The following is a 52,670-nucleotide window of genomic DNA, read 5'->3' as shown; positions in this document are numbered from 1 at the left end:
TATCAGCTTTACTTAACTAATGCTAAGAAACTAGCGAAGGAAACAATCGAGAAGAGTTTCGTATCAGCGGATGAAGCAACTCGCGCAAAGTTTAGCCGTGATTTTTCGGAATTGAGGTTTAAAATGGTGCTGAAAGACGAGAAATCAGGATTCAACGATTTACAGTCTTTCTTGCTAAAGACGCCTGATTCGGCATACGCGAGTCTAGTTTTAGAGAATTTCTATGAGTTAGCCGGTCACTTCCAAACCGGTGAATATAAAATTGGGCTTTCAAAGGCTTTCGATAAACTAAAAGCCGACCATACCCCAGTTGATGTTGCGGAAGCTTACGACGTAATCGAAGAAGTCGATCACACAATTGATAACAAACTATTCTTGCTGATGATACCTGGCGATGATCCTTCGGTGAATGTTGATTACTCGATAATCTCCGAACTATTTACGCCAGAAGTAGTCCGCCATTATCAAAATCCTGAAATTTATTTCGAGAAGAATGACGAACCAATGCCGGTGTTCGTTGATCCTGAGGAAGTCGTTGAAAAGCAAAAAAGCAAAGTCGATCAGGCTTACGACAGTCTCGCGACTATTATGGAACAGAAAGTTAAAGACGGAGAATTAAAATTAGGAGGTAATAAATAATGGCTAAAATTGAAAGAAAAGTAGTTACAGGTGTAGGTAATCAAACGGTAGACTCGACGGGATGGGGATATGCTCGGCTCGAAAGTGACGGCAGCCCGATTACAATTTCGCTTCAAGGAACTGGTGGATATTCGAAAGACTTCGGTAATGGCGATCGGATTCTTATTCCGTCAAGTATTACTGCGTTAAAGGTAACCGCCTTTACCGGTAAAGCGTGGAAGCTGCATATGCAAAAAACGATTCCAGCGGTGAATCAATCCGAAATAAAATTCTCCATTACTGAGACGGGCAAGCTTATTGTCGAAGGTGACGACGATATTGTCTTCCGTGGTCAGGACGTCGATCCTGCAACCGTAAGTATTGCCGGAATTAATGACGATATTGAAAACCTAAGCAAACTGTATATGACAGCACTAGTGACCGGGACGATAACTGATGCAGCAAAGTATTGTAAGCTTAAAACCGCAGTTTTAGCAAGATACGCCAACTAAGGCGTTTTTATTTTGCGCTCGATATCATTCGGGCGTCTCCTTAAAAACGGACCCGTATCAGATAAAAATTCGAGTGGCAGTCGGTTACCGGAAAATTTAAAGGAGGAGTTTTATATGGATACAATTGAACGATTAGTCGAGGAATTAGGCAGAACAAGAAATGGCAATATTCTCACAGAGTTAAACCATATGGGAGTTAGTATCATCTTTCTTTCTGAAGGGATTCGGTGGAAGTATAGAAAATAAAGGGGATGGACAAAATCCTTCCCCTTAAAAATACTTAATAAGTATCTTTTCCTCTAAACCCTCCATCATCGGAGCGAACTCTCATGTTTTCCTTATTGCAACCAGTCATTTTATTACACTTAGGGCATTGTGCTTTATTACCGATTAGCATTGAAGTATCAAAGGAATTCATATCTCCGAAGAAAATTGGAGAAGGAAACCAAGAATTACAACTAGGGTTAGAACATTTAATTTCAATACTTTTAGTTGCCATGTTGTCACCACCTTTGCTTGAAAATGGGAATAAATTCCTAAAATATATTCGCCATTAAATGGTTAAATTCCTGCTAAAAAATGAATCAATTAGTAAATAATTCCTAAATATCAATATGTACCCCTTAGGAAAGTCCTAACGGCCTGTCCTTTTTATTATTGATAATCGAAAGGGTGAACGTAATACCGCCCAATAATTATTACTCACTCTTTCCAATAGTCTCCTAATCTTCCGTCCTATTAATCGTGGTAAAATTAATATGAGGTGGTTTAATTGTTCGTAAAACCTATGCTTCTTCATAAATCAGACCAGCCGTTTAACGACACCGAGTACATTACGGAACTAAAACTCGATGGCATCCGTTTAATATATTCCGTTGATTCAGTGGGCAAAGTCCGCTTATTTTCACGCCACAATAATGAAATCACATCAAAATTCCCCGAACTTCATAATTTAAACATTCCTCCAGGCACCTTACTAGATGGCGAATTAATAGTCAGCGATAAGGAAGGTAAGCCTGATTTCGAAGCGATGATGAGCCGGTTCATGAGTTCGAAGGATAAATCGCAGGTCAGCTTCGTTGCCTTTGACGTGATCCAACACGAAGGAGAGCGCGTCACAAAACTTCCGTTACTTGAGCGTAAGGAAATACTTGCGGAGCTTATTCCGAATGATTCCGCGCTGATTGCCAAATCGCAATTTATCGAAGGTCACGGTGAGGCTTATTTTGAAGCCATTAAGGCGCAAGGACTCGAAGGTATTGTTTTGAAACGAAAAGATTCGCGTTACGAAGTCGGCAAGAGATCGCACTCATGGTTGAAGGTCATTAATTACCAGTACTCCAATGTGAACGTCGTGGGCTACCGCAAGCAACCGAAGGATTTCGGCTGGTTACTTGCAGATGATGACGGGAAGTACATGGGCGTGATGGAACTCGGAGTGCCTGCGCGTGAAAAGGCGAAAGTGTACCAAACTACAATCATAAAGGAAACCGATGATTTTGCGAATATAGCTCCGATTGGTGTACGAGTGAAATACCGTAATTTAACTAAAGCGGGCTTATTGCGCTTGCCAAGCTTCTTAGAGTGGGTTTAATTACCCGCTCTTTTTTGCTGCTCTGTTAAACAATAAAAATTGATAACTTTTCCAATAGTAAAAGGATCTTTTGGTGGACTTCTTATTAAACTAAAGCACCCATTAGTTGAAGAAGTACCTTCTTTTCTATTGCATCATTTAATCGAAATGCGTCATACCAAAAGTATTAAATACTTGGTGTTACATAAACTAAATAAATCTTTTATAAACGTTACCTTTTGATTATGTTTCGTAGGAGAGTTTATCGTGAATGAAAAAATAAGATTCGCGTTAAAAATACATAAAGAACATCATCAACACGTAATAAAGAGTATAAATCATTGGTATGAAAATGAGTTATTTACTTGGAACTGGTGGGTGCTGTTCGCTTTTTTAACTATTCCTTGGATAATTTGGGCAAAGGTTGTTGACCGTAATAAACTTTTAGAAACCATTTTAGTTGGTACTCTCGCCATAATATCCACTGCTTATTTAGACGCTATTGGTTTAGATGTGAAGTTTTGGATTTACCCTACCCAGTTTCTTCCTATAACCCCTAGAGCAATCCCATTTGATATGTGTATGGTACCTGTTGCTTATATGCTGATGTATCAATTTTTTAGAAGGTGGAAATCTTATATTTTTGGTTTATTAATTATGGCGTTACTATTTGCTTTTATTGGAGAGCCTGTAAGTAAGGCTATGAAATTGGTCTATTATATAAGATGGAAATATTATTACTCCTTTTTTTACTACATAATACTTGGTATAACCATTAAATTGATTGTTAATAAATGCAAGAATCTATACATAAGAGAATAATTACTACTTTTTTATTAACAATACTCCTTACTAGGAACTTGATGGTGCAAAAGTGTATTGTAAACAAATCAATAACAAGTTGTATTGGCTAATTATTATGGAAATAGCGGAAAGTAGCCAATTTAAACATCAAGTCTAGATCGGGCTAATAATTTAGCCCTTTTTATGTCGTTTTTTATAGTCAATTACGACACAAAGGAGTCATTTTTATCTTCAACTAAACTGCCCAGTTAGTGGAACACTGAAAAAAAGACTCTACTTCTTAATGAAGTAAAGCACCCGTTAGTTGAACACGTACATTCTCTTTTACTAATCTGACGCTTTTTTCTATTCAAGCAAAGTAAATTTCAAATTTATGAGCACATTAAGTAAGTCGAGTAGACAAAAATATTCGCATACTCCTTCAATGAAAAGAGGATTTAAAAAATGACAGTTGGAAAAGATGTTCAAACCGCTTTAGCAAATTTAAAAAGTGCACAAGCATGCTTTGAAACTTTTGCTTTAGCAACCGACAACCAGAATGCAAAGCAGCTTTATCAACAAGCCGCGCAACAAACAAAATCCGTGCTTGACAGTCTTCAACCTCGTCTTCAAGAAATTCAAGGGGAAGAACCTCAGTACAATCAGCAATAAAGTGTAAGAGTCTTTATCAAATATGATAAATTATCCCAGATACATTTTCTGGCGGTCAGAATATGATGTTATATAAAAAATTCTTGTCCATTTTCCTAAACCATCCTTTCTAGGATGGTTTTGTTTTTTAGAACACCATTTATTCTGTTTCATAAGTTTTTAGCTAAAATACAACAAAAAAAATCAATTTTATTTTGCACAATATGGGTCAATTGCGACATAAATGTGAGATGGATTTTCACCTTTCTTGTTCCACTAACCTGCTTCGTTAGTTGCATAAGGAAAAAGCAATACCCTTGTTGAAGTATCGCACCCTTTAGTTGAATAATCTCTTTTTATTTTCATAAAAGTATTGAAATCCATATAAGAAAAAAGCTTTGTAAAAGAAGTATAGGAAGAATTGAAATGCATTAAGTCGAACTAATTTAAATAATTTTATCTTTGCAAATAAACTTTTAGCTAGAAATGTAAAAATTAATTGGAAAAGAGCATTTAGCAAGATAAACTTTTTGAAATTTCCGTATGTCCATTTTAATGTCCATAAAGCCACCGCCAACATTGGACCTATTAAAAAAGGAAATTCATTATGAAAAAAGGAATGTGGTTTATTATAAAAAGACCACCATCTACGTTTCTTTCCAATCGGAACATCAATACAATTTATTAAAAACACAAAGATAAAGGCTGGAAAAAATCTCTTTATACTTCGTCTTTCCAAAAAAGAAACTGTAATCCATGAGAGTAATACCATTGCAATATTAAATAACCACTTATTTTTCATTGACATATTAATACCCCATTATCTAAAAGGAATCATTTAACTTATTATATCTCCTTCGTTATTTAACTATCCTGCCTCGTTAGTTCAACAAGTAAAGTCATTAGCCTATAAATCATTTGTGATAGGTTGATAGCCTGTCACTTCATGTTTGCAGTGTGACAATCGTAAAAGAGCAAAACCAATTAACCCAATGACACAAGGTGACGCGGATTGATTTCAACTTATGATGGAGATTTTTTACTTAACAATGAATCTTTTGTAGGACTAGACGTATAGATTTTAAAAGGAGGCGGTACATATGTTAGCGAAGGTGAATGAGTTAAATAAGAACGTCGTTATATTATTATCGGTGCTGATTATCGCTATTACTTCGGTAGTAATTACGTTAATCGCAACGGCCGAGCCAGGCGGAGACGCAGACCCATTGACTGATCTCAGTGATTTCCAAACGTCTTTCACAAAGGAATATGGCGTAAAGCCATCCGTCCAACTCATAGTTCAACCGGACACTACGGAGGCACAGGCGGAAATCCTTACGAAAAAAATTTCGAACAGCCTCGAGTTAGGCAACGTTAAAGAGGACGACACGCTTTCCGGCTGGTTCAACGCGAAAAACGATGACGAAGGTATCTCGCTTACCGTAATCTCTAAATACGATAAAAAATAGCCTTGATCTCAGGTGCATCAACTTTAGATTTGCGAAATTAGCCCTTTCGATTTGTCCTGATGCCTAGACTCTCCTTGACATCATTCGACGAGATTCGATATAATAGGTTCGTTCCCGAAGCGCGGTCGTGTGCTACGGGCGAGCTATCGAAGATGTAGACGCCGTTTTTGCGGACTTTTAACGTATATACATATCGGCACGACTCAAAATCGTGTTCCTTCTGGAGTGTCGGTTCGACCCCGACCACCGGTATCAAATTGTTTTAAAAAAATTGCTCATAATTTAATGAGCAATTTTTTTTTTTGACTAAAGTTTATGCAACTCAATTCTAAAAGAGTGTTGATTCTTAAATTCGCCCATAAATAACCGAGATTCGCTCATTGAAGGGGAAAGTGATGAAAGCAAGCATAAAAAATTAATCGTTCCCTAAAAAAAAATGCACTTAACGGTAACCAATAAGCACAAGTAAGCAGATGGTGTCCATTCTAAGAGAGTAACCGATCTATATCTTTTTGAATATACTACTAAACATTATATTTTGTTTCTAATCTGACCAATAGAAGTATATTCGACAAAATTTGCATTTTACCCTTGACTATAGTAAAAATAGTGTGTATCATAATAAAGGTCAGTTGATGATAAGAATTATTCATCAGTTGATAAAAAATGCGGGTGTAGTTTACTGGTAAAACCTCAGCCTTCCAAGCTGATGTAGTGGGTTCGATTCCCATCACCCGCTCCATACATATTAACTAACGCAGTATATCGTTACATAAGAGAACGATACATTGCGTTTTTTTCTATTTAATCAACCCAAGAAGGGGGGGCTCGCTCTATGGACTTTAAAACACTAAAAGAAGAAGTAATTGCTTATAGTAAAGAAATCGGAATCGATAAAATTGGTTTCACGACAGCTGACACGTTCACTGAATTAAAAAGCCGGCTTATAAGGCAGCAGGAACTTAGCTATCAATCAGGATTTGAAGAGCCAGATATTGAGAAACGAGTCACCCCTTCTTTATTACTAGAGGAACCTCGTTCGATCATTTCCATTGCAGTTGCATACCCTTCCAAAATGAAGAACCGTGTCGAAAGCAAACAGGGTAAAAGAAGAGGCATTTTCAGCAGGGCCTCATGGGGACTTGACTATCACCATGTGCTTAATGATAGGCTAAAAAAACTAGAGGAATTTCTCGCCACCAAGATGCCGGGAGCAAGGTTGAAATCGATGGTTGACACTGGTGAACTCTCAGATCGTGCGGTAGCGGAACGTGCTGGAATCGGTTGGAGTGGAAAAAACTGCTCGATCATTACACCGGAGTTTGGTTCATATGTGTATTTGGGTGAAATGATCACAAGTATTCCTTTTGAACCAGATACACCAATGGAAGATCAATGCGGGTCATGTACAAAATGTTTGGATGCATGTCCAACAGGGGCACTGGTTCAAGGGGGACAAATTAATGCACAGCGCTGTATATCTTTTTTAACCCAAACCAAAACATTTATTCCAGACGAGTTTAGAGATAAGATTGGGAACCGGATCTATGGTTGTGATTCTTGCCAGACCGCATGTCCAGTTAACAAGGGGAAAAACTTTCATTTTCATGATGAACTTGAAGCGCAATCTGAAGTTGCTAAGCCCTTGTTAAAGCCAATCTTAAAATTAAGCAATCGGGAATTTAAAACTAAATTCGGTTATGTATCTGGTGCGTGGAGAGGGAAAAAGCCAATACAACGGAATGCGATTATTGCGCTTGCCCATTTTAAGGATGAAACTGCCATTCCAGATTTAGTCGATGTTCTAGAAAATGAAGCAAGTCCCGTTTCAAGAGGAACAGCAGCCTGGGCCCTTGGGAAAATTGGCGGTGAAACGGCTTTTGCGGCTTTAAAAAAAGCCCAAGAGCATGAAATAGATCTGGAAGTCCAAAATGAAATAGAAAAAGGCTTACGTTTTTATAGATAATAAGTGCGCGAACTCACGTGGTTCGCTTATTTTTTTGATTGAAACCCTGTCTTCTCTCATATGTATGAAAGAAAGGGGTGGAGAATATGCTTCAGTTAATACAAGCGTTATTTGAAAAAAGAGTAAGTCAATTTGTTTCCGATAATAGAACTCATAAAGTATTTTTTCCAAAGGCTGATAAAAAGCAAAGTGCTTTATCAAACAGGTCAGCAGAAATTGTAAAAGTTAAAGCCTCAGGCAGGATACTAGAAACGAATAAAGAGGAAGAATTTCAAACGGTAAAATACCAGGCCCATTATCAATACTTAATTAAACAAAAGGCATTGCTATATATGGAAGAAGAGGTTGAAGAAAGATTAGCAAAGTTTTATAAAGGGGCTTTAGTGATGGATGAGGAAATTAACCCCTATGAACCTCAAGATATGTATCAGCTGCCAACCGACCTTGTTTTAGAGGACAAGGACGAACGATCGAGCTATCAGTACAATCGCTTAAAGGCTGTGCAATATGCGGAACGGTGGTGGAATAGCTATAATCCTGCTTATAAAAAATTTGAAAATGATTGCACCAATTTTATCTCTCAATGCCTTCATAGTGGCGGGGCACCTATGAGAGGTTATCCCAATAAGGGAGCAGGCTGGTGGCTCCAAAATCATAATTGGAGCTATAGCTGGGCAGTGGCAAATTCACTAAAGAGCTACTTGGCTAATTCAAAAAGTGGTTTGCGGGCAAGGCAAGTGAGCAGCCCTGATCAATTGTTATTGGGAGATGTTATTTGCTACGATTTTGAAGGGGATGGAAGATTTAATCATAATACAATTGTGACTGGTAAGGACGCATACGGGATGCCGTTAGTTAATGCCCATACGTATAATAGTAGAATGAGGTATTGGGCATATGAGGATTCATCTGCCTATACCCCTAAAATTAAATATAAGTTTTTTTCGATAATCGACTAAAGAGGTTTAATTATTGAAAGGATATATCATAATGGTATAATGGCATGTAGAGTTTTTACCCGAGGTGAGTTCCATGTCAATTAATGTAGTCTTATATCAACCGCAGATCCCTTCCAATACAGGAAATATAGCAAGAACCTGTGCAGGAACAGATACAAATTTACATTTAATCCGTCCATTAGGTTTTTCCACAGATGACAAAATGCTAAAAAGAGCGGGCCTGGATTATTGGCAATACGTTAACATTTTCTATTATGATTCTCTAGATGAATTTTATGAAAAGAATGCAGGCAGTGAATTTTTTTACATTACCAAATTTGGTCAAAAGCCTTTTAGCAGTTTTGATTATAGTAATTCAAGTAAGGATTATTATTTTATCTTTGGGCGAGAAACGACCGGTCTGCCGAAAGAGGTCATTGAAGCAAATAAGGAAGTTAGCTTACGGATTCCTATGAACGATAATATTCGTTCGCTGAATCTGTCCAATACAGCGGCTATTCTTATCTATGAAGCGCTGCGACAGCAAGACTATGCTCATTTAAAATAATCAAGGGGGTCCTAGCGGGCCTCCTTTTGATTAATGAAAGGAAGTTTGTCATGAATGAAGTTATCGAAACTATATTAAATCACCGCTCTCTTCGTCATTTTGAGGACAAGCCGCTAACAGACGAACAAATCAAAACAATCATTACATGTGCTCAATCTGCAGCTACCTCAAGTTTTATTCAGGCCTATTCTATTATTGGAGTTAAGGACAAAGAGAAGAAGAAAAAATTAGCCGAAATTGCAGGGAATCAGGAATATGTTGAAAAAAACGGTCACTTTTTTGTTTTTTGTGCAGATCTATACCGCCATACTATTGTTGGAGAACAGGAACACATAAATGTTGCTACTTCGATTGAAAGCACGGAAAAGTTCATGGTAGCCCTTATTGATGCATCTTTAGCAGCACAAAATGCAGCGATAGCAGCAGAATCATTGGGTTTAGGAATATGTTACATAGGTGGAATTCGAAATAATCTCGAGGAAGTAAAAAAGATTTTGAAAACACCGGAGCGGGTAATTCCATTGTTTGGACTAGCTGTCGGTTTTCCAAGCAAACTAACTGAGAAAAAACCGAGGCTGCCGTTTGAGCATGTTTATCATGAAGATGAATATGAACAGGATATGGGGGTCTACGTTAGTCAGCTTCAAAAATATGATACCTTGATTTCAAGCTACTATGCTGAGCGGACAAGCGGGAAAAGAAACGACCGCTGGACGGAACAAATGGCTATTATGCTTGATAGAAAGAGTAGAATGTATATGAAGGAATTTATTAAAAAAAATAAACTTGATCTTCATTAAAAAAGCTGCCAATTGGCAGCTTTTATTTTGTAGAACCTGGTTTGTCATTATAACCTGATGTGAAGATTGCTGCTAAAAACGTGACCATGACTAAACAAACGATGAACGTATTCATATTTATGTAATCCTCCTTCGTCATACATTTTTCAATTTTATCACACATATAGTCTTATTATAGCCTATCTTAAAAAAATGAAAAGAAGAAGATTCTTTTATTGAAACAAAAAAGATAGACGCTAACTCGCAATGGGTACGCATGTTCAAAAGCATATGAGCATAAAGTATATTAATCGTCTCTGATTAACCTACGGGGGAGGGCCTTATGGATATTCTAAAAAAAATCGAGATGTATCGCGAAGAAGAAGAAAAGCTACGTTGGGAAGGGTCATTCGCAGATTATTTACAATTGTTGAAAGAGAAGCCATGGGTTGCACAGTCGGCACATTCACGAGTTTATAATATGCTTAAGGATGCAGGAATTACTGAAGAAAAAGGGACGAAAAAGTACGAATTCTTTAGTAATCAATTATTTGGTTTAGAGGAATCGCTGGAGCGTCTTGTTGAAGAGTACTTCCATCCGGCTGCAAAAAGACTGGATGTAAGGAAACGTATTTTATTATTAATGGGTCCTGTAAGCGGCGGGAAATCGACTCTTGTTACCATGTTAAAAAGGGGGCTCGAAGCTTACTCACTCACTGATCGAGGCTCTGTATTTGCCATTAAAGGATGCCCGATGCATGAGGATCCACTCCATTTAATCCCACATCATTTGCGGAAGGATTTCTATGATGAGTATGGAATCCGGATCGAAGGTAATCTTTCACCACTGAATATGATGCGTTTAGAACAGGAGTATGGTGGACGAATTGAAGATGTACTCGTTGAAAGAATCTTCTTTTCCGAAGATAAACGAACTGGAATTGGTACATTCAGCCCATCCGATCCAAAATCACAGGATATTGCCGATTTAACAGGAAGTATTGATTTTTCAACGATTGCAGAATTTGGTTCCGAATCAGATCCACGTGCCTATCGTTTTGATGGTGAACTTAATAAAGCTAACCGAGGAATGATGGAGTTCCAGGAGATGTTAAAGTGTGATGAGAAATTCTTGTGGCACTTGTTGTCTCTTACCCAAGAAGGGAATTTTAAAGCAGGACGCTTTGCCCTAATTAGTGCTGATGAGCTGATCGTGGCGCACACGAACGAAACGGAGTACCGATCCTTTATCTCCAATAAGAAGAATGAAGCACTCCATTCACGGATTATTGTCATGCCAATACCGTATAACTTAAAGGTGTCACAAGAAGAAAGAATTTATGAAAAAATGATCAATGAAAGTGATGTTTCAGATGTTCACATCGCCCCGCATACGTTAAAGGTAGCTGCGATGTTTACGATCCTTACACGTTTAAAGGAACCGAAGAAAGGCGATATTGATTTACTTAAGAAAATGCGCCTTTATGATGGGGAAAGTGTGGAAGGCTTTAATACAGCGGATGTGGATGAACTTAAGAAGGAATATCCAGACGAGGGTATGAGTGGTATTGATCCTCGCTATGTAATTAATCGAATATCATCAACAATTATTCGAAAAGAAATTCCATCGATTAATGCACTGGATGTATTAAGATCATTAAAAGATGGGCTCGATCAACACCCTTCCATCACTGCTGAGTTACGAGAACGTTATATGAATTATATCTCCTTAGCTCGGAAAGAGTATGATAATATTGCCAAGAAGGAAGTCCAAAAAGCATTTGTGTATTCGTACGAAGAATCGGCGAAAACGTTAATGGACAATTATCTTGATAATGTTGAGGCCTATTGCAATAAATCGAAACTCCGTGATCCACTCACTGGAGAGGAAATCAATCCAGATGAGAAGTTGATGCGTTCCATTGAAGAACAAATTGGTATCTCTGAAAATGCGAAAAAGGCCTTCAGAGAGGAAGTCCTCATTCGAATTTCGGCCTTTGCGAGAAAAGGGAAACGATTTGACTATAATTCTCATGATCGTCTTCGTGAAGCCATTCAAAAGAAATTGTTTGCTGATTTAAAGGATGTAGTGAAAATTACTACCTCTTCAAAAACCCCGGATGAACAGCAGCTAAAGAAGATCAATAATGTAGTGGCAAGACTAGTGGATGAACACGGCTATAATACAACGTCAGCTAATGAATTACTTCGTTATGTAGGAAGTCTATTAAATAGATAGGTTGGGTTTAAAATAGCAGGGACTGGCAGAAGGAAATCTGTCAGTCTATTTTTTTCCTTATTCAAGTTCGCAAAAGACTTGTTGGTCCCATTTTGCTACTTTGTCCAATTTCTTAGGCGAATGCATAATTGTCAAAATAATTTGTAAATTATTCTTTACTTCTGCATAGGATAGAGTAATCCATATTTATCTTAATATTTTTTCACTCGCGTTATAATATGTATTTGATGAAAATTTGTGCATTTTGGAAACTATTAAATTAATAAGGAGGGGTTTACATTGTCAACTAACAACCATCAATTTATCATTTCAAGAGAAGATTGGTCCCTCCACCGAAAAGGCCACGATGACCAGCAGCGGCATCAGGAAAAAGTCCAGGAGGCAATTCGCAACAATCTTCCAGACTTAATTACAGAAGAAAGCATAATTATGTCTAATGGTCGAGATGTCGTAAAAATTCCAATTCGTTCATTGGACGAATATAAAATCCGTTATAATTATGACAAAAACAAACACGTGGGCCAGGGTGATGGTGACAGTCAAGTAGGTGATGTAGTAGCACGTGATGGCTCCAGCGGGCAAAAGGGACCTGGGAAAGGCCAAGGAGCTGGAGACCAAGCAGGAGAAGATTATTTTGAAGCGGAAGTATCATTAATGGAGTTGGAGGAAGCATTATTTAAACAATTAGAGCTTCCAAATTTAAAAAGAAAAGAAGAACAAGAACATCTCGTTGAAAACATTGAATTCAATGATATTCGGAAAACAGGTTTGATGGGGAATATTGATAAGAAACGGACGATGATGTCAGCTTTTAAAAGGAATGCGATGAGTGGGAAGCCAGCGTTCCATCCTATTTACAAGGATGATTTAAAATTTAAGACTTGGAATGAAGTAATCAAACCAGATTCGAAAGCAGTTGTTATTGCTATGATGGATACGAGTGGCTCAATGGGGATCTGGGAAAAGTATATGGCGCGCAGCTTTTTCTTCTGGATGACTCGCTTTTTAAGAACTAAATATGAAACAGTTGAAATTGAATTTATTGCCCACCATACTGAAGCTAAAGTAGTTTCAGAGGAAGACTTCTTTTCCAAGGGTGAAAGTGGTGGAACCATTTGTTCATCCGCATACCGGAAAGCACTCGAAATCATTGATGCCAAATATAATCCACGAAAGTTCAACATCTATCCATTCCACTTTTCAGACGGTGATAATCTCACATCGGATAATGCGCGTTGTGTGAAGCTTGTAGAGGAATTAATGAAGGTGTCCAATATGTTCGGTTATGGAGAGGTAAATCAATATAACCGTCATTCCACTCTAATGTCCGCCTATAAAAACATTAAAGAAGATCAATTTCGCTACTATATTCTAAAACAAAAAGCAGATGTCTTTCATGCGATGAAAAGCTTTTTCCAACAAGAAGAGTCAAAATTATTTGCTTAACAAAAACGACTGGTGTCAGGCACCAGTCGTTTTTCAATTTATTATTTGTATCTCCCTTTTGTCCATTCCGCTGAGGCTTATATGAAAATAAGTGTACAAACTATAGCATACATACTCACCAAGTTCTTTGGCTTAGCAGCCAAGCCAATTGCCAGTTTTTTGAGGACCGAGCGATAGGGGAAAGCAGGGAAGGTTAATGAATGGTTTTTTCTTGTATAATGAATCTGCAAGAAAACAGGAGATTTGATTTGCGAAGTGTTCAGAGAGTATTCTTTGAGTTGTATCTGAAAGGTGAGTGTATATGCTAAAAGAAGTTTGTGTAGAGAATTTTACATTGGTTCCAATGGCTATTGAAAAGGGGGGACACCGGATTGAGCTTTGTGACAACCTATCTGTCGGAGGCACTACTGTTAGTCACGGGGTAGCTGCAAAAACCATTTCATATTGTCACTCCAAAAATACGAAGGTAATGACCATGGTTAGACCCAGAGGCGGTAATTTTATTTTTACTAAAGAAGAAATAGAGATTATGCAAACTGATATTGCTCATTTCAAACAGTTAGGGACAGATGGAGTGGTGATTGGATGCTTAAATGATTCTGATTGGATTGATGAGGATGCCATGCTTAAACTGCTAGAATCTGCAAAAGGGCTGGATGTAACCTTTCACATGGCATTTGATCAGATAAAAAATGACTATCAGTTTGAAGCTATTGATTGGCTTGTGAAACATCGAGTGAATCGAATTTTAACACACGGAGGACCAAGTTCTAAATCAATCGAAGACAACCTTAGCCGTTTGAAGGAATTAGTGGATTTTGCGGCTGACCAAATTATTATTCTTCCCGGCGGGGGAATTACTGACAAAAACCTAAATCATATCGCAAGCATGTTAAATATTAGTGAAGTTCACGGGACAAAAATTGTGGGTGAGCTTTGTTAAATTGCTGGGCCAAAAACACAAGTTCATTAGGGGTTGAAGATCGCTGAATTGATATTTAATCAATAAAATAAAAAATCGACAGGTGCCTGGCACCTGCCGATTTTTATTGTTATTCAATTGTTAGGATTCCTTCTTGACCTTGGGCTGAGTGTCCTTGTTTCTTTACATTTAATTTTGTTAAGTTTGTAAAGATAACTGGTGTAATAGCTGATGGTACTGATTTCTTAATGAATTCTAGATCAAAGTTCAAGATTTCTTGACCTTTAGTTATCTGCTGTCCTTCTTTTACAAGAACATTGAAGCCTTCACCTTTTAAATTGACGGTATCCAAGCCAATATGAATAAGGATTTCATAGCCTTGCTTTGATTTAATTCCGATTGCATGCTTAGTAGGGAAAACATTCATGATTTCGCCATCCACTGGTGAAACGACCGTACCTTTAGTTGGTATAATTCCAAAACCTTCTCCCATCATTTTTTGTGAGAAAACTTGGTCTGGCACTTCAGTAATCGGGATAATTTCCCCTTCGATTGGCATAACAAAATCTTTTTCAGAAAGTGGTGAGAGTACATTTGTTTCTATCGGAGCCGCTGCCACTTTTTGTGCTAAATCCGAATTAATTCCAGTCTTATCACTTCTCTTCGTCCCATTACGAAGTTTTATAATTTCGTCTGCTACAAATTGTACATTGGTTCCGACAATCACTTGAATGCTTTGTTTCCCAACGATATTGATACCAGGTACACCAGTCGCTTTAATTTTTTGTTGGTCGACTGCATTCATGTCTTTAACTTCCATTCTTAAGCGCGTTACACAATTGTCTACAGAGGTAACATTTGCGTTTCCGCCTAGCCCTTCATATATCTGTGCGGCCATTGCGGCAAATTTGCTTTCACCTGCTGCAACGACAACTTCAGAAGACTCATCATCATCTTCTTCACGTCCAGGAGTCATTAAGTTGAATTTTGTAATGATGAATCTGAATAAGAAATAATAGATTACAGCAAACACTAGGCCTTGAACTATTAACATGTAAGGCTGGTTTGCCATCGGCAATCTTGAACTTAAAACAAAGTCTACTAAACCGGCACTAAAACCAAATCCTGCTGTCCAATGGAATGCAGCTGCGATCGCTAATGAAATACCTGTTAAAACCGCATGCACCAAATAAAGCATTGGTGCTACAAACATAAATGCAAATTCCAATGGTTCTGTTACACCAGTAAAGAATGCAGCGAAACCGGCTGCCAGCATTAAGGATGCTACTTGCTTTTTCTTTTTTGTTTTAGCTGTATGATACATTGCCAGCCCTGCAGCTGGTAAACCAAACATCATGATAGGGAAGAAGCCAGCTTGATACATTCCTGTGACTCCCTTTACACCCTTTCCAGACCAGAAATTTCCAATATCATCGATTCCTGCAACATTAAACCAGAACACAGCGTTTAAAGCATGATGTAGACCTGTTGGAATTAGAAGTCGATTGAAGAAACCGAATAGCCCAGCGCCAATGGCACCTAATCCACTTATCCCTTTACCAAAAGAAACCAATCCTGTAAAAATAGGCGGCCAAATAAAGAATAATACTGCAGAAACGACTAACATCGAAACCGCTGTCATAATTGGAACGAGTCGTTTCCCACTAAAAAATGCTAACGCATCCGGAAGTTTCACATGACTAAATCGATTGTACATCATTGACGCGACTATCCCCGAAATAATACCAACGAAGGCATTTCCGATTTTTCCAAACGCAGGATCTACTTCTTCTGGTTTAATTCCTTGCAGCAATGCCACTGATCCTGTTGAAAGCAAGGTTGTTACAACCAGGTAAGCTACTAGACCACTTAACGCAGATGAACCATCTTTTTCTTTCGCCATCCCTAGTGCTACTCCAACAGCAAATAAGAAAGGGATATTATCAATAATGGATGAACCAGCTTTAATTAGGAAAGCAGCAAGTGGACTATCCGCCCCCCAACCTGTAGGGTCGATCCAATAACCAATACCCATCAAAATGGCTGCAGCCGGTAAAACAGCTACAGGTAACATCAATGAACGACCAATTCTTTGTAAATATTTCTTCATCTTATTACCCCCTATAAAGTTTAAAAAAATTAACTATAAATGAATTATTTCCTCAAAACAATTGATGCTGGGTGTAAGCGCTTTTTCATTTTTAACTATAGCACTAAATATTTATAGATGTCTATACCAATTTTATCATTTTAATAACAATTCGATCCTTCAGATGCATGTGAATACTAACGTACCATAGGATTAAAGAGAATATGGTATTTTATTCAAACTTTTTAAATGAATAAATTGGTATAGACAACTATATAATGGTGATGCTAAGATTGAGATATAACCTGAAAGGAAGTATCATAGATGATACCAAACGATAGTCATATTTTACTTAAGGGTGTACGGGTTTATTCAGAAGAACAAATAATTGAAGATGGATATATAAAAATAAAAAATCAAAAAATCATTGAGATAGGTTCATTAAACGAGCTAACTAATAAAGACAGCTTTCATGTGATTGAAATTCCTGCTCATTTTAATGCAGTTCCAGGTTTTGTCGATGTTCATATCCACGGTGTGGCTGGTGCCGACACAATGGATGCCACCAAGGAAGCACTAGACACAATGGTAGCAGCATTGCCTAAAGAAGGAACTACTAGCTTTTTAGCCACTACGATGACCCAAGAAGGAAAACAAATTGAAAATGCCTTAATAAATGCCGGGAAGTACATCAAAGAACAGCAAGCTCAAGGAAAATCTGAAATTCTTGGCATTCATCTCGAAGGCCCGTTTGTGAATGCTAAAATGGCAGGGGCGCAGCCGATTCAACATATAATTGATCCTGATCTTTCTTTATTTAAAGAATGGCAAAAGCTGTCCAATGAAACAATTAAGCTTGTCACTCTGGCTCCTGAAAGACCGAGTGGATTAGAAATGATACGTTATTTTAAGGAAAATGGAATTGTTGCATCCATCGGCCATACTGATGCAACATATGAACAAGTGGGGGAAGCCATTGAGGCAGGTGCAAACCACGTTACCCATCTTTTTAATCAAATGAGGGGGCTTCATCACCGTGAACCCGGTGTAGTTGGGGCCGCATTTTTACGCAAAGAATTAAAAGCTGAAATTATCGTAGATGGGGTGCATGTTCGTCCAGAAATGGTAAATCTTGCATTCAAACAAAAGCTAAGTGATGGATTAATTTTAATAACCGACTCGATGCGGGCAAAATGTTTGAAAAATGGTATGTATGAACTTGGTGGCCAAGATGTAATCGTTAAAAATGGAAAAGCAGTCCTTGATGACGGAACTCTTGCTGGAAGTATTTTGGAAATGGGACATGCACTAAAAAATATCATTTCTTACACGGGCTGTTCGCTTGATGAAGCCATTGAGATGGCTTCAGTAAACCCAGCAAAGCAGTTGAATATTTATGATCGCAAAGGCAGTATTGCAGTTGGAAAAGATGCTGACATTGTCATTTTAGATGACAAAATGGAAGTTTATATGACACTATGTCGAGGAGCACTGGCTTTTAAAAGGGAGGAAATTCAAAATGAGGATTATTGAAGTAGAAGATTATCAGCAAATGAGTAATAGAGCAGCTGAATTTATTATAAAAAAGGTAGTTCAGAATCCAGGTATTAAACTTGGATTAGCAACAGGCGGGACCCCGATTGGGACATACAAAAGCCTAATCGAGGATCACCAAAAAAACGGGACATCTTATCAGAAGGTAACCACTTTTAATTTGGATGAGTACATTGGGTTATCTGGAGATCAGGAGAATAGCTACCGCTATTTTATGGATAACCAACTTTTTAATTATATTGATATTAATAAAGTTAAAACAAATATTCCAAGCGGCATTGTTGCTGATTATCAAGTAGAATGTAATCGTTATGAAGATTTAATTACTGAGCATGGTGGCATTGATTTGCAAATTCTCGGTATTGGCAGTAATGGGCATATTGGATTCAATGAACCAGGAACTTCCTTTGATTCTAAAACGCATATTGTAGAGTTAGCAGCATCGACCATTCAAGCAAATGCCAGATTTTTTAACAGGATTGAAGAGGTTCCTACTAAAGCTATAACGATGGGAATATCCACCATTATGAAAAGCAAAGAAATTCTTCTTTTGGTTTCAGGTGAAAAGAAAAGAGAAGCACTATTTAGACTTTTGAATGGTGAGATCAATGAAAGTTTTCCTGCATCAGTGTTGAAAAATCATCCTTGTGTTACAATTATCGCAGATAAGGTGGCAATAGCAGATTTACAGGTTCAATGCTAAATGAGTATCGATATTCTCTTTCAACATTAAACCTTTGTGCCTATTTTAAGGAAAGGATGAAGTTGGAGGAAAATGATTAATAAGAATTCTCCCATTCCGATTTATTATCAAATTGAAGAATATATCAAGGAGTTAATTGAAAACGGTGAGTTGCTTCCTGGTGATTCTCTTCCACCAGAAAGAGAATATGCAGAAAAATATCAAATAAGCCGTATGACAGTTAGACAGGCCTTTACACAGTTAGTAAATGAGGGATATTTGTATCGCTTGCAAGGAAAGGGAACTTTCGTTGCCGAAAGAAAAATCGAACAGCCTCTACAAGGATTAACAAGTTTCACTGAAGATATGAAAGCAAGGGGATTGGAACCAGGGAGCCAATTAATTCACTTTGAAATTATTCCCGCGACAAGACAAATAGCAGGTCAATTAATGATTTCTGAACATGGACCTGTATACGAGATCAAGCGGATTCGCATTGCTGATAGTGTTCCAATGGCCTTAGAAATTAATTATATATCAGCAAATCTCATTAAAGGACTAACAGAACAAATTGTGAATAAATCCTTATACGAATTCATTGAAGAAGAGTTAGACTTAAGAATCGATCGTGCTGCTCAGATCATTGAATCTTCAGTTGCTAATCAAAGTGAAGCCAACTATTTAAAAATCAACAAAGGTGCACCAGTTATGCTCATCCAAAGAAATACGTTTCTAAAAGACAATACTCCTGTTGAATTTGTTAAATCTGTATATCGTGCTGATCGTTATAAATTTATGATTCAGATGAAACGCTGAAAACAAAACAAGGGAGGTTATGTAACATGTTCAATCTTTATTTTCATAAGCTGAAAGAATTATTAAGCTTAGTCGAAAAAGATGAAAATGAAAACCTCAAAAAAGCAGCGGAAAAAGTCGCTCAGTGTATTCAAAACGATGGAATCGTGCATGTTTTTGGCTGTGGACACTCTCATTTACTTGGGGAAGAACTTTTTTACAGAGCAGGCGGATTAGTGCCAATTAACCCAATCCTAATTGAAGATTTAATGCTTCATAAAGGTGCTGTTCGTTCATCCCAACTAGAACAAGAAAATGACTATGCAAAACAATTTATGGCGAAGGTGAAGATTCAACCTCAAGATGTTGTCATTGTTGCATCAACTTCTGGCAGGAACCCCGTGCCCATTGATGTTGCTGAGATTGCTAAAAATAAAGGTGCCTTTGTCATAAGTATCACATCATATGTTTATACGAAAGTAGTGGAGTCAAGACATAAAAGTGGTAAATTTTTGTATCAAACAGCTGACCTTTCCATTGATAATCATATTATGGTTGGGGATACCTTGATGGAGCATGAGTCCCTAGGTGTAAATTTTGGTTCAGGCTCAACGGTAATTGGGACTGCAATTGTTAATGGAATAATGGTTGAAGCAGTCAGCATAATGATAGAAAAGAACTTCGAACCGCCAATCTTTAAAAGTGGTAATGCGGATGGTGCAACAGAACATAATCGAGAACTTATTAACAAATATAAAAACCGTATTCCAATGCTGGAAAATTGAACCTTGTTAGAATAACCAACATTTGTATTCGTTGGTTTTTTTTTATGGAAAAACAGAATGATCTGCGACATTCATTAGTTAAGAACCGTTACGTTTATTTTCCATCAATACTTTCTTTGCAAAACATTAAAACTAAACATGTAACAAGATTTTTCAAGAGGAGGTATTTCGATTGATAAAAAAACCAATGGGATTATTTTTAACAGCGGTCTTAACAATGGGGCTTGCTGCATGTAATAACAATGACAATAAAGACATAAATGACAAGACATCAAATCGTATAGGGATGAACAATACCAGAAACACTACTCCTTATATGGATGTCCGTAATGGCAGAGATGATGGGATTGACCACAATGGTCCATTAACAGAGGATTACACGAACACTAATAACAGTCAATCAGATTTAGATGTAAATCTGTACAATACTAAACGGAAAAATAAAAAATATTATTACAATAATGATGATATGATATCTGCCTATCAAACATCATTAAACAGTAATCAATATCCTCATACAAGAGCGGTATTAGTTAGAGATGCTAAATATCAGTATATTACGATCGACCCTAGAAATTGGGCGCTTCAGCAAATACAACCGTATATCCAGCAACAAAGACCGACTGGACAGGCGCCAGCTCAACAACCAGTACCAAATCAGCCGTCTGTGCCAATTCAACAACCAGCACCAAAACAAACTACACCGGCACCGGCACCGGCACCAGCACCAGCACCAGCACCAAAACAAACTACACCGGCACCAGCACCAAAACAGCCGGCTCAAACTCAAAATGCTCCAACTTCAGGAACTGTTAGTCAATACGTTCAGCAAGTAATTGACCTAACTAATGCACAACGAAGTAAAAATGGACTTCCAGCTTTGAAGGCGGATACGCAACTTAATGGAGTGGCACAGAAAAAATCACTGGATATGCAGCAAAAAAATTATTTTTCACACACTAGCCCTACTTATGGATCTCCGTTTGACATGATGAGAGACTTTGGTGTGACGTATAAGTCTGCAGGTGAAAATATTGCTCAAGGACAACGTACACCACAAGAAGTAGTAACTGCTTGGATGAATAGTGAAGGCCATCGTAAAAACATCCTAAGTTCCAATTTTACTCATATTGGAGTAGGATATGAAGCTACAGGCAAACACTGGACACAAATGTTTATAGGCAAATAAAGGAATGAAGAAAAAATCCGACAGGCTATTTCTCCTGTCGGTTTTTTATTTATATGTGTGAAATGGTTGGAAATTTAAAATGGAAAGTGGTTCCTACTCCGACTTCACTTTCAGCCCAAACCGCTCCTTCCATAGCACGGGCAATGCTATAGACAACCATCATGCCTAAACCTGTTCCATTTTTTCCTTTTGTTGAGTAAAATGGTTCCCCTAATCGCTCAAGGTGTTCTTCTGTCATTCCAATACCAGTATCTTTAACACTTATTGTCACATAGTTTTGACTAAATTCAGTGATAATTGTTAAATATCCGCCATTTGGCATTGCTTCAATCGCATTTTTCATAACATTCACAAAGCATTGACGAAACTTCTGTCCGTCTCCTTTAATAAATCCAATGACGGAAAAATCAGTTAGGATCTCTACTGAATTTTGATTAGCTAAAGGCTGCAGAATATTGATTATTTGACGTAGTTCACTTTTTACATTAAGTTCCTCCAGTTCTTCCAAGGATGGCTTTGCAAAAGTCAGATAATCTTGAATAACACGTTCAGCGGAAATTAATTCTTCTTTCACAATTGATAAGTATTCTTTTCTTTTATGTCTTGAGAGGTAATCATCCTGAAGAAGTTGAACAAAGCCACTGGCAGCTGTTAATGGATTACGGATTTCGTGAGATATAGCTGCTCCCATTTGTTCAACAGCTTTTAATTTTTCAGCTTTAATTAGTTGCTGCTGCATTTCGTTATTCCTTTTAACAAATTCAATTCCATATGAGATGATGCTGATTCCAAGTGGGGGGATAAATAGGAATGCAATCCAAGCATCAAGCCAATACGCATGGGTATTTCCAAAACTCATCCCAATGACTGTTATCACACCGAGGATCACACCGAAACAAACTGAAACCAGAATACGTCGTCCCGGTACTTGTCTTAAAAACCACGGGTATAATCGCCAAAAAATGACTCCGAGAGGTACGTATAGCATAACTGTTTGAAAGAAGCCTAAATCAAAGCCATAGAGGCCTCTTATTACTATAATTGCGACGGTAAGTATAGGCCCGATTCCGAGATAAAGGGCACCTAAAACTAAAGGAATAATCCTTAAATCGTACCTGGCATATGAAACCGGATTGTATGAGAATTGAATACATAACCATAGCATGGCAATAAAAAAGATTATTAGTGAGGATTTGGAAAAGGTGAATTTTTTTGTATAATCGAAAAAAATTAAGCACAAAAACAGTAATATGATAAAAAGTGAGAGGTCTAAAAAAAGATGTTTCGTTATTTCCATTAACTTCACCATCCAAAAAGGGCTGATAGGGAAATTTTACATGTATTTTCCACATTACACAACAAAATTCGCACAATTTTGAAAAAAGAAAGCGGTATTTTAATAATGAAAAAGGAAGGCTTGTTTTTTCACAAACCTCCCATGCTTAATTGAGTAGTAGAAATAGTATTTCTCCCTCTTGTCTTCGATACATACAAAGCTTCATCCGCCATTTGAATTAATTCTTGCGGCATGACAGAACCGGATGGGACAAGGGAGGCAACTCCAATACTTAGTGTAATAATATCAGTAATATCAGAACTTATATGAGGGATTTCTAATAACCGAATGGTGTTTTGTATTTGTTTAGCGATTTCCATTCCTTTCTCTATCCCAATAGAAGGGGAGATAAGGGCAAACTCTTCTCCGCCATAGCGACAAAAAGTATTATCAGAATTAACTGCTACCTGATTGTTAATAGCCTGAGCAATCGATTGTAAACAAAAATCACCGGTTAAATGTCCATAAGTATCATTATATTTTTTAAAGTAATCAATATCGAACATAATTAAAGTGAGGGGTGAAGAGGTGGTAGAAGCATATGACCATTCTTTCATTAAAACTTCATCAAAATATCTTCTATTGTTGATCCCGGTTAGACCATCCATGTAGGAAAGACGATTTAGAAGTTTATTTGCCTCTTGTAACTTTTGTTCTGTAAGTTTTCGGTCAGTAATATTTCTTGATACAATAATGACTTTTTTGCTGCCATCCTCTTCAAAATGAACGCTCTTTAGAGCAGATTCGATCCAAACATAGTCCCCCATTTTAGTACGGTACCGGTAGGTAGAATTAGCAGCACCTTCTTCAAGTGCCTTCTCAAACATTTCTATTGTGTGGTGAATATCATCAGGGTGAATAAACAGATCCATTTTTCTATCTAGAAGTTCGGGATACTCATAATGAATAATTTCTTTCACTGCAGGTGAAATATATTTATATTCTGCATGTTCATTGTGCATGGTTATCATGTCACTTGAGTATTCGGCAATCAGTCGAAACCGCTCTTCTGTTTCTTTTAATTTCAATAAACTATGTTTTAACTGATTTTGTGCTTCATATGAATTTACAACAAAAACAAAGAAATGATAGGCTAAAAAACCACCAATGAAAGAAATGATATAATGCATGGTTAATACATTTTTAAGTGTATCATTATTATCAATTCGAATAATGAAGATGATTGAAACAAAAACCAAACCGATTAAATTCATGAGGAAAGCTTTAAGAGTTCTAGAAGTGTTAATCTTTGAAATACCCCCACATAGTAGTCCTGTGAGAAGTGCTCCGATTGCTCCTAGTACAGCTGATTCATTTATGCCAAACAAAATAATCCTTCCAGCAGCAATTAGGATTGCCGACAATAATGCAGGAATAAATCCACCAAAAGTAGCCGCGATAACAATGGCCAAATGGCGTAAATCTGCAATCGTGCTTGAATTTATTTGAATACTAAACGCCATTAATATATTTCCTAAAACTCCAAAACAAAGACCCCAATAGAGTTTAGTGGATCGGCTAGAGGTAGTGTGTATGGGCATGTCTTTGAATAACACCCCCATAATTGAAAAAGAAGCAATTAATATTGCTGCATTTGAGACAAAATCTTTTAACATAAATACTCTCCTGGTAAAGTGAATGAAGTTTGCAGTGCTATTGTAGAATATTATTGAATGCATTCTTCCAATTATACTATGAATTAGATAATTATGACAAAGGCAGAGAGCTCCCTCCTAAATGTAAAGGGAACCCCAATTGTTTTCCTTAAACGATGTCAGGTTTAGTTGCGAAGTCTTTAGCTGCAAGTCTAGCGTTTTCTTGTCCTTTACTTTACGCAATCTTGAACATTAGGTGACGTTCTTGAACATTAAGTGTCTTATACTATTGCTGGAATAATCGATCCCTTGATCACCTAAAAAAGGGTACTTGAAATTTCAAATTTTTTAAATCAAACGCTTACAAAAATCTATTGACTGAATAAAAAGTCGGTGATAAGATACAACTATACTAATTAATTAGTTCACTAAACTAATTAAAGGGAAATAAATGCAATAATATTTTTTTAGAATTCTTTGAAAAGGGTTTCAAAGAATTGAAGATTCGAAAAGTTTTAAGGAAAGAAATGTTTTGTTTTGGGTTCAAGTACAAATTAAGAGGAAAACGGAGGGGTAAAAAATGAGTCAAACTGCATTAAAATCAGCTGTAGAACAAACATCTGGAAATGGATATAGAAAGTTTGGAATGAGAGATAAGCTAGGTTATATGTTTGGTGATTGGGGAAATGACTTCTTCTTTATTCTAGTAGCCTCATTCTTAATGGTTTACTATACAGATGTTTTTCACATTAGTGCAGCAACCGTGGGTGGATTATTTTTAATCGCTCGTTTATGGGATGCTGTAGCGGATGTTACTTGGGGACGTTTCATTGATACGAGGAAGCCAGGGAAAAATGGTAAATTCAGACCATGGATTTTCAGAATGTCATTTCCGCTTGTTATCTCTGGTGTGTTGATGTTTGTCCATATCCCGGGTATGTCAAATGGTTTTTACCTAGCATGGGCTTTTGTCACATACATTTTGTGGGGAACACTATATAGCACAGTAAATATTCCATACGGATCAATGGCTTCAGTAATTTCAGCTGATCCTGTTGAACGTACTACTTTATCCACATATAGGACTTTGGGTGCAAACTTAGCTGGATTAATCATTAATGTAATTGGACCATTAATTTTGTTTGTAGACAATAAGGCTGATTCAAACCATTTCCTATTTGGAGCACTTATTTTCGGTCTTTTGTCACTCTCTTGCTACATGGCATGCTACAAATTAACGACTGAACGTATTGGTGCCGATGAAACCAATAAGCAAAAAATTAACCTTGGTCAAACCATTAAAGGTCTTGGGAAAAATAAACCATTAATATGGATTCTTATTGCATCACTTACGTTTATGATATGTTTTATGATGATTGGTGCAGTCAACGTGTACTTGTTTAAAGATTATTTTGGTAATGCAAAAGCATTAAGTATGGTTGGACTTTTACAAACCGCTGCAGTATTAATTGCGATGCCAATGGTTAAGCCATTAGTAGCCAAGTTTGGGAAAAAGGAAGTAGCTGCCGCAGGTTTATTACTTTCCACAGTTGTGTATGCGCTTTTATACTTGTTGCCAAACCTTAATTCGACACAATTTATTAGTATTCTAGCTGTCGCTATGTTTGGATATGGCTTCTTCAATCTAGTAGTTTGGGCATTCGTAACAGATGTAATTGATTATCACGAGTACGTAACAGGTTTACGAGAAGATGGAACCGTTTACTCTATCTATTCCTTTGCACGTAAAGTAGGTCAGGCGATTGCGGGGGGTGTTGGTGGTTTTGCGATTGCTTCAGTAGGATATGATGCAACTCGTCCAACACAAACACAAGAGGCATTACAAGGGATTCATACGTTAGGAACTCTAGTACCTGCCATCATCCTTGCTGTAATTTTCTTAATTCTAGTATTCTTATATCCATTAAATAAAAATCGTACACTACAACTAACAAATGATATTGCAGAGAAAAGAAAAGGGCAAAATTAATTAACACGTAAAAAGATATTTAAACGGAAAGAAGGTAGCTAGTTCAACTAGCTATCTTTTTTTATGATAAACGCTTACAAAAAGTGATTGACGAAATATGTCGATGGGTGTATTCTAATTATGCAAATAATTTGTTAGTTTATTAAACTAATTAAATAAAAAGTTTTTATAGCAACAACCATTCAAAACATAATTTCTTTGTAGTTTTGAAAAGGGTTACAGGGTAACAAGCTTATTAACATGAAAGAGTGGGAGACAATGGAGAATAACGGCCAAAAGAAATTAACCTTAAAAGAAAAATTATCCTATGGTTTAGGCGATGTTGGAAACGGTTTTATGTTCGATATGGGACAAATTTATTTACTGAAGTTTTATACTGATATTTTAGGAATTTCAGCATATTGGGGCGGCTTAGTATTTTTAGTTTCGAAAATTTTTGATGCATTTGCGGATTCAGCTGTTGGTGCATTTATTGATAAGCGAAAGGTAGGTAAACGGGGCAAATTCCGTCCATTCATCTTATTTGGATCGATTCCGCTTGCGATTATGACAGTCATTTCATTTATGGCACCTGACTTTTCAGAGACAGGAAAAATTGTATTCGCTTTTATAACCTATATGGCCTTTGGACTGGCTTATTCCATTGTTAATATTCCATACGGTTCACTCGCAGCCTCCATGACTCAAGATTCGGTGGATCGTGCATCTCTTGGATCCTTCCGAGCGATCGGCAGCCAATTTGCCCTACTTATTTCTGGGATGGTTGTCATTCCAATTGTTCTATATTTTCCAAACGAAAAATTAGGATACACTGTGGGAATCGCTTCGATGGCGTTAGTCGGAGTTATCTTCCATTATCTTTGCTACCGTAATACAACTGAAAATGTAATTAGGGCTCCTAAAACAGAAAAAGAAAAGGTTCCAATGTCAAAACTGTTCAAATTATTGCTAAGTAACAGACCGCTAATTGCTCTTTGTTTCGTTTGTTTGTTTATGGTTGCTGCGACTAATCTACGTACAGCAGTTCAGCTTTATTACTTACAGTATAATTTAAATAATACAGGTCTTATGTCATTGCTTTCTTTTACTAGCATTGGAATCGCTGTCATTGGGTCATTTTTTATTCCAGCGCTTGTAAAACGACTAGGAAAAAAGAATACCTTCATCATGGGTCTTTTTATTGGAATCGCCGCGGATGTTGCAAACTTTCTTTTACCAGCAAATGTCCCGACCTTCCTTATATTACTTGCAATTGGAAGTCTAGGTCTTAGCTTTGCATTAGGATTACCGTGGGTAATGGTTGCTGATGCAGTGGACTATCATGAATGGAAAACAGGACAACGGACAGAAGGAATTGTCTACTCAAGTTACAGTTTCTTCCGTAAACTTGCACAGGCACTTGCTGGTTTTATTCCAGGTATTGCTCTTGGGCTAATTGGCTACGTTCCTAATGTAGAGCAGACTGCTGGCACCCTCCTTGGTATAAAAGGGCTAATGTTCCTCGTTCCTGCAGGACTAAACTTGATTGCTGCGATCATCTTAATTTTACTGTATAATTTATCGGAAGAATTATATAAGAATATTGTTGATGAACTTAAAAAGAAGCAAAAGGGTAATGGTACTTTAAAAAGTGCATAATGAACATCAAAAAACCCCTTTTAGCAACGGCTAGAAGGGGTTTTTTTGATGTTCATTACTAAATGAGTACGCTTCCAACTTGATTAGTATTTTTATCGTAGGGTAAATTTAACATTGGGACATCGAGAAATTGTTTGATAGCCAGAGCACATGCACCTAGCACACATGATTTTTTTCCGATAGTAGAAATCATTAATTCACGGTAATGACTGATGGAAGAATTCAGATTTTCACTAATTTTATTGAGTGAATTCGGAAAGATTCGCAACAGTTCACTATCAAGGACGAGAACGTCTGGGTTGTACATGTTAATCATATTATTCAGCCCAATCGCCAGATAGAAAAGAAATTGTTCCATCAATTCGTGGACTTCCTCATCACCTTCATTAATCCAGTTTTGAATATGTTCGTAAGTCAGATTCGATATTTGTCGTGATTCAGCTAGATGTTCAAAAATGCTCGATTCCGAAGCATATTTTTCCCAGCAACCCTTATTCCCGCAATTACATGGTTTACCTTCTGGAACAACAATCATATGACCTATTTCACCAGCATATCCATCATGTCCTCGAAAAAACTCATTGTTCATCATCATACCAAGGCCGATCCCCGAATAAAGGGTTGCACATAACAAGTTGTCAGTTTCATGGTGCACATAGACCCTTTCGGCAAAAGAGCTTAGGTTTGCATTGTTTTCAAGGTATATAGGCGTATCAATTTCCACTTCTAAATCACTCTTGAGATTAATATCATGCCATTGAAAACGTGGAACATAGTGGATTACTTCGTCTTTTGTGACAAGACCATGGATTGCGATAACAATTCCGACAATACCATAGCGGCTAGTAGTAAACTCTGCTTTTAACTTATTAATTTGTTGAATAAGAAGATGTCGAATCTCCGTATAATCTGTAGTTTTTAGTTGGATAATATTTGATGAAACAGGACAACCAAGCAGGTCCGATAAGGTAAAAGATATTTGACCATAATCAAGGTCAATACCAAGTGCGTAGCCAGCTTGTCCGTTTAATGAGAGCATAATCGGCTTTCTTCCAACTGAAAAATGCTCGAGCTGGGTCTCAATAATGAGTCCTTCTTCCAATAAGTCAGCAACTTGTGCTGAAATAGTTGCTCTTGTCAAATTTGTGGATTTGGATAGATCTGCTCTCGAAATCATACCTTCTTTCACAATTTCTCTAATGATCAAAGAGCGATTAATTTTCTTTATATATGCCGCATCACCGGTAACCATGTATATCCTCCATTTCGGGATTCCTTTGTATAAGCTTATTATATCAGTTCTTCCATTAAAAGGCCGTTATTATTCTATTAATTCCTAAATAGTTAATTGACTAAACATATCAAACATGATAAATTAGTTATGTAATTAATTTGTTTAATAAACAAATTAAAAGAAGGTTATCTAAATGAATGCTTGTTTAGACCGATTGTATTTAGTTTTCTGTAAGGGTTTCCAGAATGTACAACGACTGTATGAATAATCAGTTAAAGGAGAGAGATATGATGAAAAGCTTTATGGATCAGTACTTTTTATTAAATACAGACACTGCAATAAAACTATATGAAAAGGCTGCTGCGGAGTCACCGATTTTTGACTTCCACTGTCATTTGAATCCACAAGAAGTATGGGAAAATAAGTCATATGAAAATATTACTCAGATTTGGCTTGGGGGTGACCATTATAAGTGGAGGACAATGCGCATGCATGGGATTAGCGAGCGTTATATTACAGGTGATGCTGATGATTGGGAAAAATTTGCCGCTTATGCAGAAACAGTTCCTTATTTAATCGGAAACCCTGTATATCACTGGACACACTTAGAATTAAAAATGTTCTTCGGGATTGATAAATTATTAAGTCCAGAAACAGCTCGTGAAATTTGGGAAGAATGTAATAAAAAATTGCAGTTGCCTGAATTCAGTGCAAGGGGCTTAATTGAAAGGTCAAATGTGAAGTTTATTGGAACAACAGATGATCCCATTTCCACACTTGAATACCATCAATTATTGAGAAATGATGAATCCTTTAAAACGATGATTGCTCCAACCTTCCGTCCCGATGGTGCGATGTTTATTGAACGTCCAACATTTACAAACTGGATTGAACAATTGGCGGATGTTTCAGGCATTAAAACAGATTCTTTAGATGGGTTTTTAGCCGCAATAAAACAACGAATTGACTATTTCCACGAAAATGGGGGACGTGCTTCTGACCATGATATTCAAAAAATGGAATATGTGGAAACAACCAAACAAGAGGTTGAAGCAATTTTTAATAAACGTTTGAACGGAGAACAACTTACCAATGATGAATTGGTGGCTTATCGAATTTTCCTTCTTAAAGAACTTGGAAAGATGTATGCTGAAAAACAATGGGTCATGCAGCTCCATATGGGAGCAATGAGAAACAACAACACAAGGATGAAAGAACTACTTGGAACGGATGCGGGCTTTGATTCTGTAGGAGAAGCTAATATGACTGAAGGCTTATCCCGATTCCTTGATTCCTTAGATCAAGAAAATGCACTGCCAAGAACGGTATTATTTAACTTGAACGAAAAAGATAATGTTACATTAGCTGGAATGATGGGGAACTTCTATGAAGAAGGTGTCCCTGGAAAGGTTCAATTCGGTTCAGGATGGTGGTTTGTTGACCATATCGATGGAATGGAAAAGCAGATGAAGGATTTTGCAAATGTTGGCATACTTAGTCATTTTATCGGCATGTTGACAGATTCACGCAGCTTCTTATCATATGCACGTCACGATTACTTCCGTCGAATTCTATGTAACATCCTTGGCGATTGGGTTGAAAAAGGTTTGGCACCGAATGACATGAAGCAAATGGAGCAAATGGTACGAAATATCTGCTTTAATAATGCGGAACGTTTTTTCTTAGAGCGATAATTAATACTTTAAAAAATCAACTTTGATTAAGAGCAGAAAAAATGCGTACTTATACACATTAAATATAATACTAACAGTGGATGGTAAAACTATTGATGTGTATAATTAGTGTCGAGCTGGAATGAAATTCCTGATTTAATTACAAGAAAAAAGCACTTTTATTGTATTAATGAAAGAATTATGGTTATCTAAATAGTATTAATTATGAAAGAGGGATAGTATGTCTAAACAACAAATTGGTGTAATTGGTTTAGCCGTTATGGGTAAAAATCTTGCCCTAAATATCGAGAGCCGCGGTTATTCTGTCGCTGTTTTTAATCGTTCATATGACAAAACAGAAGCGTTTTTAAAAAATGAAGCAGAAGGTAAAAATTTTGTTGGTGCCCATACCGTTGAGGAATTTGTAAATTCCTTAGAAAAGCCACGAAAAATTTTATTAATGGTTAAAGCGGGAACAGCAACGGATGCTACCATTGAATCTCTAAAACCATATCTTGAAGAAGGCGATATTCTGATTGATGGAGGAAATACCTTCTTCCAAGACACAATTAGACGGAATAAAGAATTAGAAACAGCTGGCTATCACTTTATTGGCACTGGCGTTTCCGGTGGAGAAGAGGGAGCATTAAAAGGGCCTTCCATCATGCCAGGTGGAAAAAAAGAAGCATATGATCTTGTTAAGCCAATCTTAGAAGCAATATCTGCTAAAGTTGAAGGCGACCCATGCTGTACCTACATTGGTCCAAACGGTGCAGGTCATTATGTGAAAATGGTCCATAATGGAATCGAATATGGGGATATGCAATTAATTTCAGAGGCATATTTTATTTTGAAAAATATCCTTGGTTTAGATGCCCAGGAGCTTCATAATGTCTTTTCTGAATGGAATAAAGGTGAATTAGACAGTTACTTAATTGAAATCACTGCCGATATTTTTACCAAAGTTGACGAAGAAACTGGCAAACCAATGGTAGATTTAATTCTAGATACAGCGGGACAAAAGGGAACAGGTAAATGGACAAGCCAAAATGCTTTAGATTTAGGTGTTCCACTTCCAATTATTACGGAATCTGTTTTTGCACGTTTTATTTCTGCGATGAAGGATGAGCGTGTTAAAGCGAGTAAGGTATTAAATGGACCAGAAGTTAAGCCATTTGAAGGAAGTAAAGAAGATTTAATTGAAGCGGTTCGTAAAGCCCTATATATGAGCAAAATTTGTTCATATGCACAAGGTTTTGCTCAAATGCGTGTGGCATCTGAAGAGTACGATTGGAATCTTCGATATGGCGATATTGCGATGATTTTCCGTGGCGGCTGTATCATTCGTGCTCAATTCCTTCAAAAAATCAAAGATGCATACGATCGTGATCCAGAATTAGCAAACTTGCTGTTAGATCCATACTTTAAAGAAATTGTTGAGAACTATCAGAATGCATTACGTCAAGTCCTTGCAGTTGCGATTGAACGCGGTATTCCGGTACCATCATTTGCTAGTGCAATTGCTTATTATGATAGTTACCGTACAGAAACACTTCCAGCCAATTTGTTGCAAGCACAACGTGACTACTTTGGTGCTCACACCTATCAACGTGTGGATAAAGAAGGAGTTTTCCATACAAACTGGATGGAATAACAATATCAAACTCCTCTAAAATGAAGCATAACTAAAGGGCTGTCTCAAAAGTGAAAAATCACTCTTGAGACAGCCTTTTTTTATACTATTGATCATACAGAAATAGTATTAACGGTGCCTGACACCATCCAACCCGTGTCTATATTCAGATGGAGTTATCCCATTCATTTTTTTAAATACCTTTGTAAAATAGTTTACGTCGTTAAAGCCTACTAATGAAGCTATATCGGTAATGGACAGGTTTTCATTCTCCATAATTTTTATTGCTTCATTAATCCTCTGTTGATTGATGTATTCTGTGATCGATTTCCCTGTCTCTTTTTTAAATTGCCTTGAGAGCTCGTAACTACTAGCTTGGACAGCGGTAGCGATGGTATCTAGTCTTAAATCGTGATCAAGATTTAATCGGATGAATTCGATTGCTTTTCGTATTAATCGATTGAAATTTTTTAAGCTGAGCTTTTTTACGGCATCACAATAATCAAAGCACATTTTCATTTGAAGGTCTACTAGTTGCTGAATGGTAGACGTTTTTTCTATTTGGATAGCAAATTTTTCTGAAATACTGTCAATATAGACAGGATGAAGCCCTCCTCTTTCAGCTGAAATTCTTAACAAGGTATTGGTTACGAACGCTAAGTTCTTCCTTGAGCGTAAGGGGTCATTTGGAATCCGATCAGGGATTTTCCCAAAGAAATACATATCTTCGTTCATTATTTTTTCTACCTTTGCTTTATTTCCAGTTTCTACAGATGACATGAGTTCATTTTGTGTGCGATATCTTTCTTCAATCGCAGAAATAGAAGGCTTGGATTTCATTTTAATTGTATCAGGGATCGTTGGATATTCGGATTGCAATGAATAATTTATACTTCCAATCTTTTTCTTCCGTGAGGCAGTATCAGCTCGGTTAAAGTTTGAGGCAAGATAAGCAAGAAATTCAGCGATTGTTTTGGCTTTGTATGAACTAATTAAAGGAAGAGATAGGTAAAATTGTTCCATAATATGACTAAGAGAGATGGAGAATTTATTACTAAAAAGGATGTCATGGATCATTCGGTAAGTAGGTTCCTCAAATAGAAAGGGTCCCACCACAATGCTCCCCATATAGTCTTCCTGCCTATAAAGTTTTGCAGAAATAAAATTAATTTTGTAGGAACTAGAATGAAAAATAACATCAAGTTCAGAAGTTAAATCGTGAAGATTTAACAAACTATGTATATTTCCAAAGGATTCCTTTAGCGGTTCGGGCACTTGATTGTGACCATATTCACTTTTTATCTGTGAAAGAGGATCAATAAAAATGGTATCAATAGTAGAAAAACTGAAGGCAAATTTGCAAATTTCTTCAATTTCATGATCGAACATACTAACACTTCCTGATAAAAGTTGTCATGAGGCTTATAAAATAATTTTGCTCTGTTTATGAATCAGCACTATCAATTAAGAGCAATATTTTTAATTATTATTAATATTTTACTATTATTCGCAAAATATTACGAGTCCAAAAAAACGTTTTCAATTAAGATTAGAGCATAAGCATCAAGATGATGATTAATAGCTGATGTAAAACGTCTGTTGGCGACCTATAGAAAAAGGAGGAACAGTCTCTAGTGAATAATGACTTATTGATATCAGGATTTTCCGATGAAATCTCATCTGATTTTGATACACAGCTGGAAGTTGTAGCGAAATTAGGAATGCGTTACATTTCCTTACGAGGTATTGATGGGAAAAATATCGGCGATTTTACTTTAGAAGAAATAAAAGACAATGTAAAACCACGACTTCAGCAAGCTAGTATCGGAGTTTCTTCCATCGGTTCTCCAATTGGCAAGGTATTCATTAACGATGAAGATGGGTTTGTCAATCAAAAGAATATGTTGGACACGCTTTGTCAGATTGCTAACTTATTAGATTGTAAATATATCAGGATATTCAGCTTTTATATTCCAAAGGGTGAAGATGCAGACCGATATAAAGTGGAAGTCATTAGCAAATTAAAAGAGTTTGCAGAGATTGCCGAAAAATATGATGTTATTTTACTGCATGAAAATGAAAAGGACATCTATGGAGATATTGCGAGAAGATGTCATGAGATTTTAAAAGAGGTTAGCTCTCCGCACTTTAAGGCTATTTTTGATTTTGCTAACTTTGTGCAGTGCGGTGAAGATACCCAGGAGTGTTTCAATCTCCTTAAGGAGGAGATTGTATATATACACATTAAGGATGCCGTAACATCAGAAAGTCAAAACGTTGTTTGTGGCACGGGAGAAGGAAAAATACCTGAAATCCTCACACAAGTAATCAACAGCGGCTACAAAGGTTTTTTAACCCTCGAGCCACACCTCGTTCTCTTTGATTCATTAAAGGATTTAGAGCTTGAGGATGCAGCAATGGTTATAAAGGACAACAAGGGGCTAGATGGTGCTGGTGGCTATAAGCTTCAATACGAGGCACTTAAAGAAATACTAAGAAAAATAGAAAGTGAGGAGAAATGATAATGAAAACTGTAAGACTTGGCATCATTGGATTGGGTCAGCAAGGTGGAGCTTATGCAGGATTTTTAGCTGAAGGAAAAGTAAAAAATATGGTGATGGGTGCCATTTGTGACACCGATCCAGATAAAAAGAAATTGGCAGCAGATAAATATCCGGACACTCCTTTTTATGATAACTATATTGAAATGCTTGAAAGCGGAGATGTTGATGCAATTGTTACATGTGTCCCCCACTACTTGCACCCAGAAATGGGAATTGAAGCGTTAAAGAGAAATATTCATGCATTGGTTGAAAAGCCAGCGGGTGTTTATACAAAACAAGTTAGAGAATTAAACGAATATGCTGCAACAAAGCCTGAGTTAACGTTTGGAATTATGTTCAACCAAAGAACAAATCCACTTTATCAAAAAGTGAAAGAAATTATTGATAACGGAGAAATTGGTAACATTCGTCGTACTAACTGGATTATTACAACCTGGTGGAGACCACAGGGTTATTATGATTCCAGTGCATGGAGAGCAACATGGGGCGGTGAAGGTGGTGGTGTCCTTGTAAACCAGGCACCGCATCAACTTGATTTACTTCAGTGGATTTGCGGAATGCCTAAAAAGGTTTATTCCAATGTCAAGTACGGCTATCAACGTGATATCGCAGTAGAAGATGAAGTAACTGCAATGCTTGATTATGGCAATGGCGCAACTGGTGTATTTGTGACTTGTACACATGACGTTGTTGGAACGGACCGTTTTGAAATTTTAGGCGATAAAGGTAAGATCGTTGTCGACGATAGCAAAAAAGTAACAATTAAACGACTTGTTACACCTGAAAATGAAATGAGTTCTAAAATGGATATGCAGGATGTAATGAGGATTTTCATGGGTGGTAATCCATCTGATATTTTCAGTGAAGAAGTGTTGGAGTTCGGAAGTGTTTGGGGCGGACAGCATATTGCTGTAATGGAAAACTTCGCTTCTGCAATCGTAGAAGGAACTCCATTATTGGCACCTGGCAGCGATGGAATCCATGGAGTTAGATTGGCAAACGCGATCCATCTTTCTAGCTGGCTTGGCAAAGAAGTAGAGGTACCATTTGACGAAGATCTTTTCTTAGAAGAATTAAACAAAAAGATTGAGGAAGAAAAGAAGGAAATTGTACCCCAATAACTTATAAAAAGGCTGTGTTATTCTTGCATGTTGATTTGAGCTCCAATCTACTTAGTTAGAAAATCAACAAATGTCCTTTAACACAGCTTATTAAATATAAAATATTAATCTATTAAACGAACTCATCGCAGTCATGCATGAGTTCGTTTGCCAAGGAGTTATGCCTTATGCTTAAAGTTGCAGTTATTGGACTTGGAGATATCTCAAAAATCCATATCCCAGCTATCCAAGCAAATCCTTATGCCAAGTTGGTGGCGGTCTGTGATATAGATGAAAATTTAAATATTTCCGTACCAGATGTAAATTTTTATACCGATTATCTTGTCATGCTCGAAAAAGAATCATTAGATTGTGTCCACGTTTGTTTGCCGCATTATCTACATTACCCCGTCACGAAGGCTTGTGTAGAAAAGGGTATCCATGTTTTTCAAGAGAAACCATTGGCATTGGATACAAAAGAAGGACTAGCTCTGGCAAGGTTAGAGGAGGAGCACAAGAATATTAAAATCTGTGTATGCTTTCAAAATCGTTATAATGAGTCCTTTGAATTGCTTCAAGAAATTGTGAACAGCGGCCGCTATGGAAAAATGATTGGTATAAAAGGATTAGTCACCTGGTTTAGACCGAAAGAGTACTACGACGTTAAGCCGTGGAGGGGCAAATTAGAATATGCTGGCGGAGGTGTAATGATTAATCAAGCACTCCATACATTGGATTTGATGCAACTGCTCGGCGGTGAAATTGAATCGATAAGAGGTACGATAGACCAGCTGTTGGATTACGACATTGAAGTGGAAGACACAGCAACAGCCAATATCCAGTTTAGAAACGGAACAAAAGGGTTATTTTTTGCCACGAATGCAAATGCAGAAAACTCTAGTGTAGAACTTCAGGTTGTTCTTGAACTGGGGAGATTTACGATCAAGGATAGCGTGTTAACGTTTGGAAATGAAAACGGCAAGAAGGAACCATTGATGGAAGATGCCAAACTTCCTGGAACTAAATTCTATTACGGCGCAAGCCATGTAAAATTAATTAATCAATTCTATGATTGTATTGTAAATAATACTGAAAATTATGTTCATGTTCAGGAAGCGCTGACATCAATCAAAATGATCGATGCAATCCGGCATTCTTCAGAAACTAGACAAAAAATTATTATGGAGGGGTAACAAGTGAATAAAGGAAAAATCGGCGTTCAAATGATGATGCTTAAAGGTAAAGTGGATGAGCTTGGTGCCTATGAAACAATGAGAAGAATTCAGGAACTTGGATATCATGCAGTAGAGGTTTCCCAAATTCCAATGACAGCTGAAAATGTAGCTGATTTAAGAAAAGCGAGTGTCGACTTTGACATCAAAATTGCTGCGATGTCCGCTGCTTTAGAACCCATGCTGCCTGGTGCACCTGGCGAGACTTTAACGAATGATTTTGACAAAATTGTTAAGGATTGTAAGACACTTGACTGTAATTTCTTACGTATTGGAATGCTGCCTCTAACTTGTATGGGTCATAAAGATAAAATCATGGATTTTATTAAAAAGGCAGAAGAAATGGCTCATAGATTAGCAGAGTATGGAATTGAATTGTATTATCATACACATCACCTCGAGTTCCAAAAATATGATGGTGAATATTTATTAGATATTATTAAAAATAACACCACTAAACTCGGTTTTGAGTTAGATGTACACTGGATTCAAAGAGCAGGTGTCAATCCGGTCGAGTTTGTAAAAAATTACGCTGGCCGTATTTCTTTACTGCACCTAAAAGATTACCGCATCGGACAGATGGATATAAGTGAATTAGACTTTAGCGATATATCTAAATTCATGCAAGTCTTTACGAATACAATTGAATTTGCGGAACTTGGGGAAGGAAACCTTGATATCAAAGCGATTATGGAAGCAGGGTTGGAAAGTGGTGCACAGTATTTCTTGGTTGAACAAGATGATACCTATGGACGCGACCCATTCGAATGTCTAGAAATTTCAGCAAATCACTTGAGAAAATTAGGATTTAACGATTGGTTTTAAAATTAGTCGACCATAAAAGTTAGGAAGTAAAAATGGGTGTCAGGCACTAAAGTGTCAGGCACTTTTTTTATCGGTATTGGTAAGGAAGACAAAAAAAACCAATCCACATGTTAGTTGCGAGAATTGGTTATAACTGGATCAGAAAGATTAAATGGTACGCATCCACCATTAAAACGTTTCTGTTTAGTTTCTCTATCTAGATTACACATCTTCGCTTGCAGTTAAACATAACTCTGAAACCCCTAGAAAGTTTTGAATTGCCAAAGCACAAGCTCCCATAATACATGCCTTTTTGCCAAATTCTGAAATAAACAGTTCAGAATAATGGCTAATGGAAGAATTGAGATGGGCTTTAAGTTTTTCAGCAGCATTTGGATATAAACGAAGAATTTCACTATTTACTACAATAATTTCAGGATTATAAAGGTTAATTAAATTATTAAGTCCAATAGAAAGAAACAGAATAAATTGATCCATCTCTTTGATGAAAATAGGATTCTGCTCATTGAAGAGATGATGGCAGTCTTCAAAGTTGTCACCAAGTTCTCTTTGATTCACAGCCAATTTGGTAAAAAAACTCGATTCAGAAGCATATTGTTCCCAACATCCTAAATTTCCACAGCTGCACGGTATTCCATTTGGAACGACAATCATATGCCCGATTTCACCCGCATAACCGTGATATCCTTTGAATAATGCACCGTTGATGATGAAGCCAAGGCCAATTCCAGAATACAAACTGACAGATAATAAGTTTGTACTTTGGTGGTGCTTGTACACATTTTCTGCTACAGAACATAAGTTCGCGTTATTTTCGATGTAAACATTGACTCCAATTTCAGCTTCTAAGTCTTTTTTTAAGGTTTTGTTATGCCAGCCGTGTTGAGGAACAAAATCAATCAATTCATCTTTATTCACGATACCATGTATTCCAATCGCAATTCCCACCAGACCATAATGAGTATGTGCGTATTTACATTTATAACCTTTTATCTTTTCGATTAATAACTTCAAAATACCATCATAATCAGATACATGCAGTTTAATTATTTCGTTCTGGACAGAAGTACCGATTAAATCTGATAGGGCAAATGTAATGGAATGTTTATCTAGGTCAATTCCCAGGACAAAACCTGCCTTACGGTTAACTGAGAGCATAATGGGCCTTCTTCCTAAACTTTTGTGTTCCTGTTGTGTTTCAGTAATGATTTCTTTGTCCAATAACTCTGATACCTGTACAGAGATCGTTGCTTTATTTAATCCTGTAATTTTTGCAAGTTCAGCTCTAGATATCAATTTATGCTCAACAATTTTACTTAAGATTAACGATCTGTTCATTTTTTTGATAAATGCGGCATCCCCTGTGAGCATAAAGAACCTCCTTACTTTTTAGGCTTTTATAAACTTTCCTGTTGATTTTTAGCTCCAATCGACAAGGTGCCGAATCAAGAATGAGCTTTAATATAGTTTTTTAAAAGGAAAAATCTCATAATTATTGACGTAATTTGTCCGTAATGTTATTATACAGGTAATTAGTTTGTTTGGTAAACAAATTAAATAAAAATACTTTTTTATATTTTTTATGTTTCTTTTGTAAGGGATTACAAGAGGAATTACCGTTTATAACTTTCATCAATACATGGAATAGGATTGAATGAGGAAACTTAAGGGTTAAAAGGAGTGCTGTAAACATGGGGATCCTACAAGATTTATTAAAAGATATTCCAGTTCCTAAAATGGCAAAAGTCAAAGTTAACTTTGATAACAAAAAAATAGATGAACTTGGTACAACCCTGAAAGGACAACTACAGCAAGAACATATTCAGAAAAAAATCCAGCCTGGAATGGAAATTGCAATTGCTGTTGGCAGCAGGGGACTCGACCGTCTTGTTGAAATGACCGAAGTAACCGTACAGTTTTTAAAGGATTTGGGTGCAAAACCTTTCATTGTACCAAGCATGGGTAGTCACGGGGGTGCCACTGCAGAGGGCCAACGTGAAGTTTTAGCACATCTTGGAGTAACCGAAGAAAGCGTCGGTTGCGAGATTCGATCTTCAATGGAGGTAGTGAAGATTAGTGAACTACCAAATGGATTACCAGTGTATGTGGATAAGTTTGCTTCAGAAGCGGATGGAATCGTTGTGATTAATCGTGTGAAACCACACACAGCTTTTCGGGGACCTGTTGAAAGTGGAATGATGAAGATGATTAGTATTGGCTTAGGGAAGCAAAAAGGCGCGGAAGCCTGTCATCAAATGGGCTTTAAGTATATGGCAGAAAATGTTCCAGCCATGGCGAAAATCATCATGGAAAAGACACCCGTACTTTTCGGGGTTGCAACAGTTGAAAATGCATTTGATAAAGTAGCTATTATTGAAGTGCTTACTCCGGAAGAGATTATTAATAAAGAACCAGAACTACAAAAAAAGGCAAAAGAGTTATTACCTAAGCTATTCTTTGACCAATTAGATGTCCTCGTTATAGATGAAATTGGCAAAAATATTAGTGGTGATGGAATGGATCCTAATATTACAGGACGATATCCCACTCCATATGCATCTGGTGGACCTGACGTTAACAAGATGGTGGTACTCGACGTGACTCATCAATCAGAGGGAAATGCCAATGGAGTAGGAACGGCAGACTTTACGACACAACGGTTGGTAGACAAGATGGATAAAGAAGGAACTTATGCAAATGGATTAACTTCAACCGTTGTTGCTCCTACAAAAATTGCTACGACCTTACCAAATGATAAACAAGCTATCCAAGCTGCGATAAAAACATGCAATATTTTAGATTTTAGAAACGTCAAATTAGTCCGCATTAAAAATACCTTAGTTTTAAGTGAAATTGAAGTGTCTGAGCCCTTACTTGAATATGTGAAACAGCATCCTAATATGGAACAATGTTCAGATCTTTATGATATTCCGTTCAATGCAGAGGGAAATTTATTTTAATAGATTAGGGAGAGAAGAAAAGATGTCGAAATTATTTGATTTAGGTGGCAAAGTGGCAGTTGCAATTGGTGGAAATGGTGTCTTAGGATCAGCAATGGCAAAAGGCTTGGCAGCACACGGTGCAAAAGTGGCAATTGTAGGACGTAATCTTGAAAAAGCAGAGGAAGTTGTCAAGGAAATTAAGGAGAGTGGCGGAGAAGCTAAGGCATTTTCTGCAGATGTTAGTTCAAAGGAATCTTTAGTGAACGTTGCGAACGAAATTGAACAATGGTCCGGAGGCTGGGACATTCTTTTAAATGCTCCAGGTACAAATAGTGCTACGCCATTTTTTGAACTTGATATGGAAGAATGGGACAAAATTATGGATATAAACTTAAAAGGAATTGTGTTAACCTGCCAGATTTTTGCGAAGAAAATGATTGATCAGGAAAGAAAAGGAAGCATCATTAATATCTCATCCGTTTCTTCAACAACACCACTATCAAGAGTGTTTACGTATTCCGTATCAAAAGCAGGCATTAACAGCGTTACGCAATTTTTAGCACGTGAATTTGCTCCAAATGGTATTCGTGTCAATGCAATTATTCCAGGATTTTTCCCTGCGGAACAAAATCGAAAAATTTTAGACAAAGAACGAATTGAATCAATCATGAGACATACGCCAATGAATCGTTTTGGTGAGGCGGAAGAGTTACAAGGTGCTACTGTTTGGCTTGCCTCTGAGAAAGCGTCTAGTTTCGTAACAGGAACACTCATTCGAGTTGATGGCGGCTTTGGCAGCATGACAATATAATCCAACATGCACATAAATCGACAGCTAAATAAATAAATTAACAATGGCTGACTTTAATTTAGAAAAGGGATAGGGGGAGAAAAGGACCATGCTAACAGAGAAATACAAAAAATTAACGTCTATTCTCCGAGAAATGGAATCCGTGGTTGTTGCATTTTCAGGAGGAGTGGACAGTACTTTTTTATTAAAGGCTGCTGTGGATGCTCTAGGCGCTGATCATGTTCTCGCTGTAACAGCAGACTCTGAAAGCTACCCTTCTAGTGAGCTTGAAGAGGCAAAAGTACTGGCAAATCAAATAGGTGTCAGGCACCAAGTGATTGAAACATCCGAACTTGCAATCCCTGGATATGCAGAAAACAATAAAAATCGATGTTATTTTTGCAAAAGCAGTTTATTTGATCATATACTTCCAGTCATGGAAGAGAAGGGCTTTCAAAATGTGGCGTATGGGGTCATAGCCGACGATCTGAATGAATTTCGACCAGGTATGAAAGCGGCTAAAGAAAAGGGGATACGCGGTCCACTCCTAGAAGCTAACCTGTTTAAAAACGAAATCAGAGACCTCTCCCGGAAATATGATTTGCCTACATGGGATAAACCATCCTTAGCCTGTCTTTCTTCAAGAATTGCCTACGGAGAATATATTACTAAAGAAAAGTTAACGAAGGTTGAAAAAGCCGAGGCATATATAAAATCACTTGAGATCCATCAGGTACGGGTACGGACGCATCAGGATATTGCTAGGATTGAAGTAGAACCTAATGAAATGAAGAAAATTCTTGAACATCATGACCCGATCGTAAAAGCGTTACAAGGCTTTGGATACAAATATATTACTTTAGATTTAATTGGATATCAGAGTGGAAGCATGAATAAGGTGCTGTCTGTTTAAGTTATCTCCTCTGAAAATTTTGTTTAGGAAAAAACAAAAAAATGGCTTTGGATGATCCAAAGCCTCTTATTTTAAAGATCATATTTATAGCAATTAAGGACATTATGAATTCCAATATTATTTATTGTTATGTGAAAAGGAAGATGAAGCATGTCAAGAGAAGTTGTAATTGGACTTGATATCGGAACTACTAGTGTTAAAGCATGCGTATTTGATTTACAAGGTAAATTAATCGCAGTTGCCGAGAGAATGAATACATTCAATTATCCAAAGCAAGGATGGGTGGAACAAAACCCGATTGAGATTGAACAATCCGCTGTACAAGCCATAAAAGAGGCGATCCAAAAAGCAGGTATTGAGAAAAATGAGTTAGTTTCAATTGGATTTTCAGCTGCAATGCATTCACTTATATGTGTAGATGAGCAGGGCAGCCCAATATCTCCGGCCTTAATTTGGGCGGATGGAAGAAGTTATATACAAGCGGAATCATTGATAGAAACAATGGGTAAAGAGATTTATTCAAAGACAGGGACACCGGTTCATCCAATGACACCATTCGTTAAGCTGTTATGGATGAAAGAAACAAAATATGAACCCTACCTTCAGGCAAAGTACTTCATGTCGATAAAAGAGTATTTACTCCAATGCTGGTTTAATCAAAGGGTTATTGATTATTCGATGGCATCTGCAACAGGGTTATTTAATCCTGACACACACACTTGGAATCAAAAATTATTATCTCTAATTGATATTCATGAAGAACAGCTTTCTAGACTTGTCCCGCCCACTGAGATATTAACAGGGATTAATCCTCAAATTGCTGAAGAAATGGGAATAAATTCTGCCCTTCCTTTTGTTATCGGTGCTGCTGACGGGCAATTGGCCAATTTAGGAATTGGAGCGATTCTCCCAGGTGAAGTTGCCGTCTCGGTTGGAACCAGCGGGGCTATCAGGCAAATTACAAGAGGCGTTAAGATAAGTGAAAATCAAGAAACGTTTTGTTATTCCTTTACAGAAAATACCACAATCATTGGAGGTCCAACTAATAATGGCGGGATTGCTTTACAATGGTTAAAAGAACTTTTGAATGACCCAAGAGACTTCTCTGAATTCCTGGCGGAGGCCGAAAAGGTTCCACTTGGTGCAGACGGAGTTATCTTTCACCCTTATTTAAATGGCGAACGAGCGCCGATTTGGAATCAACGGGCAAAAGGGAACTTCTTTGGATTATCTGTTACACATAAAAGAGAACATTTTATCCGAGCAGTACTAGAAGGTATTACCTTTAACCTCTATCAAATAGGCAAGGCATTAGAGCGGTTAGCTGGGAAACATCAAAAGATCTATGTTAACGGTGGTTTATCTAGGTCTCCATTGTGGCTGCAAATGATGGCCGATGTATTCGAAGCGGAAATTTATGTGCCGGAGAGTTATCACAGTGCCGCATGGGGTGCAGCTTGGACGGCTTTAGTGGCAATTGGGAAAGTTAATTCATTTGAAGATATTAAAAAGAATATACCAATGGGTGAAGCAATTGTTCCAAATGTGGAAAATAGTAAAAAATATAGAATTATTTATGAAAAATACGAAAATTTGGCAAGTGGGATGTCAAAATATTTTTGAAACTAAATAAGGGGGGGAACGAATGCTTGAAGAGATTCTAGAGCAAGTTCAAAGAGGAACCCTAAGTATCGAAGAAGCCAAATTGAAATTAGCAACATTTGAAAATTTGGGATTTGCAAAAGTGGACCATCATCGCAAGAAACGCCAAGGCTTCCCAGAGGTTGTATACGGTGAAGGGAAAACGACAGAGCAAATCATTTCGATTATCCAAGTGTTAAGAGCACGCAACACACAAGTACTCGTAACGCGAATTTCCAAAGAAAAGGCTGAAATTGTCCAAAAATCATGCCCTGAATTTATCTACAAAGAAGAAGCGCAAATCCTTTTTTGGAAAGAAGACCGTGTTAATGAAAATTCGCAGCAAGGGTATATTGCTGTGATTTGTGCCGGTACCTCGGATTTACGGGTTGCCGAAGAAGCGGCTGTTACAGCTGAAGTACTAGGCAGCAAGGTCCACCGTATCTATGATGTTGGAGTTGCTGGAATTCATCGCCTATTAAGCCACGCGGAAGAAATTCAAAATGCCACTGTCTCTGTTGTAGTTGCAGGTATGGAAGGGGCGCTTCCAAGCGTAGTTGGCGGACTTGTTTCACATCCTGTTATTGCGGTCCCAACAAGTGTTGGGTATGGGGCAAATTTCAATGGATTATCTGCCTTATTAACCATGTTGAATTCATGTGCATCAGGGATTAGTGTCGTGAATATTGATAATGGGTTTGGCGGGGGATATAACGCAGTATTAATTGATCAACTTGCACAAAAAGGGGCAGGGAAAAATTGAAGACACTTTATTTTGATTGTTTTTCAGGTATCAGCGGCGATATGGTCATTGGAGCTCTTATCGATGCCGGGGCAGATCCCGAGCGGCTAGTGGAAGAATTAAAAAAACTTCATATAGATGATGAGTATACGCTGACATGGAAAAAGCTAGTGAAGAATGGGATTACAAGTACAAAATTTGATGTGGTGTTAGTGAACAATGATCACTCGCATAGTCATGATCACCATCATGCTGATGATCAACACCACGACCATGAACACCACCATCATCATGATCATCATCATGATCATCACCATGACCATGAACACCATCATGACCATGAACACCATCATGACCATGAACACCATCATGACCATGAACACCATCATGACCATGAACACCATCATGCCGATGATCATCACCATGACCATGAACACCATCATGACCATGAACACCATCATGACCATGAACACCATCATGACCATGAACACCATCATGCCGATGATCATCACCATGACCATGAACACCATCATGCTGATGATCAACACCACGACCATGAACACCACCATCATCATGATCATCATCATGATCATCACCATGACCATGATCACCACCACCGAGCATATAAAGACATTGTTGAATTAATTGAGGATGCTGTTTTTGCAGAACCTGTGAAAGAAATGGCATTAAAAATCTTTAAAAAAATTGGTGAAGCGGAAGGACACATCCATGGAGTTCCATTAGAGAAGGTCCATTTTCATGAGGTAGGGGCGGTAGATTCGATTATTGATATTATCGGTACAGCTATCTTAATTCATCAATTAGAGATAGACGTAATAAAATCCTCGCCTATCCCAGTGGGAACAGGCCGTATTCATATAGATCATGGGATTTATCCTGTCCCTGCACCTGCCACTTTAGAAATATTAAAAGGTGTACCAATTGATCAGACAGATATTAGAGCGGAGTTAACCACACCGACAGGTGCAGCGATCGTCTCTGTTCTTGCGGAGGAATTTGGTACCATTCCTTCAATAAAGGTAAATTCAATTGGCTACGGAGCAGGAACAAAAACGTTTAAAAGCCACCCCAATGTACTCCGTGTCATAATCGGTGAATAAGCTTATTGTCTGTTTCTTAATGTAGTAAGGGTCCTGCACATATGTAAAAATGCTGAACGAAAGGAGTTTTCTAGTGGTATTACATCCTTCGAATCATGAACATATCGATGAACAAATGGTCAAAATGGAGGTTAACCTTGATGATATTCCTGGAGAATGGCTTGGCTATGTAATGGACCTGCTTTTTGAGGCTGGGGCAAATGATGTTTTTTATTCACCGATTTATATGAAAAAAAATAGACCGGGTGTATTACTTCAATTACTTTGTTCACAGAAATACGTATCTAAAATTAAAGAAATTCTTTTTATGGAAACCACAACACTAGGGGTCCGTTACTATCCCTTAACGGTACATCGGTTGGAACGAATGTTTAGGAAGGTTCCAACTGAGTGGGGTCCTGTGACCGTAAAAGAAGGAATTTATAATGGACAAGTCGTGCAAAGTGCTCCAGAATTTGAAGAATGCAAAAGCATTGCACGACTTCATAACATTCCCTTGAAAAAGGTTTACGAAATGGTTTGGAAGGCTTTGGGCAGTGAGAGAACGAAGTCTAAAGAGTAAGTACCCCTCTCTATAGTAAGGAAGCATACAATTCTAATAGATTTGGAGTGTCAAAAAAATATGAAAACATTAGTAAATGAAACAAAACTTGATCAATTAGCAATTAATACAATTCGTACTTTATCCATTGATGGGATCGAAAAGGCCAACTCTGGACATCCAGGTATGCCTATGGGTTCAGCACCAATGGCTTACACGCTTTGGGCAAAAGAAATGAATCATAACCCATTGAATCCGAATTGGTTTAACAGAGACAGGTTTGTTTTATCAGCTGGACATGGATCAATGCTTTTATATAGTTTATTGCACTTATTTGGTTACGATGTGACTATTGATGATTTGAAAAACTTCCGTCAATGGGGAAGCAGAACACCTGGTCACCCTGAATTTGGTCACACACCTGGGGTAGAAGCAACGACAGGGCCATTAGGACAAGGGGTTGCCATGGCTGTGGGGATGGCAATGGCGGAAAGACATCTTGCAGCTACATACAACAAAGAAGGATACGACGTCGTTAATCATTACACTTATAGTATTTGTGGAGACGGCGACCTAATGGAAGGTGTATCTGCTGAAGCAGCATCCCTGGCAGGCCACCTTAAACTTGGTAGATTAATTGTCATGTATGATTCAAATGACATATCATTGGATGGAGATTTACATTTATCCTTCTCTGAAAGTGTGGAGGATAGATTTAAAGCTTATGGCTGGCAAGTAATTCGTGTGGAAGATGGAAATGACACTGATGCGATTCAAAAAGCATTACAAGAGGCAAAAGCAGACTTGAATCGCCCTACTTTAATTGAGGTTAAAACCGTGATCGGTTATGGTTCTCCAAATAAAGCTGGAAAATCTGCATCTCACGGCTCTCCACTAGGTAAAGAAGAAATTAAGTTAACAAAAGCTGCATATAATTGGAACAATGAAGAGCCATTTTACGTTCCTGAAGAAGTAAAAGACCATTTTAACCAATTTACACAAGATGGACATCTCAAGGAAAATGCATGGAATGAATTATATACGAGCTACAAGAATGAATACTCTGAACTCGCTGCACAATTTGAAGCTGCTATCAATGGAGAGCTTCCTGCAAATTGGGAAGAAGTATTGCCAGCTTTTACTGCAGGTGAAAAAATCGCGACTCGTGTATCATCAGGGAAAACCCTGAATGCGGTAGCTAATGTCGTCCCACAATTTCTTGGGGGGTCTGCCGATTTAGCAGGATCGAACAAAACACTTATTACATCAGAAAAAAATTACTATATTGATAGCTATGCAGACCGCAATATTTGGTTTGGAGTTCGGGAATTCGCGATGGGTGCTGCACTAAATGGAATGTCACTACATGGTGGTGTGAAAGTATTTGGTTCAACCTTCTTCGTATTCTCTGACTATTTACGTCCAGCGATTCGACTTGCAGCATTAATGAAGCTTCCAGTTACTTATGTTTTTACACATGATAGCATCGCTGTAGGCGAAGACGGGCCTACTCATGAACCAGTTGAGCAGTTGGCTGCATTACGTGCAATGCCAGGAATTTCTATTCTTCGCCCTGCAGATGCGAAGGAGACAGTTGCTGCTTGGAGATTAGCATTGGAAAGCACAGATACTCCGACCGTACTGGTATTAACACGTCAGGACCTGCCAACCCTAGCACTTGGGCAGCAAACGGTTTATGAAGGTGTTAAAAAAGGCGCTTATGTTGTTTCGGAAGCGAAAGGCGATGCTAGTGGATTATTGCTTGCAACAGGTTCAGAAGTAGCTTTAGCAATAGCTGCTCAACAAGAGCTTGAAAGTGAAGGGATTTTTGTATCAGTCGTCAGTATGCCAAGTTGGGATCGCTTTGAAAAACAATCACTTGAATATAAAGAATCCATTCTGCCTAAGAATATGAAAGCAAGACTTGCAATTGAAATGGGTTCATCCATTGGTTGGAGAGAATATATTGGAGACGCCGGCCGTGTTATCGCCATTAATCAGTTTGGTGCATCTGCACCTGAAAGTATTTTACTAGAGAAGTATGGTTTCACAGTTGACAATGTTGTTAAATCTTTTAAAGAACTTAACAATTAAGACTTTAAAGTTACGTCTTATAATGAAATGGCTGCCACATAGATGGCAGCCATTTTTTATATCCATTTAATCTCTTGGATTAATTGTTGTCTAAACAATTGGATTAAAAATTCATTATAGAAGTCTTTTCTAACGATAATCTGAATCTTATTATTTGGATGAATATATAAATGGATATCAGTTAGAATGGTATTCGAATCAAAATACTCGCGGATTTTCTCTATTCCTTTCTTCCAATTGTTATCAAAAAAGGTTAATGTGAATTCAAAATCATCTCCGTTAACTTCTTCTTTCAAATCAAGAAGTTGATCGTTAAACTTATACGCTATATTCATCTTACTCCCCCTAAATTAGATATCTTAAATATATGTAAACTGTACTGATTAGGATTGAAAAAATCATTAAAGGAAAGGCAATTAACAAGAATTTTCCAAAAGTAATCGGATACCCTTCCTTTGCTGCAAGACCAGCAACAATCACATTGGCACTAGCACCAATTAATGTGCCATTCCCGCCAAGACATGCTCCTAAGGATAAACTCCACCAAAGTGGCTCTAAATTGGTAATTCCAAGTTCTCCCATATCTTTAATCATCGGAATCATGGTTGCGACAAATGGAATATTATCAATAAATGCGGATGCGATAGCACTAACCCAGAGAATTAAGATCGATGTAGATGTGACATCTCCCCCGGTCAGGTGGACAGAGTAATCTGCTAATAACGAAATGACCCCAGTTTCTATCAATCCTGATACCAATACAAAGAGTCCGATAAAGAAGAAAATGGTCGTCCATTCTACTTTTGAAAATGCTTTATCTAAATATTTTTCCCCAGTTAAAAGAAGTAACAGAAAGGCCCCGGCTAATGCTACTGTAGCAGATTCAACGTGAAAAAGCTGATGGAGGAAAAAACCAATAATAGTTAACGATAGAGCAATTAATGACTTAATTAATAACTTTGTATCTGTTATTTCTTCCTTTTCATCTAAGTCCATTAAATTGGCCTTTAATTCATCTGTTGTACGAAGCTGCTTCCGATAAATGAATGCTAAGATTCCAATATTAACAAATAAGATAAAGAAAGATATCGCCGTAAGATTATTTATAAATGCCATAAAGGTAAGTTCCTTCACAGCGCTGCCGAGCATGATATTCGGAGGGTCGCCAATCAGCGTTGATGTTCCACCAATATTAGAGGCAATCACTTCAGTTATTAAAAAGGGGATTGGATTAACCCGTAATTGTCTCGTGATACTAAATGTAACTGGAACCATTAATAGCACTGTTGTTACATTATCTAAAAAGGCTGACCCCAATGCCGTAATCGTTCCGAGCACAAGCAAAATTTTTAAGGGATCTCCTTTCACTTTTTTGGCTGACCAAATAGCTATGTATTTGAATAGGCCTGTCTCAGAAGTTATTGCAACGATGAGCATCATACCGGTCAATAATCCGAGAGTATTAAAATCGATATGATGAAGGGCCTTTTCCTGGCCAACAATTCCTAGTAATACCATTATAATTCCGCCTGTCATGGCAATAATCGTACGATGGATCTTTTCTGTGACGATAAAGGCATAGGTGATTAAAAATACACCTAATGCGATTAGTGCTTGTGTTGACATGTTGTAACCTCTTCTCCCAAAGTTTTTTAATGGAAACTCCTATGAAAAACGACAAAAAGGAGCCTGTGTGACAGACTCCCCCAATAGATATACCATATATATTTTCAACATAATTTTATAAAACTAAACTTTAAATGTAAAGAAAAGTTTAACCTTAAAGCCCCAATTTATTAATGTAATCAATTGTTTCCTTATGCTCTGGTTTAACTAACTGATATAAACGTTTATCCTTCTTGACAAGGGGTGTTCCATCATCATTAGCAATAGGTCTTGTTAAGGATGTCCCTTTTAATACCACCCAGTTGCCATTGATTCTTTTAAGTTTGAGATCAATAATCCCCAAACGACTACCGAAAGCTCCCGCCATCACGACTGGTTTTCCATTTATTTGTCCCGTTTCAATGTTGGTGTTGGGAGAGTGTTTAAATACAGGCCCTGGGAAGACATTATGGGAATGCCCCGCCAATACGACATCAATTCCAGGAATTTTGGTTAAATAATAGACAGCATTTTCCGATTCTGCACTATAGGCTTCATAGCTGATACCTGTATGGGCTAGAGCAACAATAATATCTGCTCCTTTTGCTTTCATGATTGGGATAAACTCATTTGCAGCATCAACAATTGGTTTAGCAATAACCTTACCTTCAAGATTAGCTTTATCCCACTTCATAATTTGTGTCGGCATAAATGCAATAACCCCAATGTTTAGTTTATGTTTCTCCCCATTCTGGTCCCTCACATTTCTTTTCAAAATGACATAGGGCTTAAAGTAGGGCTTTTTCTTTTTTACAGAGAAAACATTCGCATTGAGGACTGGCATCTTGGCTCCTTTTACAACCGCATTTAAGAATCCTAATCCATAGTTAAATTCGTGATTACCAATGGCAACGGCATCATAGCCTAAAAAATTAAAAGCACGATAAACAGGATGAATTTTTCCTTTATGGATTCCTCTAATTCTGGCCAAATATTCACCAAGCGGATTCCCTTTAAGATGGTCCCCATCATCAAACAGTAAAGAATTTTGGACTTCCTTTCTTGCCTTCCGGATAAGAGTGGCTGTTTTGACTAGGCCAATTCGGTTGTCTACTTTTGTTTGATAATAATCATAATTGACTAAAGATGCATGTAAATCAGTCGTTTCTAAAATACGTAAATCAACGACTCCTTGATTGACTTGTGTATTCTCAGCTTTAATCGAATTGGAAGGATGACATAGCCCAAACAGGGAGAGGATGATAAGAAAAATAAAAGTTTTTCTGTTCAATAAGATTACCTCCTTCATAAATCTTGCATTAAAGGTAATCTTAGTATTCGTTTTCCTAGTAGAATTATGATGCTTTTTGACAATCAAGTGAAGTGTAACTTTGATCAACGCGGCTTTGGGTTGAGTTATTTTACAATGGAAAAAGAATAATCTTGAATACCCTAGATGAGCGCTTTATACAGTGAAACAGATTGAACAAGCTTCTTGACTACAGGTAACAGGGACCATAAATAATTCAAATATTGAGATTGTTACAAGGTTGGAAAGCAGAAGGAATGTCTTTCATCAAACCGATGAAGAACAAAACGCTGTTGGAAAGCAGAAGCTATGTCTTTCATAAAGCCGATGAAGGACAAAACGGTACAGGAAAGCCGAAGGAATGTCTTTCATAGAGCCGATGAAGGACAAAACGGTACAGGAAAGCCGAAGGAATGTCTTTCATAGAGCCGATGAAGGACAAAACGGTACAGGAAAGCCGAAGGAATGAGTCAAGTCCTATATTTTGTGTAAATTGTATTTCCTATGGTTACAATGTTTTTCAGCTTTTATGAATTTTGATGGTTTGGAAGGGGGTACCCCCTTCCAAACCATCAAAATTTCGCGCGCTTCGCG

46 protein-coding genes, 1 tRNA gene and 1 pseudogene are annotated in these 52,670 nt (G+C 37.4%); 37 read left to right on the top strand and 11 right to left on the bottom strand.

The features are described from left to right. The 7 genes from KW850_RS28980 to KW850_RS28955 form a co-directional block, all read left to right on the top strand. Positions 1-639 (top strand): hypothetical protein (locus KW850_RS28980; RefSeq protein ID WP_218351154.1); only part of this gene is annotated, 639 nt, incomplete at its 5' end. Then, entirely contained in the window at positions 639-1,130 is a 492-nt protein-coding gene (locus KW850_RS28975; RefSeq protein ID WP_218351153.1) for a hypothetical protein, read from the top strand. The genes KW850_RS28980 and KW850_RS28975, both read left to right, overlap by 1 nt. Positions 1,131-1,244: 114 nt before the next feature. After that, the gene (locus tag KW850_RS33650; RefSeq protein WP_256358523.1) at positions 1,245-1,376 is read left to right on the top strand and encodes a hypothetical protein; all 132 of its coding nucleotides are present in this window, start codon (positions 1,245-1,247) and stop codon (positions 1,374-1,376) included. Positions 1,377-1,459: 83 nt separating this feature from the next. Further along, positions 1,460-1,687, top strand: a complete 228-nt coding sequence (locus tag KW850_RS28970) for a hypothetical protein (protein ID WP_218351152.1) — start codon at positions 1,460-1,462, stop codon at positions 1,685-1,687. A gap of 215 nt (positions 1,688-1,902) precedes the next feature. Continuing rightward, positions 1,903-2,724 (top strand): ATP-dependent DNA ligase, encoded by an 822-nt coding sequence (locus tag KW850_RS28965; RefSeq protein ID WP_218351151.1) that lies wholly within the window; start codon positions 1,903-1,905, stop codon positions 2,722-2,724. Between the two features lie 246 nt (positions 2,725-2,970). Next, the gene (locus KW850_RS28960) at positions 2,971-3,525 is read left to right on the top strand and encodes a CBO0543 family protein (RefSeq protein ID WP_218351150.1); all 555 of its coding nucleotides are present in this window, start codon (positions 2,971-2,973) and stop codon (positions 3,523-3,525) included. A 426-nt stretch (positions 3,526-3,951) separates the two neighbouring features. Beyond that, positions 3,952-4,158, top strand: coding sequence for a DUF1657 domain-containing protein (locus tag KW850_RS28955; protein WP_218351149.1), 207 nt, complete (start codon positions 3,952-3,954; stop codon positions 4,156-4,158). A 316-nt stretch (positions 4,159-4,474) separates the two neighbouring features. Here the strand turns inward: KW850_RS28955 and KW850_RS28950 are convergent, their stop codons facing one another. Then, entirely contained in the window at positions 4,475-4,945 is a 471-nt protein-coding gene (locus KW850_RS28950) for a hypothetical protein (RefSeq protein WP_218351148.1), read from the bottom strand. A gap of 292 nt (positions 4,946-5,237) precedes the next feature. Here KW850_RS28950 and KW850_RS28945 point away from each other — a divergent pair, with 292 nt between their 5' ends. From KW850_RS28945 to KW850_RS28905, 9 genes are all read left to right on the top strand, one after another. Further along, positions 5,238-5,606, top strand: coding sequence for a hypothetical protein (locus tag KW850_RS28945; protein WP_218351147.1), 369 nt, complete (start codon positions 5,238-5,240; stop codon positions 5,604-5,606). Between the two features lie 668 nt (positions 5,607-6,274). Beyond that, positions 6,275-6,348 (top strand) — tRNA-Gly (locus tag KW850_RS28940). 93 nt (positions 6,349-6,441) lie between these two features. Further along, on the top strand, positions 6,442-7,572 hold the full coding sequence (gene queG / locus KW850_RS28935) for a tRNA epoxyqueuosine(34) reductase QueG (RefSeq protein ID WP_218351146.1): 1,131 nt from the start codon (positions 6,442-6,444) through the stop codon (positions 7,570-7,572). A gap of 86 nt (positions 7,573-7,658) precedes the next feature. After that, positions 7,659-8,531 (top strand): amidase domain-containing protein, encoded by an 873-nt coding sequence (locus tag KW850_RS28930; RefSeq protein ID WP_218351145.1) that lies wholly within the window; start codon positions 7,659-7,661, stop codon positions 8,529-8,531. A 73-nt stretch (positions 8,532-8,604) separates the two neighbouring features. Continuing rightward, positions 8,605-9,078 carry a tRNA (uridine(34)/cytosine(34)/5-carboxymethylaminomethyluridine(34)-2'-O)-methyltransferase TrmL gene (gene trmL / locus KW850_RS28925; RefSeq protein ID WP_218351144.1) on the top strand — a complete coding sequence of 158 codons (474 nt, stop codon included), beginning with the start codon at positions 8,605-8,607 and terminating at the stop codon, positions 9,076-9,078. A 50-nt stretch (positions 9,079-9,128) separates the two neighbouring features. Next, on the top strand, positions 9,129-9,878 hold the full coding sequence (gene nfsA / locus KW850_RS28920) for an oxygen-insensitive NADPH nitroreductase (protein WP_218351143.1): 750 nt from the start codon (positions 9,129-9,131) through the stop codon (positions 9,876-9,878). Between the two features lie 322 nt (positions 9,879-10,200). Next, on the top strand, positions 10,201-12,096 hold the full coding sequence (locus KW850_RS28915; protein WP_218351142.1) for a PrkA family serine protein kinase: 1,896 nt from the start codon (positions 10,201-10,203) through the stop codon (positions 12,094-12,096). 279 nt (positions 12,097-12,375) lie between these two features. Next, the gene (gene yhbH / locus KW850_RS28910; RefSeq protein ID WP_218351141.1) at positions 12,376-13,542 is read left to right on the top strand and encodes a sporulation protein YhbH; all 1,167 of its coding nucleotides are present in this window, start codon (positions 12,376-12,378) and stop codon (positions 13,540-13,542) included. A 301-nt stretch (positions 13,543-13,843) separates the two neighbouring features. Further along, positions 13,844-14,485 (top strand): copper homeostasis protein CutC, encoded by a 642-nt coding sequence (locus tag KW850_RS28905; protein ID WP_218351140.1) that lies wholly within the window; start codon positions 13,844-13,846, stop codon positions 14,483-14,485. 109 nt (positions 14,486-14,594) lie between these two features. On the opposite strand, the gene KW850_RS33645 is transcribed toward KW850_RS28905, so the two are convergent. Beyond that, complete coding sequence (locus tag KW850_RS33645; RefSeq protein ID WP_256358527.1) at positions 14,595-15,023, bottom strand: PTS sugar transporter subunit IIA; 429 nt, start codon at positions 15,021-15,023, stop codon at positions 14,595-14,597. 114 nt (positions 15,024-15,137) lie between these two features. Continuing rightward, positions 15,138-16,574, bottom strand: a pseudogene (gene nagE / locus KW850_RS28900) (N-acetylglucosamine-specific PTS transporter subunit IIBC); the annotation flags it as partial. Positions 16,575-16,877: 303 nt separating this feature from the next. On the opposite strand from nagE, the gene nagA reads away from it, so the two are divergent. The 5 genes from nagA to KW850_RS28875 all read left to right on the top strand — a co-directional run bounded on the left by nagA (position 16,878) and on the right by KW850_RS28875 (position 21,558). Beyond that, positions 16,878-18,086, top strand: coding sequence for an N-acetylglucosamine-6-phosphate deacetylase (gene nagA / locus KW850_RS28895; RefSeq protein WP_218351138.1), 1,209 nt, complete (start codon positions 16,878-16,880; stop codon positions 18,084-18,086). After that, on the top strand, positions 18,073-18,810 hold the full coding sequence (nagB, locus tag KW850_RS28890; RefSeq protein WP_218351137.1) for a glucosamine-6-phosphate deaminase: 738 nt from the start codon (positions 18,073-18,075) through the stop codon (positions 18,808-18,810). Before nagA ends, nagB begins: the two co-directional genes overlap by 14 nt. A gap of 72 nt (positions 18,811-18,882) precedes the next feature. Then, entirely contained in the window at positions 18,883-19,605 is a 723-nt protein-coding gene (locus tag KW850_RS28885) for a GntR family transcriptional regulator (RefSeq protein WP_218351136.1), read from the top strand. A gap of 26 nt (positions 19,606-19,631) precedes the next feature. Beyond that, a complete protein-coding gene (locus KW850_RS28880; protein ID WP_218351135.1) occupies positions 19,632-20,369 on the top strand; it encodes an SIS domain-containing protein in 738 nt (245 codons plus the stop codon). 469 nt (positions 20,370-20,838) lie between these two features. After that, positions 20,839-21,558 carry a CAP domain-containing protein gene (locus tag KW850_RS28875; protein WP_218351156.1) on the top strand — a complete coding sequence of 240 codons (720 nt, stop codon included), beginning with the start codon at positions 20,839-20,841 and terminating at the stop codon, positions 21,556-21,558. Between the two features lie 49 nt (positions 21,559-21,607). Here the strand turns inward: KW850_RS28875 and KW850_RS33640 are convergent, their stop codons facing one another. Continuing rightward, positions 21,608-22,435 carry a HAMP domain-containing sensor histidine kinase gene (locus KW850_RS33640; RefSeq protein ID WP_308128878.1) on the bottom strand — a complete coding sequence of 276 codons (828 nt, stop codon included), beginning with the start codon at positions 22,433-22,435 and terminating at the stop codon, positions 21,608-21,610. Between the two features lie 548 nt (positions 22,436-22,983). Next, positions 22,984-24,510: a diguanylate cyclase domain-containing protein gene (locus tag KW850_RS28865; protein ID WP_218351133.1), complete on the bottom strand. Its 1,527-nt coding sequence runs from the start codon at positions 24,508-24,510 to the stop codon at positions 22,984-22,986. Between the two features lie 559 nt (positions 24,511-25,069). Here KW850_RS28865 and KW850_RS28860 point away from each other — a divergent pair. Both KW850_RS28860 and KW850_RS28855 read left to right on the top strand, forming a co-directional pair. Next, on the top strand, positions 25,070-26,479 hold the full coding sequence (locus KW850_RS28860) for an MFS transporter (protein ID WP_218351132.1): 1,410 nt from the start codon (positions 25,070-25,072) through the stop codon (positions 26,477-26,479). Positions 26,480-26,737: 258 nt separating this feature from the next. Next, complete coding sequence (locus KW850_RS28855) at positions 26,738-28,117, top strand: glycoside-pentoside-hexuronide (GPH):cation symporter (protein WP_256358522.1); 1,380 nt, start codon at positions 26,738-26,740, stop codon at positions 28,115-28,117. Between the two features lie 58 nt (positions 28,118-28,175). On the opposite strand, the gene KW850_RS28850 is transcribed toward KW850_RS28855, so the two are convergent. Next, positions 28,176-29,369: an ROK family transcriptional regulator gene (locus tag KW850_RS28850; RefSeq protein ID WP_218351130.1), complete on the bottom strand. Its 1,194-nt coding sequence runs from the start codon at positions 29,367-29,369 to the stop codon at positions 28,176-28,178. 272 nt (positions 29,370-29,641) lie between these two features. Between KW850_RS28850 and uxaC the strand changes: the two genes are divergently transcribed. Further along, positions 29,642-31,045: a glucuronate isomerase gene (uxaC, locus tag KW850_RS28845; RefSeq protein ID WP_218351129.1), complete on the top strand. Its 1,404-nt coding sequence runs from the start codon at positions 29,642-29,644 to the stop codon at positions 31,043-31,045. 220 nt (positions 31,046-31,265) lie between these two features. Next, positions 31,266-32,678, top strand: coding sequence for an NADP-dependent phosphogluconate dehydrogenase (gndA, locus tag KW850_RS28840; RefSeq protein WP_218351128.1), 1,413 nt, complete (start codon positions 31,266-31,268; stop codon positions 32,676-32,678). Positions 32,679-32,786: 108 nt separating this feature from the next. Here gndA and KW850_RS28835 read toward each other — a convergent pair whose 3' ends face one another. Then, on the bottom strand, positions 32,787-34,046 hold the full coding sequence (locus KW850_RS28835; protein ID WP_218351127.1) for a helix-turn-helix domain-containing protein: 1,260 nt from the start codon (positions 34,044-34,046) through the stop codon (positions 32,787-32,789). A gap of 245 nt (positions 34,047-34,291) precedes the next feature. On the opposite strand from KW850_RS28835, the gene KW850_RS28830 reads away from it, so the two are divergent. From KW850_RS28830 to KW850_RS28815, 4 genes are all read left to right on the top strand, one after another. After that, positions 34,292-35,179, top strand: coding sequence for a sugar phosphate isomerase/epimerase family protein (locus KW850_RS28830; RefSeq protein ID WP_218351126.1), 888 nt, complete (start codon positions 34,292-34,294; stop codon positions 35,177-35,179). A gap of 2 nt (positions 35,180-35,181) precedes the next feature. After that, positions 35,182-36,342: a Gfo/Idh/MocA family protein gene (locus KW850_RS28825; protein ID WP_218351125.1), complete on the top strand. Its 1,161-nt coding sequence runs from the start codon at positions 35,182-35,184 to the stop codon at positions 36,340-36,342. 167 nt (positions 36,343-36,509) lie between these two features. Next, complete coding sequence (locus tag KW850_RS28820; RefSeq protein WP_218351124.1) at positions 36,510-37,514, top strand: Gfo/Idh/MocA family protein; 1,005 nt, start codon at positions 36,510-36,512, stop codon at positions 37,512-37,514. Positions 37,515-37,517: 3 nt separating this feature from the next. Beyond that, on the top strand, positions 37,518-38,378 hold the full coding sequence (locus KW850_RS28815) for a sugar phosphate isomerase/epimerase family protein (protein ID WP_218351123.1): 861 nt from the start codon (positions 37,518-37,520) through the stop codon (positions 38,376-38,378). A 201-nt stretch (positions 38,379-38,579) separates the two neighbouring features. Here KW850_RS28815 and KW850_RS28810 read toward each other — a convergent pair whose 3' ends face one another. Then, the gene (locus KW850_RS28810; RefSeq protein WP_218351122.1) at positions 38,580-39,749 is read right to left on the bottom strand and encodes an ROK family transcriptional regulator; all 1,170 of its coding nucleotides are present in this window, start codon (positions 39,747-39,749) and stop codon (positions 38,580-38,582) included. A 320-nt stretch (positions 39,750-40,069) separates the two neighbouring features. Here KW850_RS28810 and KW850_RS28805 point away from each other — a divergent pair, with 320 nt between their 5' ends. From KW850_RS28805 to tkt, 8 genes are all read left to right on the top strand, one after another. Then, positions 40,070-41,338, top strand: coding sequence for a nickel pincer cofactor-dependent isomerase, group 22 (locus tag KW850_RS28805; RefSeq protein WP_218351121.1), 1,269 nt, complete (start codon positions 40,070-40,072; stop codon positions 41,336-41,338). A 22-nt stretch (positions 41,339-41,360) separates the two neighbouring features. After that, positions 41,361-42,131, top strand: coding sequence for an SDR family oxidoreductase (locus tag KW850_RS28800; RefSeq protein ID WP_218351120.1), 771 nt, complete (start codon positions 41,361-41,363; stop codon positions 42,129-42,131). A gap of 88 nt (positions 42,132-42,219) precedes the next feature. Continuing rightward, a complete protein-coding gene (gene larE / locus KW850_RS28795) occupies positions 42,220-43,023 on the top strand; it encodes an ATP-dependent sacrificial sulfur transferase LarE (RefSeq protein ID WP_218351119.1) in 804 nt (267 codons plus the stop codon). Positions 43,024-43,173: 150 nt separating this feature from the next. Then, positions 43,174-44,646: a gluconokinase gene (locus KW850_RS28790; protein WP_218351118.1), complete on the top strand. Its 1,473-nt coding sequence runs from the start codon at positions 43,174-43,176 to the stop codon at positions 44,644-44,646. A gap of 22 nt (positions 44,647-44,668) precedes the next feature. Then, positions 44,669-45,427, top strand: coding sequence for a nickel pincer cofactor biosynthesis protein LarB (gene larB, locus KW850_RS28785; RefSeq protein WP_218351117.1), 759 nt, complete (start codon positions 44,669-44,671; stop codon positions 45,425-45,427). Next, the gene (gene larC, locus KW850_RS28780; protein ID WP_256358521.1) at positions 45,424-46,527 is read left to right on the top strand and encodes a nickel pincer cofactor biosynthesis protein LarC; all 1,104 of its coding nucleotides are present in this window, start codon (positions 45,424-45,426) and stop codon (positions 46,525-46,527) included. The genes larB and larC overlap by 4 nt, the downstream gene beginning before the upstream one ends. Before the next feature lie 73 nt (positions 46,528-46,600). Next, complete coding sequence (gene larC2 / locus KW850_RS28775) at positions 46,601-47,089, top strand: nickel pincer cofactor biosynthesis protein LarC2 (protein ID WP_308128877.1); 489 nt, start codon at positions 46,601-46,603, stop codon at positions 47,087-47,089. Positions 47,090-47,149: 60 nt separating this feature from the next. Then, complete coding sequence (tkt, locus tag KW850_RS28770; protein WP_218351115.1) at positions 47,150-49,162, top strand: transketolase; 2,013 nt, start codon at positions 47,150-47,152, stop codon at positions 49,160-49,162. 56 nt (positions 49,163-49,218) lie between these two features. On the opposite strand, the gene KW850_RS28765 is transcribed toward tkt, so the two are convergent. The 3 genes from KW850_RS28765 to KW850_RS28755 form a co-directional block, all read right to left on the bottom strand. Then, entirely contained in the window at positions 49,219-49,497 is a 279-nt protein-coding gene (locus KW850_RS28765; RefSeq protein WP_218351114.1) for a hypothetical protein, read from the bottom strand. A gap of 10 nt (positions 49,498-49,507) precedes the next feature. Beyond that, positions 49,508-50,788, bottom strand: a complete 1,281-nt coding sequence (locus KW850_RS28760) for an ArsB/NhaD family transporter (protein WP_218351113.1) — start codon at positions 50,786-50,788, stop codon at positions 49,508-49,510. A gap of 154 nt (positions 50,789-50,942) precedes the next feature. Continuing rightward, a complete protein-coding gene (locus KW850_RS28755; protein ID WP_218351112.1) occupies positions 50,943-52,058 on the bottom strand; it encodes a metallophosphoesterase in 1,116 nt (371 codons plus the stop codon). Positions 52,059-52,670 lie beyond the last annotated feature (612 nt).

The sequence above is a fragment of the Bacillus sp. sid0103 genome, from assembly GCF_019219025.1.
The sequence above is the reverse complement of the archived record's forward strand: the minus strand, read 5'-3'. Positions and strand labels throughout refer to the sequence as shown.

Bases quoted from the DNA above. Each gene is read 5' to 3' on its own strand.
- KW850_RS28905 (WP_218351140.1), top strand. From the start codon at position 13,844: ATGCTAAAAGAAGTTTGTGTAGAGAATTTTACATTGGTTCCAATGGCT.
- KW850_RS28765 (WP_218351114.1), bottom strand. From the start codon at position 49,497: ATGAATATAGCGTATAAGTTTAACGATCAACTTCTTGATTTGAAAGAA.
- KW850_RS33650 (WP_256358523.1), top strand. From the start codon at position 1,245: ATGGATACAATTGAACGATTAGTCGAGGAATTAGGCAGAACAAGAAAT.
- KW850_RS28975 (WP_218351153.1), top strand. From the start codon at position 639: ATGGCTAAAATTGAAAGAAAAGTAGTTACAGGTGTAGGTAATCAAACG.
- KW850_RS28865 (WP_218351133.1), bottom strand. From the start codon at position 24,510: ATGTTAAAAGATTTTGTCTCAAATGCAGCAATATTAATTGCTTCTTTT.
- nagB (WP_218351137.1), top strand. From the start codon at position 18,073: ATGAGGATTATTGAAGTAGAAGATTATCAGCAAATGAGTAATAGAGCA.
- KW850_RS28820 (WP_218351124.1), top strand. From the start codon at position 36,510: ATGCTTAAAGTTGCAGTTATTGGACTTGGAGATATCTCAAAAATCCAT.
- KW850_RS28760 (WP_218351113.1), bottom strand. From the start codon at position 50,788: ATGTCAACACAAGCACTAATCGCATTAGGTGTATTTTTAATCACCTAT.
- KW850_RS28930 (WP_218351145.1), top strand. From the start codon at position 7,659: ATGCTTCAGTTAATACAAGCGTTATTTGAAAAAAGAGTAAGTCAATTT.
- queG (WP_218351146.1), top strand. From the start codon at position 6,442: ATGGACTTTAAAACACTAAAAGAAGAAGTAATTGCTTATAGTAAAGAA.
- KW850_RS28915 (WP_218351142.1), top strand. From the start codon at position 10,201: ATGGATATTCTAAAAAAAATCGAGATGTATCGCGAAGAAGAAGAAAAG.
- KW850_RS28800 (WP_218351120.1), top strand. From the start codon at position 41,361: ATGTCGAAATTATTTGATTTAGGTGGCAAAGTGGCAGTTGCAATTGGT.
- nagA (WP_218351138.1), top strand. From the start codon at position 16,878: ATGATACCAAACGATAGTCATATTTTACTTAAGGGTGTACGGGTTTAT.
- KW850_RS28855 (WP_256358522.1), top strand. From the start codon at position 26,738: ATGGAGAATAACGGCCAAAAGAAATTAACCTTAAAAGAAAAATTATCC.
- KW850_RS28885 (WP_218351136.1), top strand. From the start codon at position 18,883: ATGATTAATAAGAATTCTCCCATTCCGATTTATTATCAAATTGAAGAA.
- KW850_RS28835 (WP_218351127.1), bottom strand. From the start codon at position 34,046: ATGTTCGATCATGAAATTGAAGAAATTTGCAAATTTGCCTTCAGTTTT.
- KW850_RS28875 (WP_218351156.1), top strand. From the start codon at position 20,839: ATGATATCTGCCTATCAAACATCATTAAACAGTAATCAATATCCTCAT.
- KW850_RS28860 (WP_218351132.1), top strand. From the start codon at position 25,070: ATGAGTCAAACTGCATTAAAATCAGCTGTAGAACAAACATCTGGAAAT.
- gndA (WP_218351128.1), top strand. From the start codon at position 31,266: ATGTCTAAACAACAAATTGGTGTAATTGGTTTAGCCGTTATGGGTAAA.
- KW850_RS28810 (WP_218351122.1), bottom strand. From the start codon at position 39,749: ATGCTCACAGGGGATGCCGCATTTATCAAAAAAATGAACAGATCGTTA.
- KW850_RS28950 (WP_218351148.1), bottom strand. From the start codon at position 4,945: ATGTCAATGAAAAATAAGTGGTTATTTAATATTGCAATGGTATTACTC.
- larE (WP_218351119.1), top strand. From the start codon at position 42,220: ATGCTAACAGAGAAATACAAAAAATTAACGTCTATTCTCCGAGAAATG.
- KW850_RS28825 (WP_218351125.1), top strand. From the start codon at position 35,182: ATGAAAACTGTAAGACTTGGCATCATTGGATTGGGTCAGCAAGGTGGA.
- KW850_RS28805 (WP_218351121.1), top strand. From the start codon at position 40,070: ATGGGGATCCTACAAGATTTATTAAAAGATATTCCAGTTCCTAAAATG.
- KW850_RS28970 (WP_218351152.1), top strand. From the start codon at position 1,460: ATGTTTTCCTTATTGCAACCAGTCATTTTATTACACTTAGGGCATTGT.
- KW850_RS28945 (WP_218351147.1), top strand. From the start codon at position 5,238: ATGTTAGCGAAGGTGAATGAGTTAAATAAGAACGTCGTTATATTATTA.
- uxaC (WP_218351129.1), top strand. From the start codon at position 29,642: ATGAAAAGCTTTATGGATCAGTACTTTTTATTAAATACAGACACTGCA.
- nfsA (WP_218351143.1), top strand. From the start codon at position 9,129: ATGAATGAAGTTATCGAAACTATATTAAATCACCGCTCTCTTCGTCAT.
- larB (WP_218351117.1), top strand. From the start codon at position 44,669: ATGCTTGAAGAGATTCTAGAGCAAGTTCAAAGAGGAACCCTAAGTATC.
- KW850_RS28790 (WP_218351118.1), top strand. From the start codon at position 43,174: ATGTCAAGAGAAGTTGTAATTGGACTTGATATCGGAACTACTAGTGTT.
- KW850_RS33645 (WP_256358527.1), bottom strand. From the start codon at position 15,023: ATGCCAATCGAAGGGGAAATTATCCCGATTACTGAAGTGCCAGACCAA.
- KW850_RS28850 (WP_218351130.1), bottom strand. From the start codon at position 29,369: ATGGTTACCGGTGATGCGGCATATATAAAGAAAATTAATCGCTCTTTG.
- KW850_RS28880 (WP_218351135.1), top strand. From the start codon at position 19,632: ATGTTCAATCTTTATTTTCATAAGCTGAAAGAATTATTAAGCTTAGTC.
- trmL (WP_218351144.1), top strand. From the start codon at position 8,605: ATGTCAATTAATGTAGTCTTATATCAACCGCAGATCCCTTCCAATACA.
- KW850_RS28955 (WP_218351149.1), top strand. From the start codon at position 3,952: ATGACAGTTGGAAAAGATGTTCAAACCGCTTTAGCAAATTTAAAAAGT.
- tkt (WP_218351115.1), top strand. From the start codon at position 47,150: ATGAAAACATTAGTAAATGAAACAAAACTTGATCAATTAGCAATTAAT.